This window comes from Spirosoma sp. 48-14 (assembly GCF_001898575.1).
Classification (GTDB): Bacteria; Bacteroidota; Bacteroidia; order Cytophagales; family Spirosomataceae; genus Spirosoma.
Genome location: NZ_MKUD01000025.1, coordinates 1,892 through 57,101, shown reverse-complemented (window position 1 = coordinate 57,101; position 55,210 = coordinate 1,892). Strand labels below are relative to the sequence as shown.

63 protein-coding genes and 1 tRNA gene (1 of these 64 only partly in view) are annotated in these 55,210 nt (G+C 49.5%); 56 read left to right on the top strand and 8 right to left on the bottom strand.

All coding sequences use genetic code 11. The features are described 5' to 3' along the window. Both BGO59_RS14975 and BGO59_RS14970 read left to right on the top strand, forming a co-directional pair. A protein-coding gene (locus tag BGO59_RS14975) for a hypothetical protein (protein ID WP_293684430.1) crosses the window boundary here: on the top strand, nt 1–75 show its end. The gene continues 756 nt to the left of window position 1, outside the view; the window shows 75 of its 831 coding nt (coding positions 757–831); its start codon lies beyond the left edge, outside the window; the stop codon is at nt 73–75. 2 nt (nt 76–77) lie between these two features. Beyond that, nucleotides 78–1,454 carry a hypothetical protein gene (locus BGO59_RS14970; protein ID WP_293684429.1) on the top strand — a complete coding sequence of 459 codons (1,377 nt, stop codon included), beginning with the start codon at nt 78–80 and terminating at the stop codon, nt 1,452–1,454. Between the two features lie 228 nt (nt 1,455–1,682). Here BGO59_RS14970 and BGO59_RS14965 read toward each other — a convergent pair whose 3' ends face one another. Next, nucleotides 1,683–2,063 (bottom strand): hypothetical protein, encoded by a 381-nt coding sequence (locus BGO59_RS14965; protein WP_293684428.1) that lies wholly within the window; start codon nt 2,061–2,063, stop codon nt 1,683–1,685. A 919-nt stretch (nt 2,064–2,982) separates the two neighbouring features. On the opposite strand from BGO59_RS14965, the gene BGO59_RS14960 reads away from it, so the two are divergent. The 37 genes from BGO59_RS14960 to BGO59_RS14780 all read left to right on the top strand — a co-directional run bounded on the left by BGO59_RS14960 (nt 2,983) and on the right by BGO59_RS14780 (nt 24,452). Continuing rightward, a complete protein-coding gene (locus BGO59_RS14960) occupies nt 2,983–3,681 on the top strand; it encodes a hypothetical protein (RefSeq protein ID WP_293684427.1) in 699 nt (232 codons plus the stop codon). Between the two features lie 5 nt (nt 3,682–3,686). Beyond that, nucleotides 3,687–4,001 carry a hypothetical protein gene (locus BGO59_RS14955; RefSeq protein WP_293684426.1) on the top strand — a complete coding sequence of 105 codons (315 nt, stop codon included), beginning with the start codon at nt 3,687–3,689 and terminating at the stop codon, nt 3,999–4,001. 159 nt (nt 4,002–4,160) lie between these two features. Next, nucleotides 4,161–4,355: a hypothetical protein gene (locus BGO59_RS14950; RefSeq protein ID WP_293684425.1), complete on the top strand. Its 195-nt coding sequence runs from the start codon at nt 4,161–4,163 to the stop codon at nt 4,353–4,355. Nucleotides 4,356–4,495: 140 nt separating this feature from the next. Beyond that, nucleotides 4,496–4,984: a M23 family metallopeptidase gene (locus BGO59_RS14945; protein ID WP_293684424.1), complete on the top strand. Its 489-nt coding sequence runs from the start codon at nt 4,496–4,498 to the stop codon at nt 4,982–4,984. 71 nt (nt 4,985–5,055) lie between these two features. Next, a complete protein-coding gene (locus BGO59_RS14940; protein WP_293684423.1) occupies nt 5,056–5,418 on the top strand; it encodes a hypothetical protein in 363 nt (120 codons plus the stop codon). 340 nt (nt 5,419–5,758) lie between these two features. Next, nucleotides 5,759–6,220: a hypothetical protein gene (locus BGO59_RS14935; protein ID WP_293684422.1), complete on the top strand. Its 462-nt coding sequence runs from the start codon at nt 5,759–5,761 to the stop codon at nt 6,218–6,220. Further along, a complete protein-coding gene (locus tag BGO59_RS14930; protein ID WP_293684421.1) occupies nt 6,201–6,611 on the top strand; it encodes a hypothetical protein in 411 nt (136 codons plus the stop codon). Before BGO59_RS14935 ends, BGO59_RS14930 begins: the two co-directional genes overlap by 20 nt. After that, nucleotides 6,583–7,236, top strand: coding sequence for a hypothetical protein (locus BGO59_RS14925; RefSeq protein WP_293684420.1), 654 nt, complete (start codon nt 6,583–6,585; stop codon nt 7,234–7,236). Before BGO59_RS14930 ends, BGO59_RS14925 begins: the two co-directional genes overlap by 29 nt. Beyond that, nucleotides 7,220–7,789, top strand: a complete 570-nt coding sequence (locus tag BGO59_RS14920; protein WP_293684419.1) for a hypothetical protein — start codon at nt 7,220–7,222, stop codon at nt 7,787–7,789. Before BGO59_RS14925 ends, BGO59_RS14920 begins: the two co-directional genes overlap by 17 nt. Before the next feature lies 1 nt (nt 7,790). Then, the gene (locus BGO59_RS14915) at nt 7,791–8,057 is read left to right on the top strand and encodes a hypothetical protein (protein WP_293684418.1); all 267 of its coding nucleotides are present in this window, start codon (nt 7,791–7,793) and stop codon (nt 8,055–8,057) included. Nucleotides 8,058–8,081: 24 nt separating this feature from the next. Beyond that, complete coding sequence (locus BGO59_RS14910; RefSeq protein ID WP_293684417.1) at nt 8,082–9,176, top strand: hypothetical protein; 1,095 nt, start codon at nt 8,082–8,084, stop codon at nt 9,174–9,176. Between the two features lie 136 nt (nt 9,177–9,312). Then, complete coding sequence (locus BGO59_RS14905) at nt 9,313–10,341, top strand: hypothetical protein (RefSeq protein ID WP_293684416.1); 1,029 nt, start codon at nt 9,313–9,315, stop codon at nt 10,339–10,341. 3 nt (nt 10,342–10,344) lie between these two features. Next, entirely contained in the window at nt 10,345–10,722 is a 378-nt protein-coding gene (locus BGO59_RS14900) for a hypothetical protein (protein ID WP_293684415.1), read from the top strand. A 38-nt stretch (nt 10,723–10,760) separates the two neighbouring features. After that, entirely contained in the window at nt 10,761–10,886 is a 126-nt protein-coding gene (locus BGO59_RS14895; protein ID WP_293684414.1) for a hypothetical protein, read from the top strand. A 12-nt stretch (nt 10,887–10,898) separates the two neighbouring features. Next, entirely contained in the window at nt 10,899–11,348 is a 450-nt protein-coding gene (locus tag BGO59_RS14890; RefSeq protein WP_293684413.1) for a hypothetical protein, read from the top strand. A gap of 56 nt (nt 11,349–11,404) precedes the next feature. Beyond that, a complete protein-coding gene (locus BGO59_RS14885; RefSeq protein ID WP_293684412.1) occupies nt 11,405–11,983 on the top strand; it encodes a hypothetical protein in 579 nt (192 codons plus the stop codon). 31 nt (nt 11,984–12,014) lie between these two features. After that, nucleotides 12,015–12,458, top strand: a complete 444-nt coding sequence (locus BGO59_RS14880) for a hypothetical protein (RefSeq protein WP_293684411.1) — start codon at nt 12,015–12,017, stop codon at nt 12,456–12,458. Next, nucleotides 12,455–12,910: a hypothetical protein gene (locus BGO59_RS14875; protein ID WP_293684410.1), complete on the top strand. Its 456-nt coding sequence runs from the start codon at nt 12,455–12,457 to the stop codon at nt 12,908–12,910. The genes BGO59_RS14880 and BGO59_RS14875 overlap by 4 nt, the downstream gene beginning before the upstream one ends. Then, on the top strand, nt 12,907–13,290 hold the full coding sequence (locus tag BGO59_RS14870; RefSeq protein ID WP_293684409.1) for an SH3 domain-containing protein: 384 nt from the start codon (nt 12,907–12,909) through the stop codon (nt 13,288–13,290). Before BGO59_RS14875 ends, BGO59_RS14870 begins: the two co-directional genes overlap by 4 nt. Before the next feature lies 1 nt (nt 13,291). Next, nucleotides 13,292–13,489, top strand: a complete 198-nt coding sequence (locus BGO59_RS14865; protein WP_293684408.1) for a hypothetical protein — start codon at nt 13,292–13,294, stop codon at nt 13,487–13,489. Between the two features lie 11 nt (nt 13,490–13,500). Then, entirely contained in the window at nt 13,501–14,019 is a 519-nt protein-coding gene (locus BGO59_RS14860) for a transglycosylase SLT domain-containing protein (protein ID WP_293684407.1), read from the top strand. 109 nt (nt 14,020–14,128) lie between these two features. Further along, a complete protein-coding gene (locus tag BGO59_RS14855; protein ID WP_293684406.1) occupies nt 14,129–15,964 on the top strand; it encodes a glycosyl hydrolase family 28-related protein in 1,836 nt (611 codons plus the stop codon). 1 nt (nt 15,965) lies between these two features. Next, entirely contained in the window at nt 15,966–17,513 is a 1,548-nt protein-coding gene (locus tag BGO59_RS14850) for a GDSL-type esterase/lipase family protein (protein ID WP_293684405.1), read from the top strand. A 44-nt stretch (nt 17,514–17,557) separates the two neighbouring features. Continuing rightward, nucleotides 17,558–17,824: a hypothetical protein gene (locus BGO59_RS14845; protein WP_293684404.1), complete on the top strand. Its 267-nt coding sequence runs from the start codon at nt 17,558–17,560 to the stop codon at nt 17,822–17,824. After that, on the top strand, nt 17,811–17,936 hold the full coding sequence (locus tag BGO59_RS14840; RefSeq protein WP_293684403.1) for a hypothetical protein: 126 nt from the start codon (nt 17,811–17,813) through the stop codon (nt 17,934–17,936). The genes BGO59_RS14845 and BGO59_RS14840 overlap by 14 nt, the downstream gene beginning before the upstream one ends. Further along, nucleotides 17,923–18,144 (top strand): hypothetical protein, encoded by a 222-nt coding sequence (locus tag BGO59_RS14835; protein ID WP_293684402.1) that lies wholly within the window; start codon nt 17,923–17,925, stop codon nt 18,142–18,144. The genes BGO59_RS14840 and BGO59_RS14835 overlap by 14 nt, the downstream gene beginning before the upstream one ends. Continuing rightward, the gene (locus tag BGO59_RS14830) at nt 18,137–18,277 is read left to right on the top strand and encodes a hypothetical protein (protein ID WP_293684401.1); all 141 of its coding nucleotides are present in this window, start codon (nt 18,137–18,139) and stop codon (nt 18,275–18,277) included. Before BGO59_RS14835 ends, BGO59_RS14830 begins: the two co-directional genes overlap by 8 nt. Before the next feature lie 4 nt (nt 18,278–18,281). Beyond that, nucleotides 18,282–18,950, top strand: coding sequence for a transglycosylase SLT domain-containing protein (locus BGO59_RS14825; RefSeq protein ID WP_293684400.1), 669 nt, complete (start codon nt 18,282–18,284; stop codon nt 18,948–18,950). Between the two features lie 7 nt (nt 18,951–18,957). Next, nucleotides 18,958–20,289 (top strand): sialate O-acetylesterase, encoded by a 1,332-nt coding sequence (locus tag BGO59_RS14820; protein ID WP_293684399.1) that lies wholly within the window; start codon nt 18,958–18,960, stop codon nt 20,287–20,289. 2 nt (nt 20,290–20,291) lie between these two features. Further along, a complete protein-coding gene (locus BGO59_RS14815) occupies nt 20,292–20,678 on the top strand; it encodes a hypothetical protein (protein ID WP_293684398.1) in 387 nt (128 codons plus the stop codon). Further along, on the top strand, nt 20,675–21,178 hold the full coding sequence (locus BGO59_RS14810; RefSeq protein ID WP_293684397.1) for a hypothetical protein: 504 nt from the start codon (nt 20,675–20,677) through the stop codon (nt 21,176–21,178). The genes BGO59_RS14815 and BGO59_RS14810 overlap by 4 nt, the downstream gene beginning before the upstream one ends. 61 nt (nt 21,179–21,239) lie before the next feature. Then, the gene (locus BGO59_RS14805; RefSeq protein WP_293684396.1) at nt 21,240–22,226 is read left to right on the top strand and encodes an LPD1 domain-containing protein; all 987 of its coding nucleotides are present in this window, start codon (nt 21,240–21,242) and stop codon (nt 22,224–22,226) included. Further along, nucleotides 22,226–22,687, top strand: coding sequence for a hypothetical protein (locus BGO59_RS14800; RefSeq protein WP_293684395.1), 462 nt, complete (start codon nt 22,226–22,228; stop codon nt 22,685–22,687). Before BGO59_RS14805 ends, BGO59_RS14800 begins: the two co-directional genes overlap by 1 nt. A gap of 10 nt (nt 22,688–22,697) precedes the next feature. After that, the gene (locus tag BGO59_RS14795) at nt 22,698–23,186 is read left to right on the top strand and encodes a hypothetical protein (protein ID WP_293684394.1); all 489 of its coding nucleotides are present in this window, start codon (nt 22,698–22,700) and stop codon (nt 23,184–23,186) included. Between the two features lie 3 nt (nt 23,187–23,189). Beyond that, nucleotides 23,190–23,798, top strand: coding sequence for a hypothetical protein (locus BGO59_RS14790; RefSeq protein WP_293684393.1), 609 nt, complete (start codon nt 23,190–23,192; stop codon nt 23,796–23,798). Nucleotides 23,799–23,810: 12 nt separating this feature from the next. After that, nucleotides 23,811–24,146 (top strand): hypothetical protein, encoded by a 336-nt coding sequence (locus BGO59_RS14785; RefSeq protein WP_293684392.1) that lies wholly within the window; start codon nt 23,811–23,813, stop codon nt 24,144–24,146. Nucleotides 24,147–24,185: 39 nt separating this feature from the next. Continuing rightward, nucleotides 24,186–24,452, top strand: a complete 267-nt coding sequence (locus tag BGO59_RS14780; RefSeq protein ID WP_293684391.1) for a hypothetical protein — start codon at nt 24,186–24,188, stop codon at nt 24,450–24,452. Nucleotides 24,453–24,511: 59 nt separating this feature from the next. Here BGO59_RS14780 and BGO59_RS14775 read toward each other — a convergent pair whose 3' ends face one another. The 4 genes from BGO59_RS14775 to BGO59_RS14760 form a co-directional block, all read right to left on the bottom strand. Then, the gene (locus BGO59_RS14775; protein WP_293684390.1) at nt 24,512–25,081 is read right to left on the bottom strand and encodes a PKD domain-containing protein; all 570 of its coding nucleotides are present in this window, start codon (nt 25,079–25,081) and stop codon (nt 24,512–24,514) included. A 106-nt stretch (nt 25,082–25,187) separates the two neighbouring features. Continuing rightward, nucleotides 25,188–25,508, bottom strand: a complete 321-nt coding sequence (locus tag BGO59_RS14770; RefSeq protein ID WP_293684389.1) for a hypothetical protein — start codon at nt 25,506–25,508, stop codon at nt 25,188–25,190. Between the two features lie 489 nt (nt 25,509–25,997). Then, on the bottom strand, nt 25,998–27,257 hold the full coding sequence (locus BGO59_RS14765) for a phage integrase SAM-like domain-containing protein (RefSeq protein ID WP_293684388.1): 1,260 nt from the start codon (nt 27,255–27,257) through the stop codon (nt 25,998–26,000). 272 nt (nt 27,258–27,529) lie between these two features. Further along, nucleotides 27,530–27,614: transfer RNA gene (locus tag BGO59_RS14760), tRNA-Ser, on the bottom strand. Nucleotides 27,615–27,789: 175 nt separating this feature from the next. Here BGO59_RS14760 and purL point away from each other — a divergent pair. The 7 genes from purL (at nt 27,790) to BGO59_RS14725 (ending at nt 34,308) form a co-directional block, all read left to right on the top strand. Further along, nucleotides 27,790–30,048 carry a phosphoribosylformylglycinamidine synthase subunit PurL gene (purL, locus tag BGO59_RS14755; RefSeq protein ID WP_293684387.1) on the top strand — a complete coding sequence of 753 codons (2,259 nt, stop codon included), beginning with the start codon at nt 27,790–27,792 and terminating at the stop codon, nt 30,046–30,048. Between the two features lie 93 nt (nt 30,049–30,141). Beyond that, the gene (locus BGO59_RS14750) at nt 30,142–30,471 is read left to right on the top strand and encodes a Uma2 family endonuclease (protein WP_293684386.1); all 330 of its coding nucleotides are present in this window, start codon (nt 30,142–30,144) and stop codon (nt 30,469–30,471) included. Between the two features lie 66 nt (nt 30,472–30,537). Continuing rightward, on the top strand, nt 30,538–31,338 hold the full coding sequence (locus tag BGO59_RS14745) for an inositol monophosphatase family protein (RefSeq protein ID WP_293684385.1): 801 nt from the start codon (nt 30,538–30,540) through the stop codon (nt 31,336–31,338). A gap of 100 nt (nt 31,339–31,438) precedes the next feature. Further along, nucleotides 31,439–31,975, top strand: coding sequence for a YfiT family bacillithiol transferase (locus tag BGO59_RS14740; RefSeq protein ID WP_293684384.1), 537 nt, complete (start codon nt 31,439–31,441; stop codon nt 31,973–31,975). 96 nt (nt 31,976–32,071) lie between these two features. Further along, nucleotides 32,072–32,230 carry a FeoB-associated Cys-rich membrane protein gene (locus tag BGO59_RS14735; RefSeq protein WP_293684383.1) on the top strand — a complete coding sequence of 53 codons (159 nt, stop codon included), beginning with the start codon at nt 32,072–32,074 and terminating at the stop codon, nt 32,228–32,230. A gap of 52 nt (nt 32,231–32,282) precedes the next feature. Next, nucleotides 32,283–33,677, top strand: coding sequence for a DUF4403 family protein (locus BGO59_RS14730; protein WP_293684382.1), 1,395 nt, complete (start codon nt 32,283–32,285; stop codon nt 33,675–33,677). A gap of 301 nt (nt 33,678–33,978) precedes the next feature. Then, nucleotides 33,979–34,308, top strand: a complete 330-nt coding sequence (locus tag BGO59_RS14725) for a hypothetical protein (RefSeq protein WP_293684381.1) — start codon at nt 33,979–33,981, stop codon at nt 34,306–34,308. Between the two features lie 167 nt (nt 34,309–34,475). On the opposite strand, the gene BGO59_RS14720 is transcribed toward BGO59_RS14725, so the two are convergent. After that, the gene (locus BGO59_RS14720; RefSeq protein ID WP_293684380.1) at nt 34,476–35,201 is read right to left on the bottom strand and encodes an NUDIX domain-containing protein; all 726 of its coding nucleotides are present in this window, start codon (nt 35,199–35,201) and stop codon (nt 34,476–34,478) included. 175 nt (nt 35,202–35,376) lie between these two features. Between BGO59_RS14720 and BGO59_RS14715 the strand changes: the two genes are divergently transcribed. The 3 genes from BGO59_RS14715 to BGO59_RS14705 are packed head-to-tail and all read left to right on the top strand — an operon-like array spanning nt 35,377 to nt 40,151. Then, entirely contained in the window at nt 35,377–36,246 is an 870-nt protein-coding gene (locus BGO59_RS14715; protein WP_293684379.1) for a ThuA domain-containing protein, read from the top strand. 38 nt (nt 36,247–36,284) lie between these two features. Next, on the top strand, nt 36,285–39,737 hold the full coding sequence (locus BGO59_RS14710; RefSeq protein ID WP_293684378.1) for a ThuA domain-containing protein: 3,453 nt from the start codon (nt 36,285–36,287) through the stop codon (nt 39,735–39,737). A gap of 36 nt (nt 39,738–39,773) precedes the next feature. Then, on the top strand, nt 39,774–40,151 hold the full coding sequence (locus tag BGO59_RS14705; RefSeq protein ID WP_293684377.1) for a hypothetical protein: 378 nt from the start codon (nt 39,774–39,776) through the stop codon (nt 40,149–40,151). A gap of 85 nt (nt 40,152–40,236) precedes the next feature. On the opposite strand, the gene BGO59_RS14700 is transcribed toward BGO59_RS14705, so the two are convergent. Then, nucleotides 40,237–40,863: a DNA-3-methyladenine glycosylase 2 family protein gene (locus BGO59_RS14700; RefSeq protein WP_293684376.1), complete on the bottom strand. Its 627-nt coding sequence runs from the start codon at nt 40,861–40,863 to the stop codon at nt 40,237–40,239. Nucleotides 40,864–41,021: 158 nt separating this feature from the next. Between BGO59_RS14700 and BGO59_RS14695 the strand changes: the two genes are divergently transcribed. From BGO59_RS14695 to BGO59_RS14685, 3 genes are all read left to right on the top strand, one after another. Further along, nucleotides 41,022–42,068, top strand: a complete 1,047-nt coding sequence (locus BGO59_RS14695) for a sensor histidine kinase (RefSeq protein ID WP_293684375.1) — start codon at nt 41,022–41,024, stop codon at nt 42,066–42,068. Beyond that, nucleotides 42,049–42,882 carry a LytTR family DNA-binding domain-containing protein gene (locus BGO59_RS14690; protein WP_293684374.1) on the top strand — a complete coding sequence of 278 codons (834 nt, stop codon included), beginning with the start codon at nt 42,049–42,051 and terminating at the stop codon, nt 42,880–42,882. The genes BGO59_RS14695 and BGO59_RS14690 overlap by 20 nt, the downstream gene beginning before the upstream one ends. A gap of 101 nt (nt 42,883–42,983) precedes the next feature. Next, nucleotides 42,984–44,420: a S41 family peptidase gene (locus BGO59_RS14685; RefSeq protein WP_293684373.1), complete on the top strand. Its 1,437-nt coding sequence runs from the start codon at nt 42,984–42,986 to the stop codon at nt 44,418–44,420. A gap of 5 nt (nt 44,421–44,425) precedes the next feature. On the opposite strand, the gene BGO59_RS14680 is transcribed toward BGO59_RS14685, so the two are convergent. Beyond that, on the bottom strand, nt 44,426–45,622 hold the full coding sequence (locus tag BGO59_RS14680) for a hypothetical protein (protein ID WP_293684372.1): 1,197 nt from the start codon (nt 45,620–45,622) through the stop codon (nt 44,426–44,428). Nucleotides 45,623–45,727: 105 nt separating this feature from the next. On the opposite strand from BGO59_RS14680, the gene corA reads away from it, so the two are divergent. The 4 genes from corA to BGO59_RS14660 all read left to right on the top strand — a co-directional run. Then, nucleotides 45,728–46,882 (top strand): magnesium/cobalt transporter CorA, encoded by a 1,155-nt coding sequence (gene corA, locus BGO59_RS14675; RefSeq protein WP_293684371.1) that lies wholly within the window; start codon nt 45,728–45,730, stop codon nt 46,880–46,882. Nucleotides 46,883–46,983: 101 nt separating this feature from the next. After that, nucleotides 46,984–49,509 carry a bifunctional UDP-N-acetylmuramoyl-tripeptide:D-alanyl-D-alanine ligase/alanine racemase gene (locus tag BGO59_RS14670; protein ID WP_293684370.1) on the top strand — a complete coding sequence of 842 codons (2,526 nt, stop codon included), beginning with the start codon at nt 46,984–46,986 and terminating at the stop codon, nt 49,507–49,509. A 272-nt stretch (nt 49,510–49,781) separates the two neighbouring features. Further along, a complete protein-coding gene (locus BGO59_RS14665) occupies nt 49,782–53,936 on the top strand; it encodes an ATP-binding protein (RefSeq protein ID WP_293684369.1) in 4,155 nt (1,384 codons plus the stop codon). Between the two features lie 185 nt (nt 53,937–54,121). Beyond that, nucleotides 54,122–55,210, top strand: a 1,089-nt coding sequence (locus tag BGO59_RS14660) for an FG-GAP repeat protein (RefSeq protein ID WP_293684368.1), incomplete at its 3' end; no start/stop codon positions are given.

Genomic DNA, 55,210 nt, shown 5'->3' with positions numbered 1-55,210 from the left:
GATGTGGTACCGCTCGACAAGCGGAAAAAAGGGCAAGCAACGATCTATTTTGGTAACCCTCCTAAAACGGCTTAAGCATGCTGGTAGACGATCCAACTTGGTTTATACGGCAGGAAATGTGGCTCAACAATGGAGCCAAAAACGGCGGTCGATACAAGCTTATCGATGGGAAATGGATTGTTATGACGAACCGTCGCACCGATATTGCGTCGGAAGACATGATCGGGGTAGCGGGTATTGAAGCGGTGATGGATACCGGCATCAAGCCCGACAAAAACCGCTTTGAGTGGACTCACTCTGACTTTCTGCTCAAGACGGGTTTTCCCAATGTGGAAAGCCTAAACGATCCCGCCAACGCCAAAGCGGCTGAAAAGGCCGTTCGAAAGGTTGCCCGGATGATTCCGATTTGCTTTGCCGAAGGGAACGAGCTGATGGAAGGAATTATGGGTACGTCTGATCCCTATGCCCCTCACTTGCGTTGGTTCCATGACGAACGCCGGATCATCTACGAAGAAGTGGGACTCGACATCCGAAATTTTGGTACCTACGGCGGGTGGGGCAACTACAACGGTGACCCCTGGAACTTTCAGTATCCGGGTGGATCGAGCGTGCCACCGAACCATCCGTATTTCAAAAAGATGGTATCCAGCCCGGAAGCGGCTAGGGACGGTATCGCCTATTTTACGGCCATGCGACCCCAAAAAGTGGGTGCCTTCATTAAGCACTATGCCGATATGGTTGCCTACGCGTCCCGCTACTTCAACAAAGCGTTTGCGGCCGAACGAATGTCTTTAGGCATGGGAGCCGAGCGCGGCTTTGCCCATAAAGACCTGGCTTACATCGACTGGAATAAAATTGAGGGCTTACCGCCTACTCCACAGTTCCAGAACAACAATTTCTTCTACGAGCGTCAGAAGCCCAACGGCGATACAGTCAGTAACATGGGACACCCCCCCGTCGATTTTGACTGGCAGGTCGGCAACATCTTTTGCATTGGCCTTTGCCGAACGTCGGGCTATGTCATGTTCGATGAGCGCAATAAGTTTAGCCCTGATCCAGCTAGTGACCAGTTTCCCATTCATCCGCTTCGGTCACACGATGCCGGGTTAGTGGCTGGCCACTTCTACAACCAGTGTAAACGAACGGAAGGCAAGCCCTGGCAATATATGCGGTACCGCTTCAAAAATTCTGAAACCTGGATCGAGCCGCAAACCGATGGTACCACGATCCTGGAACATGCGTCGGCTTTCGATGGTGCCTATGCATCAGGGCCGGGTGCCCGTCGCGGCCGTCCGGATGCCATGTTCCGGGAAGCAGATGGGGCCGTCGATGCGTGGGGCTTTGATCCGAGTCGGGGCAAACGTAGCCATGAGACGATTATCTGTAACCCAATCGGAGACGTGATGATTGAAATGGAGCTGACAGGTAGCAAACTCGCTTTGTACAACGAATAAACGCTAATCGCTGTGGAGAAACTGACTGATTTTCAATTTATAGGACCCAACGAGCATTATCCAGGACTTAATAACTCAATAAAATCGGGTTCGCTTATCATTTATATCGATACTAAAAGCTATACCTATCCTACTTACACATTTCAGTTTCCAAACTGGATTGAAAATGAAATTAACGATGGTCGATACTTGCTGGATGATTTAGCAGGTGCGATAGTACAGCATATACTATTTGGAGATCAAAGAGATCCCATAGGCTACCAGTAACGACTGATCATCGTGAAGGGGAAGGGGTAGCAGCTTACCGACGCGCAGTAAGGTATTGGCAAACCCGGCCAGTGCAGGATGGACAGAGAAACGGTAGGGTGACAGCCGGGAAAGACCGGCAACCTTGTGGGATGGCGGATGGGTAAACGCTCTGTAGCTGAAACCTGGTTTACTAAGGAGGAAGGTAACAGTGATTTCTACGGTCAAACGCTTAGACATTTCGATATGACCAAGCTGGTTCGAGTCCAGCTCCCACAACATAAGCAACGCTACAGGTGACTGCTGTAGGGAATACGTGGATAGCCAGTCCTGGGTTCCAGTCCCATGAAATGAATGCTCCACGGCAAAGGAAAGTTGATGACCAAACCTGACGGCTGGGAAGTAGACCAGCAACAATGCAGTAAGGCCACTGGTAGTGGTATTCTATCTTGTGTGATTTGGTTTCAATATGGGTAGATAGAATGGCGAGAGTCCACCCGGTTCGAATCCGGTTACTGCAACAATCTAACCCATAACTAGCCAAATGAGGCCGGTTATCCTAGATAGGGTGCAACGGCATCCTTGATGTACTCAGGCGGATAACCTGACGAGTGGGGAAAGACCCCTCCTTCCTGGAACGACCAGGAAGGGGCTGCAAGACCAAGTATACTGAAAAGGGTAGGCGTGCCGGTGTGTATACACGGCCACTGACGCAAAGGTTCGATTCTTTTGCCAGTAGCAAACAGGGCTTATGTCACCGTTTACGGTAAATTAGGCACTGTATACACTCGATGTAATACGGGGTGTGAGTGGGTGTATACGCACCCTCTTTGATCGTATTACGCCTTGTATTCACCTGTAAACAGCCATATGACTGTGAGACACCGTTTCGAACCGCCCTGATCGATGTGATCATACTGCCAACTGAATGCCTGACTGGGTTGCAAACTGGTCAGCCTAAATTTTGCGTGCATTCCGCAACCGCTATGTCCCTCGAAAAAATGATTTCGGGAGACAAATCGGGAAACGTATGTCCTTAACCGTTAGCGCGGTTTTTTTCAGCCAGTTTTACTGTACTGTCAAGGCACTGAAAGTGCACCCTCTGTTCAGGAAATTTTAGAGATGTTCAATGTTCAGAAATATGTACACTATGTACACTTGTACACTATGTACAGTGCGCGAAAATCGAAAAACGCGAACCACCCCGTCAACCTGTATACACCGCTCAAAAAGCCCGTATACGCACTAAAACGAGTGTATTACAACCAAATTTTCTACTGCGATGGAAACTAGACAAGTGAATGAATACCAATCTATTAGCCAAGTGTCACATCAGATTTTTGATCCAAATTCAAATCCAACTACCCCTATTCCTAAAACTGAAACTAACTCAGTTTATATTGATAACTGGGGAAAGTTTGTTCGTGAAGGATCAACCTATCATTGGGTAATTAAGACACCCATGCAAAAAAAGATGCCTGGCTATTCTAGGCCACGTAATCAAGCCGAAAAGCCTAATAAACAGGAGGTATTAATTGAACTTCTTACCAGGCTTAAAAACAACGGTTATATCAAACAAGGTTATGAATTGACATTTTTTCGAGCCTTTCATGAAAGCGATAACTCAAAGAGCGTTAAAATATTTACCCTATATGGGACGCGTTATATACCAGAACCTTGTATACTGGGTGAAACCTGGCTAATTCAATTCCTGAATAACTTCTACAGCCCCCCAGTGCATTATTACAACCCATCGGCCGGGTTGTTTCCAACAGGAGAAAATACAGCTCCACCACAAGGAGCAGCCATTATTCCTGATCCAGCCCAACAAGGGAGTCGAAAAGACCCGTTCGATTTAGGTCGCTCGTTTAAAAATGCCGATGCCCTTATGAATTATGTTGAGAAGCTGTTGCGTGAAGGCCATCCGAAAGGTCGTGTAGAGGAATATTATCGTCAAAAATCACTCATATTCCGTTCATAAAGCCGATGAGAATCCACGATCCTGCTCAAACCAATCTCTTTGGTGAAGCCCAACCCATTGGCGCTGTTATACAGCAACTACTAAAGCCTGTAAACGCTCAGGATGTCCGTGTACAAGACGTTCGTACTGCTGCATTTGCCGAAGGAAAGAGCCTGATTCGATTACAGAAAGGGTATGATACTGATCCCTGGGTAATCAAGGTCCAGTCAAAAACTCAGTTATCACACGGCTGGAAACATTTGCATAAGTATGACACCGAACAAGCCGCTAGAGATGCGTATACAGCACTATTGGCCAGTGGTGAATACGTTGAAGGATAATCCATTATAGGGCTATAACCCTATAATCAAGCAATATAGGGTTACAGCCCTATAGGATCTTACAATTTCTGAAAATAAAAACACCGTTTACAAGCTGTAAACGGTGTTTTTACCCCCTTCCGGATCTTCACCTAAATCTTGTATTTCCCCTGTATACAAATGAAAAAGAAAGCTGCATACAAATACCTGTTTGGAGCCTATCTCCATACGGATAGCCCTTATCCGGAATACAAAGGCTGGTTTCGTGGGGATGATGAACACGAAGCCAGAGCGAAATTCAATCAGCACTTACACCGCAAAGGTGCCGGTGATGGGTTCTATTTCTTGTGTGTTATTAATTGCGTAGCTAACTGACATTTTCCGAATAATCTTTGGTTGTTAATCGTCGAAAACGTCTGATATCTGACTGCTTCGGGTCGGGCCCAAGCCTGATCCGGCGCTATTCACCCAAAATTTTTACTCATCCTCCAAATTATCTTCTGTTTTCCATCGTAATGAAATCTATCCTAAAACGCTATCTGATTGCCGGTGGACTTGTGGCCACTGGTGTGGTTGCCGTCCTGTTTCGGCGCAATCGTAAACAAGCCAATCAATTGATCTGGCCACTTACCCACGCAGTTAGGCGTATTACATCCCCTTTCGGCAATCGAAACAATCCCATAACGGATGAACCCGAATTTCACAACGGGATCGACATTTCTAGTATCGAAGGAAGTCCAGTCCTGGCACCGGCTGACGGCCGTGTGACAAGTCTGTATACAAATGAGAAAGGGGGAAAACAGCTTGTCATATCGCATGACAATGGATTTGTCACGGGCTATGCTCACTTGAGCAAATACAATGTCAAAATGAGTGATCGTGTGTTTCAGGGGCAAATCATCGCCTATGTTGGCAGTACTGGTCAGGTGACGGGTCCACACCTGCATTTTACCCTTAAGGATGCGAAAGGCAATTATTTGAACCCCGTCGATTATCTGTCTTAGCAAAATAATCTATCGCGCAGCGGGATCTATTTGCTATCGATCGGTACTCAATTACAGTAATAAAATTTGGTATGCCCCCCATAACGATTAAACTGAAAGGCTACGTGTACAATTACCTGTATACGGTTCAGCAACAGGCTGTCCTACATGCTCGAACGGACTATCCCGATAAAGAAGATTACTTTAAAGTACCTACCCTGTTGATGCTGGCCATAACGGAGCTGAAAGTGAAAGACCCGACCGGTATCCTATTCCCCAAAAAAGGGAAAGTGGTTCGTATGACGGTGATTCAAGCCGTTGCCCTACACGTTAGCCTGAGCCAGTTTTTGGATGATCCGCTCGATTACAACCAAAATTTCAATGCCATCGAACTCCTGTATCTGTTAGACCAGGCGCTCACCAACTACAGCCCTGTATACGGCTATAAAGGCTAATGAACCTTTTCGTGTATATCGACCCCGCAATGATCGAATAAGTTCTTCCAGGCCGATACCGGAAAGATTCGTTGCTCCGGACGTTGTAAGACAACATCACATTTAGCGTCTCGCAACAGCTTATTTAGAATATAGTCCGACACATGAAGCCTGATTTTGACTTCCTTACGGCTGAGTGTAGCCACTTTCATTTTCGAGAAGGTGTACCCGTTACGGCATGGGTTGAGTGGAGGAAAGATAGGAATTAAACGAAATCCAAACAAATTCAAGCAATTCCAAGCAATTCCAAGCAAATCTTGCACACTGGCTTTTCCGCTTGTCATACATCTTTCGGGCCTGTATGACAACTATGGAAAACAACCCCAATACCGACCCCAACCCCGACGTGATTCCAACGGCCCTGGAAACCGAACCCAGTGGAACGGGCACCTTAAGTGTTCGTCAACCGATGCGGCTGCTTAAGCTGCTGGATCAGCAAGCCAGTCAGCGCGGAACCACCCGTACGGAGCTGGTCCGTGCTATTCTGGAAAGCCACTTCAACCCGGCCGAACCATCGGCGGACCTGGCCACGGAACTGCAAGAAGCCATTAGCCAGAAGGAGCAGCTAGAACAAGCCTTGCAGGAATTGGCTACTCGGTACCAAAGCTTACTGCAGCAGCCCAAAAGCAGTGACTATACGTCCGAACTGGAAGTCGATCTACTGAAAGCCGTGGATATTTCGTGTAAGTCGATCATGCCTACCCGTACTGATTTCCGGAAAAAACTCAAACACTATTCTCGCCTTGAATCAGATAGAACCTAAAGTGCCTGAACCCGTTGGGTCAACTCAACCCCTGATTGTAAAGCCAGAGCCACCAACCCTTGTGCAAGTGGACCAATCGCAGCTCATGGCCATCGTTGGCCAACGTGACCAGTACCACCAATCGATTAGTCAGGTCATTTGGGCCTTGCCGGTCCTGGCTTCGGAACTGCCTAAAATCAAATGGATGAGCCTGGTTTCCCAACTCGGTATGAACCCGATGAGCCTGTTTTCCAAAAAGAAAAAGGACGTGTCGTCGGAGCAGCTCAATGCCGTGTTAGAGCAACTCATGACGGATCACCCGCACCTACGCGAACCGCTTACCATTCTGATTCAATTCTGGATCTCCTATAAAGACATCAATCATGGAATCATTGCCCAACCACAACAGTAACCCTACGATTGATCTATCATCGTATTTGAACGCACCGACCAACACGGTTGACCGGCCCGATTTTGACGCCGAACCGATTGATCAAACCAATCCGGAAGATTTTCGCGACGATGATCCGGAGAGCGACGGGATGGACGATGCCGAACCCGAAAAATCCTTCAAGGATTATTTAGAAGAAGCGGGACTGTTTATCAACCTGTTTGACAGTCTGCAAAGTGGTGTACTCAAGCCCATCTACCGGTCAAAGTACCAGGAGCCGGATGATGCGGACCTGATTCGACGCTATAAAGAGGAAACCCGGCAGATCAAAGCGGGTACGCTCCTGGAAGAGAATCGGACAGTCGGTACCGATCCGTTTTTGGATGCCGTTCAACGGGTAGCTGATTGTAACGATGCCGTTAAAACGCTTCCCTTCACCGCACGGGAAAAAACCAAGCTCAAAGAGCCATTGGCCAAAGTGTTGGAGAAGTACAGTAGTGTTTCCATCTCTCCGGAAATGGCCTTACTGCTGGCCGTGCTGATGATCATGGCTCCCCGGATCATTCAGGTTCTTCCGGAATCGTGGGGAGATAAGTTTTCGTCAATCGCAACACTTGGCTTATTCAAGAATGCAAAGACTGAATAACGTTGATATTCTGATTGCGGTACCGGGTTCAGGGAAAACCACCTTCCTACTTGAAAAGGTTGTACCGGCCGCTACGGCCAATAATATGGGCGTTTTATGGATCGATCTAAAGGACACGAAGGATACGCTGAAATATCCCGAAATGCCCTTATCAAAGCTAAAAAAATGGCTATCAAAGGGGATATATCGACTCAAAATCATCGACAACAAGGAAACGTTAGAGCAGCTCACCAAGTACGCCTATAACTGTCTGATTGTCTTTGATGATGCATCCGGCTATTTCGAAGGGGCCATCCCGCTCCTGCTGAAACAGCTATTAGCGAATAGACGACATCTAAATCAGGACATCGTATTCGTCTATCACTCGCTCAACTTCGTTCCGCCGAAACTCTACCAGATGGCCAACACCTTGACCATTGGCAAAACGAATGACGCCATTGATTACAAAGGACCATTATCGAAAGTACCCAACCTGCCCGACGTGGTGAAAGTCTGGAAAACCGTTCAGGCCAACCCCTCCAAGTACTACCGGCAAACCGTTCGACTCCAATAAGATGCCTAAGCTCGATGATGATCATGCACGCAGTTTGCAAAAGCTCATGCAACGCTACCATTGCAGCCGGGCTTGGATTGCCCATTGGATCAGTATGCCGATTGCTAAGGATCAATCGGGCGCGCCCTGTACCGTCCTGGTGCTCTTGGAGCAATACGGGTACCGCAAGAAACAGAGCTATTATACCCACAAACAATGGTCGATCATTACTGAGCATTTAGATCCTTTTCTCAAACCGGACGAAAAGTCATTTATCCAATCGCACTAAAGAAGCCAATAAACAAAAACGAACATGGGTGTAATCATTACCAAAGCCGCTGAAGGCTTAAAAATCGACATGGGGGATGGAAACCCTCAGTACCTTTCTCAACCGACCGTACAACCCAGAGACGGCGCAATTCCTACGATCATCTTTACCAGTTCGTCGGGTGTGGTCAACGTGGCCATTCCGATTTCCAATCTGGAAACGATTGGAGGGAATTTAGCGGCCGAACAGGTCACCGACCTGGTGGATCAGATCACGGCGCTCTTGAACAGTCCCATTAGTTCGCTCACGGCCGCGACGGCTGCCCGTCAGGACACGGGTAATAATAGCCTGGCCGCGATCAACACGGTCATTGGAGCCAAAGGGGATGCAGCCGCGACGACCGACACGGGTAGCTTTTCCGTGATTGCCTTTATCAAACGCATTTTAGGGAACTGGACCACGCTACTGGCTGGGATTATCACCATCAGCAATGGGCAGACGACGGGTAACAGTAATCTGGCTGATTTAAACACGGTGGTTGGCGCGAAAGCCGATGCCCCCGCTAGTAGTGATAGTGGTTCCTTTTCGGTAATCGCCTTTATCAAACGGACGTTAGCCAACTGGACCACGCTACTCACGGGCATCACCACCATCAGCACGGGTCAGACGACGGGTAATGCAAGCCTGGCCGATTTAAACACGGCAATAGGGGTCAAAGCCGATGCGGCCGCAACTACCGATACCGGTAGCTTTTCAATCCTAGCGTTCATCAAACGCTCACTAGCCAACTGGACAACCTTACAGGCCAAATTGCCCAGTGCCTTGATCAGTGACCGCTTACCGGTGGATTTGCCACCGATGCAATCGAGTATTACCCATACAGCCGGAACCATTACGGCCGGGGGAACCGCGCAGCAAGCCGTAGCCGCTCAAGCTGGCCGGAAATACCTGTTTATTCAGAACGTGAGTGATACCCCGATGTCGATCCGCTTCGATGGTACGGATGCGACCGCTTCGACGGGCATTTTGCTGGCGGCCGGTGGGGGAAGTTACCAATCGACATCGACCTATTGCCCAACCAGCGCGGTCAGTATCATTGGCGCGACGACCGGTAAAGCCTATGTGGTGGTGACCAATTGACCACTTTTCAACGAAATTCAACGAAATTCAAGCAAATCCAAGCAAATCTTTAAATTCTTGAAGGCTCCCTTTCACGGGAGCCTTTTATGTTTCGGACCTCATTCACAAATTCTTTCTTTCACAAGCGGCCAACGCCATGAAATCAACTATCACCCTTTTGCTCTTTGGTCTATTGGCGTTTACAATGGCCACAAAACCCCCTGCTTATGCGCGATCTGAAACTATTCGGCCTGGTGTTCGTGGCGGTCCTGGCCGCTCTGCTGCTGTCACGAGTGATGCTCAACCAGGACTCCAAAACGTAGCCATGAACCCAGGTGACACCTTCCACCCGCGCAACGGGATATTCTTCGCACCGGATGAACTCGCCAGTATTGCCAAATCGCAGTTACGGTTCACGGGGACAACTTTACCGCAACACAATCAAACACTAAATTTTACCTCTCAAAACGCGATGACACAAGAAGAACGCGACTTCAGATTGGGGATTTCCAACCCCTTCCTTTTCTTCGGAGCTGGCAACGATAGCTTTGCTGTACTCGACCAATCGGCTCGTACTTTCTCGATCCGGATTACCAATGCTACCCCGCAGAACGGCACGGCGCGTACCCTGATTCCCGTCCTGTTTGGTGGGTATCGCGGACTGATTACCAACGCGGTACCGGGTCTGATGAAGACCGGTGCGTTTAACGACAAAAACGGTAATGCTGGGCTTACGGCCACTTCAACCGAAACCCAGTCGATTGAAGATCTGCACGCGTTGCTACTGCGGGAACCGACCGAATTACTGGGTATGCTGTTCCGTTACGAAAACAACTCAGCATCGCAGATCAGTTCGAAATTTACGGTTAACCGGATCAGCCCCTTTACCGGAGAAGACAAGGTAATCACCTCGATTCAACCCCAGATCTCGCAGAATCCGGCCAACCCCAACGACAAAATTCTACCCTTGTCGTTACGTGGTCAGGGTATCGTACTGGGTTATGACAAAATCGTTGAATATCCGATCCTGGCCGATACTTCGGTGGTCATTACGTTCTTCTTCGGGGCTACCTTCTCCGAAATGAAGGCAATGGAGCATTACACCCAGGATGGGCAAAGCCTGGTGAAACTCTACGGTCAGGCGAACCTGGTTGCGGCCGCAACAGCCGCTAACGTATTGGGCTAAGCCATGCCAAGCCAACCCGGTTGGCAACCGCATGTCAACAAAATAATCATGGTGCCGGAGCTGCAAGGTACACCTGCTTCGGTGGACCCGCTTACCGGCACCATGCTTGTTTCGGCTCAGTGGTGGAATAGTGCCTCTTTCGACGAACGACTCTTTGTCCTGCTGCATGAATGCGGTCACCTGGAAGCCCAGGGGGGGGAGTTTGAAGCGGATCGATGGGCACTTGACACCTACGCCCAGAAAGGGTATAGTTTGAAAGGTGCGGTACTGGCCTTTACCCACATCATGCCCTTTACCACCACGGAGCAGTACCAACGCGGTACGGCTCTGCTTCGGCAAGCACTCCAACTTCAGCACTCACCTACAGGTTCGAATCGATGAAACTGTTCGTCAATTCAGCCGGTCAATTTGTTTCAATCATGCCTACAAAACGCAAAAAAGGTTCGGCCAAACTCAAGAAAATCGTCTCGAAAGCCAAGAAGCTCTTTAAGAGTGGCAAAGCCCGTACCTGGCCATCCGCGATGAAGAAGGCCGCTAAATCCTAAACCGGTCCACTTATGTTCAATCACACAGGTTTTCGTGATTCGATCTTAACCAGGGGATTCGATCATTCCTACCTCAATGCGACGGGGGATTCATTAGGGGATACCCCTAGTGACGCGTTCCGGAAAGCCCTGGGGTTGTACGTACCCTATGATCAGTCGCTCTTGCAACAGCAACAGGCGCTAACGACCCTAAGCCCTGATGCCAAAAAAGACAATACCTGGTTAGCGTCCGCGCTGGGGATTATCAATTCGGCCGTGTCGGGCTACTTCGATAGTGAAGCAGCCAAAGCAACCGGGACATTGGGTCAAGGCGACATTCTCAATGCCCTGCAAGCCTATCAGACTGCTCAGACCCAGGCCCAGGCCGAAGCCAAGCAAAAACAAACCCAAACGCTCATCATTGGCGGGATTGTCCTGTTGGTCCTGGCCGTAGGTGCCTATTTCGTATTCCGTAAAAAATAATCGGTAGTCACACCGGCCGGGTTGGTCAGGTAGGCTACGCAATCTCCTAAAAATCCATGAACACATCACAACGTTCAGTTTACAGTGCGTATTTAGCCGGTCAACTCACTGGCTCAACGGGTGGCCGTCGAATGCTGAATGCTACGGGTACCTACTCGGAAAATGACGGCGCTCAACTTGGCACCTTTAACAACTTTCCGGTCTATGCCCAAATCGTCAATGGCCATTTGGCGGGTTATACCTACGACGTAGCGGGTGGTCCAAAGGTGTTTAAGCCGGGTCACTGGCTATTCAAAGCCGGTGTATTGACCCAAAGTGAAGCCGAAAACTTTGCCCAAACCGATCCAGCGACGGGTATTTACTACGCTCCGGATGTATCGGGCTATAGCGGTTCCCAACTGGGTAAAGCCCTGTCGGGTGGAACGACGGTGAACACCAATACCGGTGGTGGCAACACCAACACGGGCGGGGGCAATACCAATACCGGTGGTGGTCTATTGAACAATCTGCTGGGTGGTAATTCCAACGGGGGCGGTACCCAGACCCAAACGCAGAAAAATACCAACATGCTGGTGGTGGTGGCCATCATTGCGGCCGTTGGATTCGCGGTGTATTACTTCGCCAAGAAGCGTTAATCTTTTCTTTATCGTACCTACCGTAAACGGCTTGCCCACCCCGGATTTTGGCCGTGGGCAAGCCGTTTCTTTTTCAATCTATGCCATGCGTGGAGCTACCTACTATGTCTCAGTCAATACGGCCAAACTGTATTCGAGTCCGCAAATAACCGGCTCCGTGATTGCGACCCTCAAGATGTTTGATGAAGCGGGGATCAGTACCGGAGTGGTCAAGACCACGGATGGGGATCAGTGGTTAGAGCTGGTTCGACTGAGTGACGGGACGAAGGTGTACGCCCTGCTGTCGACCATCTCCATGAACCCAGCCTATGGGGGCAATACGCTGCCTGACGTGACGGTTTCGGCCAAGAAATCAAGCTCGACTTCACCCCTGGACACCCTGCAAACCACGCTCAAGAACAAGCCCGTACTCGCCTATGGATCGCTGGGTGTTTTGCTGCTGGGTATCGGTATTCTAATCGCTAAACTCAAATGAACGAAGCCTTAAAAAAAACGGGTCAGGTGGTCGGTTCCATTGCGAAAAATACCACGTTTCAGATCGTGGTTGGGGTATTGGCCGTACTGGGATTTGTCTATTTTCTGGGTAAGAAAATCGGGCAAAAGGAGATTCCGCAAGTGGAATACCCCAACAAGGGCACGGGCCTTCCGGCCGGTTGGCAGGGGCAAGCGGAAATCATCATTCGAGACTGCTATGATGTCGTCTATGGCTCCATCGTCTTTAGCGGGGCAAAAGATGAACTGTTCACCACCCTATTGGGCCTGAGTGATGATCAACTGGTCTACGTCTACAACGCCTGGAACGCACGCTATTTCCGGCTGCACAACGAAACCTTGACGCAGGCCATCGACAACGAAGTGTATTACGACTACTTCACCGGCAAGAAATCAAGCATTGTCAATAAAATGAAATCGCTCAAACTCGCATGAAAGCCAAAACCTGGAAAATTCTCTTACTCATCGTGCTTATTGCCGGTGCCATTCTGCTGACCACGCAGATCGTCAAAGCCGTTAAATCGGATAAGACCGATGGGTCAACTAGCGCAACTGACCCTAGTAACAAACTGCTGGGTAGCTTAACCACGACCGCATTCGCAGCTACTAAAAAGCTCTATGCTAATGTCGATGTGAACGTTCGCAAGGCACCCAGTATCACGGGCGAAAAAGTCCAGGCTGTAACGGCCGGAACCTTCATCGGCACCACGACTGGCACCGAGTCCACGGCCGATAACAACACCTGGGTTGAAGTGACCTTAGCTGATGGTACCAAAGCCTACGTAGCCAAAAATTACACCTATATCCTTCCCTGATATGAACTCATCTGGTAGCAGTGTCTTTCAAGACATCTTAGATATTCTCACCGGCCGCAAGAAACCCACGGCCGAAGTCGAAACCACGGTCAACATTGGCCTGGACCAAACCTCCATGCTCAACCTGGCCATTACCGCGCTGGTGGCGGGTACGCTACTCATCCTGATCAGCATTGGCCTGAATAAAGTCATCAAATAACCCTAGCGGCTATGATCCTGGAAAGCTATTATACCGGCTCGGACAAGGCTAGTTTTCTGGCCAAAGTGCAGGCCATTAGCGGTGAGCTGGCGATTGATCCGGCCTGGCTGATGCTGGTCATGTACAAAGAATCCCGCTTGAAGCCAACGGCTTATAACGCCGGTTCCGGAGCAACCGGACTCATTCAGTTTCTAAAGTCAACGGCGCTCAAGCTGGGTACCACCACGGATGCCCTTCGGGCGATGTCAGGCACCGAGCAGCTTGATTGGGTGAAAAAGTATTTGGCCTCCTGGAAAGGTCGCTACAAGAGTCCGTATGACGTGTATCTCGCTGTATTCTATCCGGCCGCGATGGGGAAAGCGGATAGCTATGTGATTGGGGTGAAAGGCTCGCAGACCTACAATCTCAATGCCGGTATGGATATGGACCGCGACGGTAAGATCACCGTGAGCGACGTGAAAGCCTGGTTCCGGGCTGACCTACCGGCCGATGCCACGGCCTACCTGGCGAGTGAGTCAAAAAAAAAGTGATTTCGACGGCGCTTTACATCGGGGCGTCCGTGCTGGGTCTAGTCGTGCTGGTCTACGCCCTCTATAAAGCCCGAGTGATCCAAAAAATTAACCTTCACGTATTAACCGAATGGGCCAATTAAGCTTACCTCTCCCCAAAGGCAAATACCCGGATGCCAAGCAAGATCTGTTGCATGGTATCTGGGATAACCTCAGCCTGATCAACGGGGCAACGCCGTCCCCCAACCGAAACCTTAAAGGTGGGTATAGCACATCGACGGAAGATATTTTGTATCAAATCCTGCTGGATTTAAACTCGTTCGCGGCACCGTTACGCAACAAGCTCCAACAGAATGTGAACGTGCGGGATTTTGGAGCGGTGGGTGATGGGGTGACGGACGACACGGCCGCCTTTCAAGCTGCCTTAGATTTGGCCTGTAGTGCCAACAATCCACTCACCTACGGGCGATTTACCCCGCTTCGTGGCATGGGCAACACGGTCTATATTCCCCACGGCTACTATAAAATTACCGATGCGCTGCTGGTCAAAGGCTCGGTCGGAATATTTTGCGAACGCTCCAATTCCTACGGCGGTACCCGGATTCAGCAAGTGACGCCGAATAAGCACCTGTTTCACATCATAGCCGATACCGATGGGGTCAGTTCGGGGGTGAGCTTCATTGGGGGCAATCTCAGTGGGGGGGTGGCCCAAACCAACCCGGATATTGCCCTGATCTACGGCGGGGATTCGGCCGGGGATGCCAACAATAATTCGACCTATATCGCCAACGTCACCTTTGCTACGCCGGAAACCTATGCGATCCGTTTTAAGCGGGGGGACGACATTAAGATCCTGGATTGCACCTTCGACGTGTCGGGTACCAAGTCGATTGGCCTGGGAGCCGCGACATCCACCAGTCAGGTGACCAATTTTGTCATTAGTCGGTGTACGTTCTACGACATTCGGGCGGGGGTGATCGATCTACTGAACGTGAAAAAAGGGCAGATCGTCGATAACAAATGCTACTGGGATGCTGCTCACCGAATCCCCTATTTCATCAATGTCAGCGCAAACGCATTAACCCATCTACAGGTGATGGCTAACCTGCTGGATGGGGTCGATAATCTGTGGAATAGCAATGTGCTTCTGGATAATGTAGCGATTACCCAAAACATTGCTACAGGCGCTAAGGGGTTAACCCTTTCCATTGGCGGGGGCGGTATCAATTACCGGCTGCTGATTACCGACAATCAGTTCGACGGGGATTTTTCGGGTACCAGTGCGGGTCAGGAGAAATCACCCATTTTCATTTATGGGACGGGTTTGCGCTACTCGCTGATTTCAGGCAATGTGCTTAATAACACGGCCGGAACGCTCACCAAACCCATTCAGTTTGACGTGACGCGCTGTGAAGGCACGATTTGTACCGATAACCTGGCCATTGGTTATACCACCTATTCCGAGCGGGTAGCTGGCTATGGCTACGGGACGGCCTCACCGACGCAAGTGCCAGCGTATGTGGGTCAGGAATTTATAAATACCACGAATGGTATTTGGTATAAAGCTCAGAATACGACAGCAAGTACAGACTGGAAGCCACAAAACTATATTACGAGAACATATACATTAATTCTAGGGATAAGTTCAGATGTATCAGTTGGCACAAATATCACCAACCAGGTGACCATAGAGAATTCTGGTACTATACAAAAGGCTTGGATCAACGCCAAAACGGCACCTGTTGGATCAGACCTGATTATTGATCTGAAACTCAATGGTACTTCCATTTGGGCAACTACAACCACCAATCGACTCAAATTGGTAAACGGGGCAAGTACGGGCAGTCAGACTAGTTTCGACACTACGGCTGTTGTTGCTGGTCAATTACTCAGCCTTGATGTGATTCAGGTAGGCAGTACCACACCTGGCCAATACGTCACCGTTCAACTTGTAATCGCTCAATAAGATGCCAAACGGAACCGCAGTTGGAACAATCGCCTATACTACGGGAGCCAGTGGATTTGGTCAATGTTTGAATCTGGCCGCTACTGGCAACGTGACAATTTCAGGGGCAGCAATAGGCAATACCAGTACAGGCCAGACGGTGGAAGGTCGTTTCAAAACGACCGCTTTCGGAAATCCAGTCAGTATTATGGTCGGAGGGAATGGCTGGTATGTTGGATTCAATAATCAGGGCAAGGTCCAATTTGCCTGGAACGCACTTACCCAGAACTATATAACTCCAAGTGCGCTCAATGATGGCAACTGGCATACCTTCGCCCTGGTGTGGAATACCAGCGCGCAGGTGTTGTGTTTTGTGGACGGGGTGCTACTCAGTACAGCAGCATCGGGTACGATAGGACCAGCCCTATCAGACATTGGCACGTATGGTAACAATTCCATCTACCGATTTACTGGCCAACTCGATGAAATCCGGTGGAGCACTGTAGCCCAGTATACCACTAATTATACACCTGTAAGCACCCCATTCGCCAACACCAATACGGGACAAGCCAGCTTGTGGCATTTGGACGGTGATCTGACGGATAGTAATGTGGTTAGCGTAGCCTTATCAGCAGGTACATTAACCAGGTCAATCAATAATCTTACGAGCCAAAAAATTACATCCAGTGCAGCATCGGGGGGAACGGCACCCTACAACTATCAGTTTCAACGAGCGGCTGATGTTTCGGGTTCGGCTGGCACCTATAGTAACATAGGTAGCAATACCTCGACAGCCAATATCACCGACACGGGCCTAACCAACAATACAAAGTATTGGTATCGCTGCTTGGTTACGGATAATGTAGGAGTCACAGCAACGAGTACGGCTATACAGGTAACAACCAAAAACCCAAATGCATATTATCTGGGATTCATTGGCAACTCAATCACTCAGGGCTATCAACTTAGCTCAGGGCAAGAGCCGCCAACTGCACTCAAGCGTATGCTTTCCAGTTGGGCGGGAACATACAGGGAAGTCGTTATTGTTAATGCCGCCATATTCGGGTCAACGTCGTCACAATGGGTTCCCGGTCAGGCGAACTACACCAATGCCCTAGCGGCCTTTCAAGCGGCAGGCGTGGACGATGTATTCATTATGCTGGCTACTAACGATGCCCCTAATTCAATCAGTCTCTCAACCTCAACCAGCAATATGACAAGCATTGTCAATGGGTTGGTCGGTTCAGGCTATAAGGTATTTCTTAATTATGACCCATACCCAAACGATGGTAGGTCAACAACAAATCAAAACTTGATTGTATCGTTCGACGCCATGTTAGATACGCTCTGTAATGGTACGACTGTCATTCAGGGTGACAAAGGAGCCTACACGATTTTTCAGCAGAATGTACAGGCCTATAGCAATGGCACAGCAAACAGCTATTATCAAGGCGATGGGTTGCACCCAAATGGCTTTGGAGCAGAGATATTGGCTAACCTGTGGTTTTATCCCTGGGCACGATTCCGCAATATTATTCAGGCTGGCATAACGGGCGGAATAGCCTACTAAGAATAACTAATAAAATTTCCAATGCCGTAACTCTTTTAACCACCATGAAACTCTTCCTCTTACGCTTCTGGCTCCTGTTTAACCTGGCCGATGGACCCGACGAAGTAGACATCGCCGGAGGCATTTGCACCGGCCTGGCCATACCACTCAACCTTATCCCGCTTTTCAGTATGCAAACCATTAACGGGTTCCTGACCATCGTAATATCCCTTCTGTCGGTAGCCTGGCTATCCATGCGCTGTTACCGGGAATGGGGAGCGACGAAAAAGTACATAGCCACGCAAAAAGCGCAAGACGATGAAGAAGATTAACCTCAAAACAATCCTGATCGTAGCGGCCGTGGTGGCCATTGTTACCGACCTCACCAGGCTCTATCTGAACATAAAGGAACTGTCAAACCCCAAATCCAATGGCACCCCGTAAACGCAAACGACTCCGCACCATCTGGACCGATTTTGTCTACGGGGCGCTGCACAATCCCCGAACGACGATTACCGCGCTGGGGGTAGCCATTCCGATTCTGTACAAGGCCATTGAGCAACACGATTGGCACCTGGCCCTAACCGGCATTGGCACCTTCCTGGGTGGATTATTTGCCAGTGATGCCCGTAAAGAAACCCATCATGAATAAGAAACTAAAGAAATCGATCCCCTTCCTGGTCGGAGCGGCCGTCATCGGGGGACTGTCAGCCTGGTATTTAAAAAACCGGCCGCGCTGGCAGAAAGAGAACCGGGAGATTGATTTTCAAAAGGTAACGGTCTAACGCCATGACACTGATTAGCCGCGTCCCAATGACGGCCGAAATGTACTACACAGCGAGTCAGGCTGTTGGAAACCTGGATATGGTACGGTCGATCCGTAATCAATATGGCACCTTCATCCAACAAGCATCCGAGCTGACCAATGTACCCTCGGCCGTCATTGAGGCATTTTGCTTTATCGAATCGGCCGGGAATCCGAACGCCAAGAGTAGCGCCGGAGCGGTGGGCCTCATGCAGCTCACGCCGGATACCTGCGTAACGGCCATTCACCTGGACAATAAAGAAAACCGGGTGAGTGATGAGCAGCTCGACTTACTGGCCTCCTACCTGGGCAATAAGCTGGTGAACATTCGCAAGCTCCGCTACCTGGGCGATGACAAAGCCGGAAATACCAAACTGGTAGCCAGTGAGGTGATGTCTCCGGAAGTGAATCTCCTGATTGGCGCCATGCTGCTGGGACGCCTGATCGACGAAAGTACCCAGATCCTAACCCTCACCGATCAACTGATTCGGTGGGATAAGGTGGTGTTCCGCTACAACGCGGGGTATTTCTACAAAATCAAAGCCAAAACCTTCGCCGGAGTCTTAGCTGAAGCCAAAGCCAAAGCCACCGAAACCGGCAACTACATCTTAAAACTGGTCGGTAAAAACGGCCTACTCGACACCCTAACGTAACTAGCCCATGTCTGCCAACATTACCCCAACCATCAAGCTCCCGTACCAAAACGTGGTGTATCAGCGGGATTCGGATAATAAAGCCTTAGTGCCCGTTGATATTGAGTCCACCAACACCGAAGGCGCGACGGTGCAGGTCACGTTCACGCCGGTGCAAGGGGGAAAAAAGGTTGGTCCCGTCGAACTGGGTAAGATCGCGTCCGGCCGGTGCAAAGGAGCCGTCCGATTGACGGGGGGGGACTACGCCCTGAAAGTGGAGATCAAACAGGGGGGTATGGTCATCAGCTCCGCGTCGATGGAACGCGTTGGCGTGGGGGAAGTCATTGTTGTGTTTGGCCATTCGGTCGCGCAAGGCTCCGACACGGCCGTCTATGACAATCCAGATCCACGGGTTCGCTCGGTCAACTACAACGATACCGATGCCAAAGAGGAAAACTTACCCTTCACCTTTTCTTCTCTTTCGGCCACCTCGAAAATTGCTCCCTACGGGCCTGGTCCCTATGCGTGGGGACCATTCGCCAATAAACTCGCTGCGAGTGAAGGCGTGCCGGTGCTCCTGTTCAATACGGCCTTTGGCGGGTCGAATATTCAACAGAACTGGAAGGTGATTAACAACCAGCCGTTTGAGCATGGCTTTATCAAGTATGATAAGGGAATGCCCTATCAGACGCTAAAAGCGACCTTGAGCAAATACATTCCCCAAACCGGTATTCGGGCCATCCTGATTCACCACGGGGTGAATGATCGCGACGTGAGCACGCGTCAGCAATTCAAGGATCAGTTTAACGACGTGCTGACCCATACCCGTACCACGTTCAATCTTCCCACTATTCCGATACTCATTGCCCTGGAAGATGCTGGCGAAGGCGCGAACAGCGTGGACGTGAGCCACATCCGGGCCGGTTGTCAGGATGTGATCGGCTCCAATCCGGCTAACTACGTCGGTGCTGACCTGGTAGCCCTTCGGGCCGCAAGGGCAAACCGGGAAGACAAGGTGCATTTGCAGCCGTCGGATTTTACGGCCTACGGAGAGCTATGGGCCAATGCCTATTTGGCGATTTCGGGGAAAACGTCGGGTAAACTCGCTACACTGGCCAATGAATACAGTAGCAATGTAGGGAATGGGACGGTGTTTAGCCTGGCCAATGTCGGGGCTTATGTACCGGCCGCAGGGACAGCGATTTGGGCGGCTCTGGTCGGGGTCGTCATTGCGCTACTGGTAGCGCGAAAATTTGTACCGGCACTAATCGTGTTAGCCCTGGTCGCGTTCTGGCTGGGTAAACGAATCGGGGTCGTTAAAACCCTGCTCGATCAACAACCAACGGATCAATCAGCCTAGCTATGAAAGCAGTACTGGACTTTCTAACCAGCAAGCTCACGCCGGTCTGCGTGCTTCTGATTTTGGCCTACATCGCCTATAATGAAGTATTTCGGCCGTCACAGGTGAATGCAAAACTGAACCAGGCGCTTGCTGAAACCCGGCAGGTGCAAACCCAATTGCAGCTAGTGGATTCCGAATTGAAAAAGACGAAAACGGATCTGCAAGCGGTCATTGGGACCGTTAACCGGGTCGATGCTGGGTTACTGGATCTATCCGACTCGATAAGCGTCATAAATGGCTCCTACAAGGCGATAAAGTCAATACTGGAACAGCAATCGGCCGTCTATCAGGATCGCTACAATCAGGAAAAGAAACGCTTACAGGCCATTCAACAGCAAGTCAAATGAAACACGTCCTTATACTCTGCGTGGGAATTGTATGTAGTGGGTTAATTAGTCTGTCGGTAGTCGGGCAGGGGATTCCCTTGCCCGAACTCTCTAACGATACAACCTTAACCCGGGCTGAATACTTAAAACTCGACCTGGCTCGAAAAACCCTGTTATCAATTTCATTCCTGGATGCTGACCAGGTCATTGCGTCACAACAAGCCCAACTGATCGAATGCGAAAAGGCACTTGAGCACGTGGTCAATCAGAGCAACAAAACCATAAAGGTTTTGAGCGATAGTTTACAGACGATTTCGGGTACCATTCAGAAAGCCAGTACGGCTACCCAAAGCATGAGCACGGGTATCAACCAGGCGCAAGGCAAACTAAGCAGTTTTTCCGGAATCATCCGGGATGCCAAGCGGCTGGGCTGGACCGCTCGAATCGGCGCTTTGTCCATTGGGGTGGTTGTGGGCGTGCTCTTACCCCCCGCAATAAATCTGATCAAAAACGGCTTTTGACAAAATTTTCTGTATCGATCGGCAGCTGTCGACAGCTCGATTTGTAAAATATTCTTCGGTTATGATTCTTAAGAAACCCATCGCCAAACTTAGCAAAGTGGAAACCCGGCTTGGCCTGGTTCCGACCTTCGGTTCCAAAAAATACAGCGTCGATACCAACACCCGGATTTCGGTTGGTAGCCGACTCAATGACTACTGGGATGAGAATGGGTTTACGCAGGTGTACCGGGGTTTTTCCAAAACCAATCGGACGGTTTCTGCTGTCGATATTAACAGGGCGGTACTCAAGTTTCGCTTGAAGGGCATTGAGTTCGGTCGGTGGCTGACCAACGATGATGCCTACAATTACCTGGCGGCTTTGGTCATTGCGCTGTCGGATCTAACCAAGATCGTAGGCTATACCAATATTGGCTTTAGTGGTACGATTGGGATTGCGTTTGGTGCTCGTGGCTATCAGCACGCGGCCGGTCATTTCGAACCCGATACGATGATGATTAACCTCACGCGCTACAAACGCTACATCATCAATCCCCTGACCGGCCAAAAGATCGATGTCGATAAGAAAACCAAGTTTGTGGAAACCGGTGGGGTCGGTGCCCTGGCGCACGAGTACGGTCACGCGATTGATTATTTCTTTGGTACCTACGTCGAACAGGACCGCTTCTACCGCTCACTGACCTATGGGCACGATACGAGTCTGATAACCAAGAATGTCTATAAAAAAGGCACATTACGGTATCAGATGATTGAAATCATCAAGGCCATTCAACAGACGGCTTCGTACAATAAGATGCGAGACGGGCTGGTGAAGAAGGGGGAATCGGATTCCTACTGGCTTCGACACAATGAGTTATGGGCTAGACTCTTTGAAGTGTGGGTGAGCTACAAGATGCGCGAAAAAGGGATCACCAATACCTTTTTGCATAAGGAGAAATATAAGCGACTCGCTAAAACGATGGGCTGTTATCAGACGCAAACGGAGTTCAGTAAGATTCGGCCGCTAGTGGATAAATTGATGCGGGACATCGCAAAACTGGCTAGTAACTAATGTGGATCGCGTTCAAAAATCGGTTTCACGACAATGATGTACCGGGTATGATCATCGCGGGTTTTACCGGGTCGAACTGGATTCATTGTGAGCTGATCGATCCGGATGCCGGTATGTCGATTTCCAGTTGGGTGGGCACCGGTGGCGTAGCGATCCGGCCAACGACCCAGACGATTAGGCGAGCTCAGTACGTTGAGATTTATGATTTGGGTGCCTTCGATACATCAGACGTAGCCACCTTTCTAAAGTCACAGCTAGGAAAGGGGTATGACTGGCGAAGTATCTTTTTGACCTACGGCCTTCGGGCCGGGAGCGAGCGGCCGGATCAGTGGACGTGCGCGGAGCTGGTGTACCAGGCACTCACCCACACGCCGGTAAAGATTCAACCAGGCTTGACCGGTGTAACCCCTGGGAGCCTACGAGAGATGATTAGAAACGCGAATTATACTAGAATTCTTTAACCCTAAAGCTATGGGCTATAAAAGTGGTGATGTTGTTGGTGTCTGGCAAACTGGGCACTATGAAGGAAGCATATTTGGGCGTGAGTTTGTAGCGGAAACCTATACCTGGCGAGTTCGCTACATAGCTGACTATGATGTTTGGATCTTGACCGCTACGACCTCGCTTCCTAACTGGAATGGGCATGAAGTTGTCCAATCGGCTACGTATCTGAATCAGTGGAAAGACCACTTTAATGCTGATTTTGCCACCAGTAACTACGTCAATCTATTGGCGGATAATAAGATACTCAGTAAAATGAATCTGAGTAATGAACAGCAATTGGGGGATAACTATACCCGTGATAATAGTACCCCAATGCCTGATCCGGGTCCGAATGGCTTAGTTAAGCAGAACACTACGCCTACTCCAACACCAATAGGCAGTCAGTTCAATACGACCTATATTCTGATTGGCGCCATAGTCATTGTCATTGCGCTAATCATGGCTAAACGGAAATAAGTTATGCTACTCAATGCAACAGGCACTCAGTATGCGGTGCCGTTCTATTCGGCCTATATTAATGAGGACTGTAAGGTGAAATCAGTCCTGGCGGCTGACTACGTGCCGGTTTCCCAACTACCTGAAGGTTGCCAACAGGTTAATGCGCTAATTGAAGCGATTAACCAACCCTACACAGGCAATTCAACAGGCGAACGGTTAACCTGGTTGAAACGTCGTAGAACGCTTTTACTGCAAAGAGCCGAAGTGATTGCAAAGGCCTTAAAAGATTTAGGGAGTACAGATGTGGTAGACCATACGGCCGTGGATATACGTAGTATTTCCAGTATAGTTGGAACGTTTGCTTCTGCTGTTCCTGGATACGGTCAGGCGATTGGTTTGGCGGTCGCTACGGCTGGTCAGCTCATTGGTGGACTTATCGACACAACAAAAGGCAATATAGCCCGTCGTGATGAAGAAATTAGCTACTACAAAGCAGATTATAACCAATTGCAGGACATTCTAAATCAGACCAACCAGGAAATCGACAGGTTAAGCCTGGTTCAATATTCGCTTTGGGGTATTCTGGCAATCCTGTTAATTGTACTATTTGTGAAAAATAAAAAAAGTTAAATCACCAGAACCATGAAACAAGATCCGAAGAACACCGCCTTATTAGTCCTTTGTTTTGCTGTCCTTGCCTATGCAATTTATTCGTTGCTGAATAAGAACAAACAATCTGCTCAGACAACTTCGCAAACGACACAGAATCTAACCACAACGCAACAGCCAACTACACAAAGTTCTGTATCAAAGACGGATACATTGGCAGCTCTATTTGCGGTTACTCCTCAGAAATCGACACCGAATCTTGATTGGATTACGACTGTTTCACCATTTTTACAGGAGCGATTGAACACAATTCAGGCCGGATCGGCACAGGGTTCGCGTTTATTTGGATCGAACAAATCACTTATTTAGATCATAGGTTGGTAGTTAAACCGTAAACCTGTTCTTATTATGAAAGCATTGAAAATAATACTCGTGTTATTACTGGCCTACATCGTTTTTGCCACTTTGTACAATAATTTTCAAGATAAAAACAAGGCAGATGAAGAAAGGAAGATAGCCGAAGAAGAATCAAAACAACGTGCGGCTGCTATTTCACGGGGTGAAACTTACTCCCCTGCCAAGAAAGCTGTAAAAGTAGCTCACGTATTTAATCCGCTCAATTGGCTCATTGGGGCACCGTATGACAAAGGGCCATCTATAAACGTATCGGAATGACCATAGTAATCATAGGTTGGTAGTTAAAAAGCCCGTCTGAATCCAGACGGGCTTTTTTGTTAGCTCTTATATAATAATTGCTTTCGACACTCGCCATTAACTACCGTAATCTGACCATTCCAGTTTAGTGGTATAATATCATTAGACTTTCCTGTGAAATTATAAATACCAGCTGGAAGTGTTACTGTAACGTTACCTGCTGTTCCACAGTCAGGCCCAACATTACCTGAATAATAAACCGTGGTATTGCCTACATTGACTCCATTTACTGTAATTGTAATATTTCGGTTGTAGGTAGACCAAAAGATTACACTCCCTGTTGTGGGTAGATTTCTTATTTGGATTGTTTGCGTAGCGGAATCTGTTCCTCCATCTCCTTTTGCGGTTAGGGTTACATTGTAATCACTATTATACCCAAATTCAAATCGGGGTGAGACGGCTGTTGAATTACGGCCATCGCTGAGTGTCCATTGATAGGAAGTTGCATTTTTGGAATTATTAAGTAATACAACAGCTCCATTTGCTTGATAACTGATCGAAAAAGCTGCAACTGGTTTTGGTGGTGGATCATCTTTCTTACAACCGGAGAAAAGCACGATAAGGGGTAAGATGTAAACAAGGTGTTTCATAGTGGTAAATGGTTTTTGCTGGAAAGATAAGAGTACACATCATATACTAATGTATAGGTTTACTTTTCGGTCATAAAAAAGCCTGGTGGTTAACCAGGCTGCTTTTTTAGTCGATTTCTCCTTGATCGGTTTTGTAGTAGTGCGCCCGTTCGGCCTGGGCAACTAGGTACACCTTATCGAGCACGTCGTGACGCTCGGCCACTCGAAGAAGGGATTCGCGCCGGTTCTTTGGTAGACCAGGCAGGTAAATCCCATAGTAGGCGTGAACCTGATTGTAAATGCGTTTCCAGACTTCGGATTCAGCTTCACCACTGATTTTGGCGATGCTAAGAACCAGTAAATAAACCTGGGTGCGGTACTGATGACCACGAAAGGGAGAGCCACTTGCATAAGTGCCCCTACCGACATACTTTTGCGGGGTAGACATACTAGGTGATAGAATTGTTTACTTACCCCTTCGCTGGCTCTGACAGGAAATAGCGTTGGGGTTTTTTGTTAGTGATAACTGATTGATTGATAGGTTAATATACAATGAAAAAACCGCGTTTCCAAGCCAGAAACGCGGTTTTTTGTGTTTTATTCATGCTCCTGTTGAAGCGAAATTTTGTGTTTGATGCTCCGTTTGTAGTGGAGCTTTCGACAAGCCGAACAGTTACAGGGTCTACCTTGTGCCTTGAACTTGATTCCCCAACTATATGCCTTATCCAAGGGAATCTTATAGTTTCGTAATCGCTGGTGCCATTTACGCTTCTCAATTTGTGTTCGTTGGCCTTTGTTCATTTTCAGAATAATCTTTGGTTGCAGATCTGCTTTTTCTCCCTGAGCCTGGTTGATATCTGGCTGGCCAGTGCATGATCAGGGACCATTCAGCCCAAAAATTTCAGAATGCACCAAAGATTATTCTGAAATGGACTGTTTACGACTCCTGGACAACTTGGGGCTTTAAACCCAGTTCCCGGATTATGCGCCGTTCATCGATACTAGCATAGTTACCTAGATGCTGGATCGAACTTAAACCCATCATGCGTGCCGTCACGTGCAGATCGGTAGTGGATTCGTTCAGGTGACTATCCGCAAAGGTTTTCCGGGCGGCTTTACTGGTGAGCTGCTTATCGAATCCCAATAGGGCGGAAATGATCGTTAGGGCATCGTTGAACTGTGTACGACTATAAACCGGTAGCTTATCGAATCCCCCGTACTTGGCAGCCAGCTCAAAATTAATCGGTTTCAAATGAACGGTAAAGTACTTTCTGGTTTTGCTCCGTTTTTTCTTTAAGAACCATATACCTTCCCGTTCGGTCAGGGCGCTTTTGGGGTCAGCTACAAACCGGGTGTATTCACCTAAATGAGTACCAATGGCCTCCATAAACACAAAAGCATCCCGTACCCGCTCCAACCGGTTGGCCCGTTCTGGTTTAAGATTGAGCGATTGGAAATCGAACGTAGTCAGCCGCTCTAACTCTTCAGGGTATAAAAATACCCGGTCGTCGGGGTCGGGTTCTTCCGTGTAGATTTTATAGGGTGCTATGGGGTTACTGGGGATGATCTTTTTCAGCACGGCAAACGATACCAGGCGTTTTATATGGGCCAAGTGTTTAGCCAGATAGTTTACCTTGTAACGTTTACTACCCCAATTGCGAAAGCTAATCAGCCAAGACTCATCAATCTCATCGACGTAGGCCCGTGGCTGTTTGCTATCGAGTAGATACGCCGATATATTCTTGCAGTACTTAACGTTGGTCTTATAGGTATCGTGAGTGATAAATTCTTTTGTGGCCAGCTTAACCGGATCGCTGCTTACCTGATTTTTTTCATACTCGATAAACCGGTTCATCAGTGTTTGCAGGGTGCAACGTTCCTGACTCTTGCCCCGGTATACATCAAGTACCTGGGTAGCCTGCAACTGAGTATCGTCCTGGTCTAGTCGATTAAACGCTTTTTTCAGATTGACCCGGATTCGGTCCAGCAGTTCATTGTCCTGGTCTGCGGTTGGCCAGCCATCGGAAATTTTCTGTTTGGTCTGATTCCAGAATTTTGGGTGGACTTTTACACCAGTGGTTTGATCGGCCGTTCGACCATTGACGGTGATTCGGGCGTAGATAGCCACATCGGTGGGTTTGGGCTTTCCTTTTTTCGATTTGCGATAATTCCGGCGTAACTTGAACAAGATCTGCATTCGATTGAGAAAAAACATAGCTCACAATATTTTGGTGAGCTATCGCAGACAACATAAATTTTGCTGAATATGGAGATTTGTATATTAAATGGTATTCATATTAGTTAATGAGCTACTTAACCAGTGTACCCGATTTTAAAAAATGTGACTCCGATTTTGTACCTGTTTGGTAACTAGTATGAATAACAGGAAATTAGGAGCGAAACGGGCATAAAAAAAACCAGCTCGCTCGGTGCAAACTGGCTTTTCTGAGTTCCCCTGCGATGGGGTTGCAGAGAGAGAGGGATTCGAACCCCCGGACCTGTTACAGTCTTCGGTTTTCAAGACCGACGCAATCGACCACTCTGCCATCTCTCTTTCTGGGTGCAAATATACAAGCCTTTTAAGATTTGTCAACCCATACCGGGGCAATTTTAGGCAAAAAGCCTAATTTTGGACCAGATTTAAAGAGTGAAAGAGCGAAAGAGTGAATGAGCGGAATGTAACCGCCTTCTTTTAACCGCTCTTTCGCTCTTTCACTCTTTCGCTCTTTATGGATACCCTCGAAACGCTCCCTACTGTTGAAACCGCCCGGAAGCTGGGCCTGTTACCGGATGAATTTGACCGCATTGCCCAGATTCTGGGGCGGAAACCCAACTTTACCGAACTGAGTATCTTCTCGGTGATGTGGTCCGAACACTGCTCCTATAAGAATTCGATCGTCTGGCTTAAAACCCTGCCGCGCGATTCGGAACGGATGCTGGCCAAAGCTGGGGAAGAAAATGCCGGTCTGGTCGATATTGGCGATGGGCTGGCCTGTTCGTTCAAGATCGAATCGCACAACCACCCGTCGGCGCTGGAACCCTACCAGGGAGCCGCTACCGGGGTAGGGGGCATCAACCGGGATATTTTTACGATGGGTGCCCGCCCTATTGCCCAGCTCAACTCGCTCCGGTTTGGCGACCTGAGCCTGACCAAAACCCGCCGTCTGCTGCGGGGTGTTGTGAAAGGCATCGGCGATTACGGCAATGCATTCGGTATCCCAACCGTTGGCGGGGAGATTTATTTTGATGAGTGCTACAATACCAACCCACTCGTGAATGCCTTCTCGGCCGGGATTGTCGAAGTCGGAAAGGTGGCTAAGGCAACCAGCTATGGGGTCGGTAACCCTGTGTTTATTGTGGGGTCGGCTACGGGTAAAGATGGTATCCACGGCGCTACGTTTGCCTCGGAAGATATCACGGCCGCTTCGACCGACAAACTGCCTGCGGTGCAGGTAGGCGACCCGTTCATGGAAAAACTCCTGCTCGAAGCCACCCTCGAAATTATCGCTACTGGCTACGTAATCGGGATTCAGGATATGGGTGCGGCTGGGATCATCTGCTCGACTTCGGAAATGAGTGCCAAAGGCGAACACGGTATGATTATCGACCTCGACAAAGTGCCGACCCGGCAACCCAACATGGCCCCGTTTGAGATTCTGCTGTCGGAGTCGCAGGAGCGCATGCTGGTGGTTATCGAGAAAGGCAAGGAATCGGTCATTCAGGCTATTTTCGACAAGTGGGATCTGAACTGCGCCCAGATTGGCGAGGTAACCCCCCCGGACGCTGAAGGAGTCGGTAGATTGCATTTCTACCGCTATGGCGAATTGGTTGCCGATGTACCTGCCTACGATCTGGTGCTGGGTGGCGGTGCTCCGCAGTATCAGCGTGAATACAAAGAACCGGCTTATATAAATGAGTACGCCAAATTCGATCCGTCGGACGTCGATGACATCGAAGCGTCGGAGATTGCCGACGTAGCCAAACACTTGCTGTCGCACCCGAATATCTGCTCACGGAAGTGGGTATACGAGCAATACGACTCGATGGTGGGAACGGCCAACCGGAGCACCAATGCGCCGTCGGATGCTGCGGTAGTACGGGTTAAAGGCCCCGGCTTGCCCGAGACTGATAAATCCATCGTGATTACCGTCGACTGCAACAGCCGATACGTCAATGCCAACCCAAGACAGGGAGCCATGATCGCCGTGGCCGAAGCCTGTCGAAACATTGTTTGTTCGGGCGGGGAGCCACTGGCCGTAACCAATAATCTCAATTTCGGAAACCCCTATGTACCGGAAGTGTACTGGCATTTTGTCGAAGCCGTACAGGGAATGGGTGAAGCCTGCCGTCGGTTCAGTACGCCGGTAACGGGTGGCAACGTGAGCTTCTACAACCAAAGCTCCGACGATGGTCCGGTGTTCCCAACGCCGACCATTGGTATGCTTGGGCTTATGGAAAATCCAGTGCACCAGACGACGCTGAATTTCAAAGCGACTGGCGATCTGATCTACCTGGTTGGGCCATCGACCAGCGACATCGCGTCGTCGGAATACCTCTATTCGTACCGAGGTATCAACGCATCGCCCGCTCCCTATTTCGACTTTGAAACCGAATGGCGTGTGCAGGAAGGCATCAAAACGATGATTCGGAACGGCTGGCTTCAGTCGGCACACGACGTATCGGATGGTGGGTTGTTCGTCACGCTGGCAGAGTCGGCCATGACGGGGAACAAAGGGTTTGCTATCGAGTCTGATACGCGCTACCGGGCCGATGCGTTCCTGTTTGGTGAGAGCCAGAGCCGGGTGGTCATTTCGGTTTCGCCCGATCAGCAACAGCATGTCGTTAAGTATCTCGAAGATAGCATCCTGCCGTTCCAGTTCCTGGGTACTGTAACCGATGGTGATTTCAGCATCGATACGGCAACGGTTATGTCGGTGTCGGATGCGAAAGGGCTGTATGATAACGCACTAGGCGAAATCATGAAGTAATAATCCGGGGCATTTACCGAACAGGGCACGGTTCATTCGACCTATGCGAATCGCGGTTTTGTTCAGTAAATGCCCCGCAAAATGAATGTTGGTATGCTTGCTAATCAGCCCAGATCATCGTATAGATATACCATTGACGAATACCTGACTCTGGAGGAGAAGAGCGAAGTTCGCCATGAGTTTTACAATGGTGAACTGTATGCCATAGCAGGCGGAACGGTTAATCATAATCTGTTGATTGATAATGTAAAAGATCAGTTAAAGGGGCAAACGAAGGCCAAAGGGTGTAGGGTATTTACAGAAAATATGAAAGTAGATGTTCTGTCAGGTATGTATATGCCTTACCCGGATGTCGTTTTAACCTGTCATGACAGCATTGAGCTACTACCCGAAGCTGATGATCTGATTGCCGACGAACTATAATATAGAGCGGGTGGGTAGCACGCTTTTTTTCAGTATAAACGCGGGTTACCACCCGCACCACCGATAATGCCTCAGGATTTAGCTGCATTGACTCGCGAAATTTGTCTGATTGCCACCGAAGCTGGCGCGTTTCTCATTCAGGAGCGGCAGAAGTTTCAGCGGGAGTCGATTGAATACAAAGGATTGAACAACCTGGTTTCGTATGTCGATAAAGAAACCGAAAAACAACTGGTCGATAAACTAAGCCGGTTGCTGCCCGAAGCGGGTTTTATTACTGAAGAAGGAACAACGGGTCAGGAGGCCGATCAGAGTGCCCTAAACTGGATCATCGATCCGCTCGATGGAACGGCTAATTTCATTCACGGTCTTCCGGTTTTCTCGGTCAGCATTGGCCTGGCGCAGGGTAAAACGCCCATTGCTGGTGTTGTCTACGATCCGAACCGCGACGAATGTTTCTCGGCCTGGAAGGGCGGAGGAGCCTATTGCAACGGAACAAAGATTTCGGTTTCTCCGGCAACAACCCTGGGCGAAAGCCTGATCGCTACCGGGTTCCCGTACTACCGCTTTGATCAAATGCAGCGATATCTGCACATCCTGGAGTCGCTTATGCAGCGCACGCATGGGTTGCGCCGGATGGGGTCAGCTGCTATCGATCTGGCGTATGTGGCCTGTGGGCGGTTCGAAGCCTTTTACGAATACAACCTCAATTCGTGGGATATGGCTGCCGGGGTACTGCTGGTGCAGGAAGCGGGCGGGGTGGTTACCAACTTCAGTGGGGGCGACGATTTTCTGTTCGAGGGCGATGTGGTAGCGGCCTGTGGTGTCCACCCGGAACTGATTCAGGCCATTCAGGAACATTGGGAATGATCGGCAAACGCTGACCGGACTAGTCAGGTTTTGACGATCGGATGAGTTGATCCATCCAAATCCTATGCTATTTGCACTGACACGCTAATGACAAAGACCTATGCAAGACCTCGATGCACTCCGTTACCCCATTGGCGATTTCGTGTACGGAAAAACATATTCCGCCGAAGAAACCCGGCAGCACCTGGCTGATATTGACGAACTACCAATCAAATTAACCGAACTCGTTGGCAAGTGGGGGGATGATCGACTTGATACACCCTACCGGCCCGCAGGATGGACGGTTCGGCAACTGGTTCATCACATTGCCGATAGCCATATCAATGCCTATGTGCGTACCAAACTGGGATTGACGGAGTCGAACCCGACTATTTCGCCTTATGAAGAAGGGGAATGGGCCAAACTCCCTGACTCAAAACTGGCTATTGCTCCTTCGCTGGTTATTCTTCGGAATCTGCATCAGCGCTGGGTGACTATTCTGTCATCGCTGTCCGATGCGGATTTGCAGCGTACCTATTTCCATCCGGGCAGTAAACGTGAATTTACCATTCAGGAAGTTATTGCCATGTATGCCTGGCATGGCGAACACCACTACCAGCATGCCTATCGACTGGCCGAACGGAACGGATGGGTGTGAAAAAATGTATAATGAGTAATGTAAAATGATTAATGTGTCGAGCATGTTAAGTCAATTTATTATCCATTTTTCATTTTACATTATTCATTTAATGATATGCAGGAACTCATCATATTTCTGGTTTTTGCCGGGGCATTAGCCTATCTGGGCCGACGCGTGTATCGAAGTTTTTTTGCGTCGAAGCAGGCAGGTTGCGGCAAAGGATGTGGGTGTGCCGTTGAGACAAAACCGGGCGTTCGGTTAACCGAAAAGTGAATATTAAAAGCCTGGTTTAACATTTTGTTCATCCGATAGTTTTGTTGTTGCTATGAAAGCTCAACAAATCATCGGATTTTTTATATTCCTTGTTCTTATAGCCAGTCTGGATGGTTGTAAACGGGTCCGCCCGGATGCGCCAGTTGCTGAGGATTTCGAACCCGCTATCGAAGACCCTGTTTCCTTTATGGCAGGGCATCTCACCTTTAATATCCGTGATTTAGAAGCCAAGGTTAATAAAGCGCTTTCAACTACACTCGTCACGGAAGAGACGTTTCAAGGGCGTAAGGGCGAAGCCTGGCGATTGCGGGTGGAGCGAACAGGCCCTATTCAGATTAAGTACCAGAATCGGCGGGTGTATTTTTCGGCTCCTCTGCAAGTCTGGTATACAAATCCAATAGGCCTGCGTAAAAGTGAAAACCGGAAAAGCCGACGTCTCTGTGCCTTAGCCGTCAATTTCACCAGTCCGGTAGGGGTAGGGCCCAACTGGCACCTGCTCACCAATTCCCGATTTGAAGAGTATCACTGGACCCAGAAACCGACTGTCCGGCTGTTGGGTATCAGGGTGAGTGTGCAGAAAATTGCGGAAACAATCCTGGACAAGCGTAAGGCTGATATTGAGCAGGCTATCGATCGGGCCGTTCACCGGAGTATTCGGCTCGACAAGCAGGTAAGTAAGGTTTGGCGCGATATGCAGAAACCCCTGCGCGTGGCTAAAAAGCCTGAAAATATCTGGCTCATTCCCAGGCCGTTTAGTATTGCCGTTGCGCCGGTTATGGGTAATGATCAGCAGATTACTGTACCTATTCAAATTGCGTTTCGGGTTGATACCCGGCTTGGGCCTCAACCAACGATGGATTCGCTGGAGCAATTACCGCGGCTTTTGCGCCGAAAAGTATTGCCCGAATCGGCGCGTCTGGAAGTGCTGGCGACCATTCCCTATACCGATATTAATCAGGTGCTAGCCAAGACACTGGATCGGGAAAAGCTGAATCTGGTAGGGGGGAACGTGAAAATCAAAAATGCAATGCTCTACGGTAGCGGTCGTAAACTCATTCTCAAAACAGATGTGGCAGGGGCGGTGCACGGAACGCTGTATTTTCATGGCACACCAGTTTACGACACGCTGACCAACACCCTGCGTATGCGGGACGTCGATTTTGATGTCGATACGAAAGAGAAGCTGTTTGCTACAGCCGACTGGCTCCTGCACGACAACCTGCGGGATACCATTCAGGCGGCTATGGTTGTTCCGCTGCGGCATCCTATTTCGACCATTCCTGAAAAAATTGAGACTGCATTTGCTCATGCGAAAGTCGGCCAGAAAACTGATCTGGACATCGATACATTCCGACTGGTTCCCCAACGCATCGTGGTTCGGCCCGAAGGGGTTCAGGTGTTGATCAAAGTAAAATCCCGAGTGACGGTAAACGTGAAGAAGTTGTAGCTGAAGCTGTTTAAACTTTTACAAATTGAGGCCAAACAGGTGCGTTTTTGTCATGCTGACGCAGGAAGCATCTTCAGTAGCGGCTATAATTCCAACTACTGAAGATGCTTCCTGCGTCAGCATGACAAAACGGGCCAATTGCTGGTCTGAGCAAGAAAGTTTAAACAGCTTCAGTTATTGAAAACGTCTGCTATCACTTATACTACGTTTACACCAGAAAGTAAAAACAGTATTCTCGCTGCGACGTTACAACCTATCTGCGTCTGAAAGACTCCCGGTAGTGAACGAATCTCGGTTGCCAATGAAACATAGTTTATTAAGTGTATGGGTGCTCCTGGCTTTTGCTCTCGCGGGTTGTACGAAAACAGTTGCTGTCGAGCCCACACTCGATCCTAAAACAGATCCTTTAAAAAATTACACCCAGAATTTGCAGCAGGCCCAAGACTGGTTACCTGGAAAATGGAAGCTAGCAAAGGTGTACGCAATGATTCCTGAGCCTGCGGTACCAAACGTAGAACTGGTGGTTGATACGAGCCAGATTCGTGTGATAGAAGACGGTAGTCAGATTGATGTAGTTGACTATGCGTTAGTTAAACGGGATTCTAGTCTGATCATACAAACAAATGCCTAGCCCAGAGAGGACAACTGGTATGTCCGTAACCCTGGCTTGTATATGAATGCTACCCGAATGTACCTGGATCTGGGCAGGGCGATAGATGGACCGGCTTTTGAATTCAGTAAAGTAAATTAACCCTGCATCATTACCCCTCTATACACTGATCAACCGAGCAGAGTAAATTACTTCTGAAATCGGTACAGGTAGGGGGCTTTGTTGGCAGCGCCCGTAAACTTCTTCTCCAGCCGCTCCAGTACGTTCATATCCAGGATCTTTTTCTGGAAATTATTACGGGCAAACGGCTGGTCGAAAATGGCTTCATACAGTTCCTGAACCTCTTTCATGGTGAAGGTTTCGGGAAGCAGATTAAACGCGATCAGTTTTCGATCAAGGTTTAGGCGTAGCGTTTCCAGCGCCTGCACTACCATATCGTTGTGGTCCATAATCATAGTTGGCAACTCTTTGACATTATACCAGTCTACCGAATCGTCCAGCTCCGATTTCTGAGGATGCGTCGTGTTGATGTCAACCAGGGCGTAGTAGCCAATCGAAACAAATCGTTTGGCCAGCCACTGCATGCCCGATTCATCCAGAATCCCCTTGTCGACCCATTCATCCCGTAAGGTCGTAAGTCCTTTGAAAACCTCGTGATTTATACGGTTCGGCCCCCCAAACACATGGTACTGCTCCAGGTAGATATCTTTTAGTCCGGTACGTTCTTCCAGAATCCGCTTGGCAGCCTGATCGATGCCTTCTTCGTGCCTGATAAATCCGCCGGGCAACGCCCAGAGCGGTTGTTTCATGTTGATTCGGGAAATCAGCACTTTTAGCTCAGCGTCTTTATAACCAAATATGACACAGTCGATGGAGAGTTGATGGATGAAGGATTCTTCGTCAAATAATTTCATGAGTAATGGTGTTAGCGAGGAGTTTCGATAAGAATGGTATTCTGTAAAGACAAAATAATGAAAAATTTATTGTCTATTTTTTAGACAATAAAAAAACTTATTCCATACCTTTGTTAAGGTGAGCGCTAAATCATTTGAAACCAACGCGCAAAGAACCCTGACAAATGCCGGATTTATGAAGAAGGTGGTTAAAATCATTGCGGGGGTCGTTTTGGGCCTCATTGTCCTGTTAGGTATTGCCGCCGGAGTTTTTTTCTACAAAGTAAAAAATGGCTTCCCGGTATCGTACGAGACAGAAGCCCCGCAAATTACGTTTCCAGCCGATAAACCCGCCATTTTACTGTTCTCAAAAACTACAGGCTTTCGTCATGGGGTGTCCATAGAAGTATCCAGGCCGGTTATCAAAGCGCTGGCCGCGAAAAACAACTGGTTCGTTTACGATACGGAAGAGGGGGGCGTGTTTAATCCTGAACAACTGACAAAGTTCAGTACGGTGATTTTCAACAACTCGACCGGGGAGGTGATCAACGATGAGCAGAAACGGGCCCTGGAGCAATATGTGGAAAATGGCGGTAGCCTGATGGGGATTCACGGTGCTGGCGACGACTCCCATCATTGGGATTGGTACGAGCAGCATTTGCTGGGGGCAAAGTTTTCGCATCACCCTCTCAGCCCTCAGTTTCAACTGGCAGATGTAGTACTTGACCCGCAGAAAGACAGTCTATTCAGCCAGTTGCCTCAAAAATGGTCGCATACAGACGAATGGTATGTCTTTTTTGAAAACCCCCGCAAAAAAGGATTCAACATCATTTATACCATTAATGGGGAAACCATCAACCCGAGTGGGAATATGCTGTTCATGACCTCGAAAAACTTTGGTATGGGCAAAGATCACCCTGTGGCCTGGTACAAGCAGACGGGCAAAGGCCGCACGTTCTATACGTCAATGGGGCATAACGAAATCGCCTGGCAAAACGAAAACTTCGTGAAGCTTCTGGAAACGGCTTTACAATGGACCAACCAGCAGCGCCAGGGGCATTTTTGACTCGTTTGATTATTCTGTGATTTTAACTTCAATACTTTATGAAACAGCTAGTTAGCATGGCCAGGCTGGTTTTTGTACAGGCGTTTATGCTGGTATGTACAAGCCATCTATGGGCACAAGCGCCCAAACTCAACCTGCTCGTCTTTAGCAAGACGGCGGCTTTTCGGCACCAGTCTATCGAAGCGGGCAAAAAAGCCCTGGCAAAAATGGCCGGAGAAAAAGGTTTCGGTGTCAGTTTTACAGAAGATGCGTCGCAATTCAATGAAGCCAATCTGAAAAAATACAATACGGTCGTGTTTCTGAATACGACTGGCGATGTGCTCAACAACGAGCAGCAAAGTGCTTTCGAACGGTATATTCAGGCGGGGGGCGGCTATGTAGGTATTCACGCGGCCACCGATACGGAGTATGAATGGCCTTGGTACGGGAGTCTGGCAGGAGCGTATTTTCTGGATCACCCCATGCCCAATAATGTGCAGAAAGGGAAGTTTATTGTCGCGCTGAAAAACCACTGGGCTACTAAAGGGATGCCGGATGAATTTGAGCGGACGGATGAGTTCTACAGCTTCAAAAACATCTCGCCCAAAATCAACGTCGTGCTTAAAATCGACGAAAAAACCTACCAGGGCGGTAAAAATGGCGATAACCACCCCATGAGCTGGTACCAGGAGTTCGACGGTGGCCGCGCTTTCTATACAGCGATGGGGCATACCGACGAGACGTTTTCGGAGCCGCTATTCCTGAATCACCTCTGGTCGGGCATTCAGTACACAGCGGGTGGCGATACTCCGAAACCCCTGAATTTTGCGAAAGCACGCCCGGAAGAGAACCGTTTTTCGAAGGTGATTCTGGCCGAAAAACTCGACGAGCCCATGGAACTGAGCGTACTGGGCGACGGTCGGATTCTGTTCATCCAGCGCAAAGGCGAGGTGCGTTTGTATAACACCAAGACCAAAGAGCTGAAAACAATTGCCAAAATTCCGGTCAGTATCAAATACGTCAGCAAGGAAGGGAAGGAGTCGATGGGGGAAGATGGCCTCCTGGGCTTGAATAAAGACCCCAATTTCGCGCAGAATCACTGGATTTACCTGTATTACTCGGTTCCCGAAGAATCGAAGAACGTACTGGCTCGTTTTGACCTGAAAGGGGATGAACTGGACATGACCTCTAAAAAAGTACTTCTCGACGTGCCCACCCAACGCGAAGAGTGCTGCCATACGGGCGGCTCGATTGCCTGGGATAAAGCCGGAAACCTGTATCTGTCGACAGGCGATAATACGAATCCACACGCATCGAACGGATACAGCCCGAGTGATGAACGCGAAGGACGTGGCCCCTGGGACGCTCAAAAATCATCGGCCAATACAAATGATCTGCGGGGTAAAATCATCCGTATCCATCCAGAAGCTAATGGAACCTACACCATTCCTGATGGAAACCTGTTTCCGAAAGGCGCAGCCCAAACTCGCCCCGAAATTTACACGATGGGCCACCGCAACCCTTTCCGGATTTCGGTTGACCAAAAAACGGGCTATGTATACTGGGGTGAAGTGGGTCCTGATGCCGCCAAACCCGATCCGAACCGGGGACCTGCCGGGCACGATGAGGTAGGTCAGGCACGTAAAGCCGGTAACTTCGGCTGGCCGCATTTTGTCGGCGACAATAAAGCCTACAACAAATTTGATTTTGCGACGAATACATCGGGTGAAAAATGGGACGTTAACGCCCCAACCAATAACTCGCCCAATAACACCGGCTTAAAGGTGCTGCCTCCCGCGCAGAAAGCGTTTATCTGGTATCCGTACGATGCCTCGCCGGAGTTTCCGCTGGTGGGTGCTGGTGGCCGGAATGCAATGGCCGGGCCTGTTTTTTACCGCGACGATTTCCAAAACGCTCCCCACGCCTTTCCTGCCTATTATGACCAGAAGCTGATTACCTACGACTGGATGCGGGGCTGGATTATGGCCGTCACGATGGATAAGGATGGTAATTATGTGTCGATGGAGCGGTTTATGCCCAGCTACAAATTCAGCAACCCGATGGACATGGAATTTGCCGATAACGGGGACCTCTATATGCTCGAGTACGGTTCAGGCTGGTTTAGTGCCAACGACGACGCCCGGCTTATTCGGATTGAATACAACGGGGGTAACCGCAAACCCCAGTTGCAGATGGCCGCTAACAAAATGGGCGGATCGGCACCACTGGCCCTAAAACTGAACGCGAAAGGAACGGAAGATGCTGACGGTGATGCATTGACCTACACCTGGAAAGTGGCGTCGAAGAATGGCTTCAGCAAAGTGGTCAATACGCCTGATGCGAACCTGACCTTGGCGAAACCTGGTGTCTATAAAGCTACCCTGACGGTTAACGATGGCAAAGGCGGAGTTGCTACGCAGTCGATGGATATTACTGTCGGGAACGAAGCTCCCGTACTGAGTCTGGATATGCCGGGGGCCAACAAGTCGTTCTTTGTGCCTAATAAACCCTTTGCTTACGATGTGAAGGTGAGCGACAAAGAAGATGGCACATTAGGAAAAGGCATTGATCCTGAGCAGGTAGCCGTCAACATCGATTACCTGCCCGAAGGGTTCGACAAGGTAGCCATTGCACAGGGACACCGTTCGGCCGATGCGGGTGCCTTGCTGGCGACGGGGAAAAAACTCATCGAAGGCAGCGATTGTAAGGCTTGTCATAGTATCAACAAGAAGTCGATTGGACCGGCTTATGCTGACGTAGCGAAAAAGTACAAAGGTGATAACTCGGCGCTGGAGCGGCTGACAAAAAAAGTGATTGCCGGTGGAGCGGGTGTATGGGGTGAAACGCCCATGTCGGCACACCCACAACTCGCTGCGGCTGATGCCTCTGAAATGGTCAAGTATGTGCTAAGTCTGTCGAGCGAGTCTGCTACCAATGCATTACCCGCCAAAGGAAACTACACGGCGAAAATTCCGGCAGGAGACAAAGGCAAAGGCGTGTATATTGTTCGGGCATCTTACGAAGATAAGGGGGCTAAAGGACTGCCATCGCTGCGTTCGGAACAGACGTTTATGCTGCGCAATGCCATGATGGATGCCCACGGGTTCGACACCTATGATAATGTCAACAAAATGTCGTACGGGGGTAATAACCTCGCGATTCCAGCCAAATCGGGCGCGTATATGGGCATCAAACAGGTCGATCTGGCGGGTGTATCGGAATTTCGGGTTATGGCCATGGCACCGAAACCACAATTAAATGCAGTAGGTGGTAAAGTTGAACTACACCTCGATAGCCCGACGGGTAAGTTGATTGGGGAGTCGGCCATGCTGGAGCCATCCGAAAAATTGGATTTCAAACCTAGTCAGCTAACCATTCCCGTCAAGATACCAGCCCCTGCCGACAGCAAGCCCCATGATGTATATCTGGTGTTTGTCAATCCGGCGAAAGCTGCGGGTACGCTCATGGTCGTGATGGGGGCCGAAGCCGTTCTGAATTCGAGTGCGCAATAAATCCTAAATCCGTTTCATATCTAATCAAGTTTAATGATGAAAAAAGTAAGCACAATCCTGTTTCTTTGCTTCCTGTTTGTTTCTGTGAAGGGCTTTTCACAAGCCACGCCACCCACTGATTTCTTTGCGGGTAAATGGGAAATTACGGTGTTTGGTACACCCGATGGCGATGCTAAACTGGTAACCGAACTCGTTAGGAAAGATGGTAAACTGACCGGCGAACTAAAAGACCCAACCGGCAAACGCCCCGAAGCGATCCCCATTACCAAAATTGAAGAGGAAGCCAATAAACTGACCCTCTACTTCGTAGCGCAGGGAATGGATATAAACGTGAACCTCGATAAAGTGGACGATGATCACCTGAAAGGCTCCCTCATGGGCATGTTCGATTCAACCGCGTTGCGAGTGAAATAGTAAAATCAAGCTAGATTTTATAGAACACGGATTCGTAAGATGATTATGATTTGCACAGATTTTAATCCTCTTACGAATCCGTGTTCTATAAAGTGGGTTTCCAGCGCCACAAATACCGGCTCGCCGTGGTGCGGTAGGGGCGCCAGGAGTCCGCAATTTCGTGCAGTACCTTGTAAAGAGCCCGGCCTGTAAGGCCCTGTGTTTGTTCGGGGTAGGCCAGAAGCATCCGCTGCCGAATCACCAGGTCATCGATCGGAAACACATCGGGTCGATCCAGCACAAACATCAGCAGCATCTCTACCGTCCATCGTCCGACACCCTTGATCGGTACTAAATATTGGACAATCTCTTCATCGGTCATGGTGTCCAGATGCGTTCGGGACAGCGAATGGACCAGCGAAAATTCGGCCACGCTTTGCAGGTACTTTATTTTCTGAGCCGATAACCCGGCACTCCGTAATTCCTCCGTTGTTTTCTGAAGCAGCCAATCGGCCTGCGGGTAATTATCTGGAAAAAGGGCACGGAACCGCGCAAAAATAGCATCGGCGGCTTTTACCGAAATCTGCTGTGACACGATGCTTTCAAGCAGGGCCAGATACACATCGTCGGCATAATCATTGAAAACTTTGGGATTGGGCGTTTCGGCAATTAGCCGGGCCATGGTGGGGTCCAGAGAAAGGTGGGCAAGGATAGCGGAATCGAGCGATTGCATAGCCGGTTGACGTGGATAAATCAGCGAACAGTTCAGTAGACAAAGATACGGCCTGGAGGTTGGTTGAAGCGTAAAAAAACGACGGTCTGGATGCATTTCTCAACAGTTCAGCCGCGTTTGCTTTCTCCGTAAAGTCTGTTGAAAGATATTTACGGGCAATGGAAAAACTGAACGATCGGTGGTTGCGTCTGGTCGGCGTACCACTCATTTCAATCGTCTCGAACTTTATCTTTTTTCAGCCCGACAACGATGCCCGGCACATTAGTCGCGGACTAGCGTTGGGGGTGAGCCTGGTCGAATGTGTGCTGGTGTGGGAAGTTGCCCGACTGGGGATTCTACTGGCTCGTGGCCGATACCCCCGGCTGAATCAGACAACATCACGTATTGCCGTACAGGTGAGTTGGTTTGTGGTGACCATGATCATTCAGCGACTCGCGCTTGTCTACGTTTACGACAGAACCCAGTTCTGGGGTTATCCCATGTCGGATCGGGCTTATTGGGTCAACACCCTGATTCCGTTGCTGTTTGTTGTACCCCTGGCTACCATTTACGAAGCCCGTTATTTGTATCGGCAATGGTGGGTGACCTATTACGAAGCCGAGCAACTGAAGAAAGAAGCGCTCCAGAGCCAGCTCGATTCGTTGAAAGCCCAGATCAATCCGCATTTTCTGTTCAATAGCCTGAGCACGCTCTCCTCGCTGGTGGTCGAAAACCCGAAGCAGGCCGAGCGGTTTATCGAAGAGCTGGCTTCGGTGTATCGGTATGTATTACAAACGAACGACCAACTACTCACCACACTAGCCACCGAGCTTCAGTTTATCCGGGCTTATTTTAATCTGCTGCAAATGCGTTTCGGTCGTAGTGTTGAACTGACTGTGAGCATCGAAGACCGATTCAACACCTTGCTTATCCCACCCCTGACGTTGCAGTTATTGGTCGAAAATGCAGTGAAGCATAACGTCGCGTTGCCAACCAAACCGTTGCTGATTCAGATTTATACCGACGAGCGGGGTCTGCTCATTGTTAAAAACACCGTTCGTCGAAAACAGAATATGGTTCCGTCGAACCGGACAGGCCTTTCCAATATAATCACGAAATACCAACTGCTGGGGCAACCGGATGTGGTGATCAGCCAATCCGACGATTGTTTTCAGGTCACTGTTCCACTTATTCAGGAAACACGCCATGACTATACTCATCATTGAAGACGAAGAGCCAACGGCCCGAAAACTTCAGCGGCTACTGCTCGAAATTGACGCTGCCTTGTGCGTGGTGGGTATAACCGGAAGTGTGGATGAATCGGTAGCGTGGTTAGGTACCAACCCACCGCCCGACCTGATTTTTATGGATATTGAACTCGCCGACGGGCAGAGTTTCGAGATACTCAATCAGGTAGCCATAACCAGCCCGGTCATTTTTACGACGGCTTATGATGAATATGCCATTAAAGCCTTCAAGCTCAATAGTATCGATTATCTGCTCAAACCGATTAAAGAGGAGGAGCTTCGGCAGGCGCTGACCAAGCTTCAGGGATTACGGCAGGCGTTGAGTTTATCTGCTGAGCCGGGTAGTGATTCTGGGCTGGAAACGTCCCTGGTCAATCTACTTCAACAGTTCAGACAGGCTGTCGAAACGCCAACTATGTGGGGCAATACGGCTCCTCGCTCACAGCCCATATCTTTCCGGGATCGCTTCCTGATTAAACAGGGGCAGCGACTGTTTTCTGTCCGTGTCAATGAGATTGCTTACTTCTTTAGCCGGAATAAGCTGTCGTTTCTGAAAACCCACGACAGTCAGGAATGGCTCGTTGATTACACCATCGACGAACTGGCCCAGATGCTCGATCCGGAGCAATTTTTTAGGCTCAATCGGCAGGTGATAGCCGCCCTAGACGCGGTTGATAAAGTACATCTGTATTTCAACGGAAAGCTCAAAGTGAGCCTGTTGCCTGCCTACGAGGATGAGGTTGTGGTCAGTCGGGATAAGGCCGGAGAATTGAAGCGGTGGTTGGGTGAATGAAACCGACGATTCGGTCTGCAAAATAGGCTTTTCGGTAGTGGCTTCCTTTTCGGAGAGACGGTTTTCGGCCAGCTTTGCGCCATCATTAAACACAACTACTCATGAACCGAATCCTTCTCTTCAGCCTATTTATCGTCTTGATGCGCTTACCCGTGCTGGCGCAATTGCTTAGTCCCGACCAGCTCCAGGCGGATTTTGCCCGTTTCCGAACGGCACTGTCCGAAGCGCATCCCGAAATGTATCGCTACACGTCAAAGCCTCGTTTCGATTCCCTGTTTGCGGCCACTGCTGCTCAACTGAACAGGCCCATGACGCAACAGGCTTTTTACGTGACGATGGTTCCGTTGCTGGTCGCGCTACGCGATGGGCATATCAAATGGATTGTGTCGGGCCGGGATGAACATTACCCGTTTGCAACGGATAAGCTGTTTCCGCTCAAGCTCTATTTCCTGGGTGATAAGGCCTGGGTCGTTGGAAATTATGGTACAGAGTCGGTTCCGAGCGGGGCGGAAGTGATATCGATCAATGGAAAGCCAATGGTGGCTATTATTGAAGCGCTTTTACCAAACATGACGTTTGCCGACGGTGACCGCATTGGGGGTAAACTGGAAGATCTGAATCGATACTTTTCAGGCTATTACGCTACATTTATCGGTGCGCCCGACACGTTTCAGGTCGCTTATCGGGTGGGAATGGAACAGAAAACCGTAACCCTGGCTCCCGTTACGGAGTCGATCATTAACGCGTATCATGAACAGCACAAAAGCAAGGCCCAGAAACCCTTTCGGCTAACCCTGTCGGAAAATCGTACAGCCGTGATGACCATCGAACGATTCTGGAGCGAAAAAAACGAACAGGACTTTCGGCAGTTTTTAAGCGAGTCGTTTCGCGAAATCAAGCGGCAGGGGGTGCAGCATCTGGTGCTTGACCTGCGCAATAACGAGGGCGGAGAGGAGTCGTGGGGCGTCGAACTCTACAGTTACCTGGCCAGCCAGCCGTTTCGCTACTACGATCATATTAGTGTCCGCCAGAAGAAACGATTCTCATTTCCGGCCTGGTCCTCGAAACTCTACCGGATGGCCAGGTTTATAGTCGTTAAGAAACGGGGTGATGGCTACGTATTTACCCACCATCGGGGCTTACGAACGACGAAACCCAAAGCGGATGCCTACGCTGGAAAGCTGTATGTTCTGCTCAATGGGAACAGTTTCTCGGTAACTACCGAATTAGCGGCCCGAATCCATGCCGACAAGCGGGCTGTATTTATTGGGCAGGAGAGCGGGGGAGGGTATAAAGTAAACAGCAGTGGGCTATTCGCCGTTACACAGTTGCCGAATTCAAAAATTGACCTGGGCATTGGTATGTTTGGTTTCAACATGGCTAACGTGTCGGCCTATCCACATACCGATCGGGGGATAATTCCCGATCACCTCGTAGAACCTACGGTTGAAGATATACTTACACAGCAGGATCGGATTATGGAGTACACGCTGAACTACATTCGTACTCAGACTGCTACCTTAACGAAAGAACAGTGATGGTATCAATCGCGCTGGTAATGAGTGCGTAATCGGCGGGCTACATCGTCCACTAATTCGTCGCGCACGTTGCTGTAGAGTTGCCAGCGGGAAGGGGCGAAGAGGCTCGCTGATTTCAATGACTGTCCATTCAGTGCCCGGTTGTCGCCCGTAAACGTCTGCCATTCCGTTTGCCAGCTTTGACTTTCGCTAATGGGGTCATCCCAGATCACCTTGCCCGTCTGCGTGTCGATGGCCCGAATCTGTAGTGTAAGGCCAGTGGTAATTGTTCGTACGTAGGTTGTTAAGGTGCCGCTGACTTTCTGCATGATGTCGACTTTGGTCGAGTCGTTGATTTTTTTCTCGCCCACTTTATATGACTGATTGCTATACACGGTGGCCGACGATGAGGTGACAGCTTCGCGGTAGGGCATATAATCGGTTACCTGCATCTGCACCGCCTGATGGATTGGAAAACCATCCCCCACTATGGGTTCACCGATAGATCCCTCTATTGGATACAGCTGTACGAACGTCGACGGCCTGGTATTCTGGCGAATCTTTCGCAAGATCAAGGTTTGTAACTCCTGATTGTCCGATCGGTCCAGTTCGCGCGTGGGGCCGAGGGGCTCAACAACAACCCGAAGAATCGCAAACTCGAAGGCTTCGGCAGCTTTGGCCTTTGCCTGGCGATAATCAGGTACCCAGTCGCTGGCTTTCAGGTAATTCTGGTACGCATCTTTAGCCGCTAATCGATTCTCTTCCCGGTAAATAAACGCCTGTTCGGCCACATCGTAGCGGTCAGCGGCTGCCAGTTGGCGTGTATCCTGCTGGCGGTCCTGATACGAAACGGGGTAGGAGGCCAGCCAGTCGGAACAGGTCGTACACGTTGAATCGTAGGCACGACGCGCATTGTCGGTCAGGGACTGAAGCTGCTCATATTCACGGTAGACCTTTTCCCAGCGGAACGAATCGGTGTCGCCTGTTGTCGACAGCTTCCGGATGGCTGTCTGATGCGCTTCATAGGCCCGAACAAATGCCTGTTTAATCACATCAGCAGCCAGCCGATGCCCTCGTTTCGTCAGGCCGGGGCCTTGCTGAAGCCGATATGAGGCTCGTTTGACGGCCAGGTCGTAATGACCGTGCCGTAAGGCCGTTTGTCCGCTGCTACAAGCGAAGAAGAGCAAAGGACCTAAAAAGAGGAGCAGAACCGGGCGGAACATACAGGTAAGATACGATTTTTTGAACAGTTGACAACGCTGCGAGTAGTTGGTTTATCTTTGACACCAAAATAAAGCTGACCGTTGGGATGGCTGTCTGAATAATCTATGTCGAAACGTCGACGCAACCGCTCAGCGGAGAAACTGCTGGGCACATCACCGGGAACGCTTACCTATGTGGGCGTTGACATTGAACACGCGACCAAAATCAAGCGGATCGAATACAATGCTACTGACTATCGGATCGATGAGCGCAGCAAGCTGAGCGCCTGTCGACTGCCGGGTTTGTCAACGCCTTATGTAAACTGGATCGACGTTGACGGCATTCACGAGCCTAAGGTGGTGGCTGCGTTGGGGCATCAGTATCAGTTGCATCCCCTGTTGCTCGAAGATGTACTGAACACCGATCAGAAGCCTAAAATTGACACCTACGATGCGCAGTCGGCCAACGGTGATGGCAATGGCGATAAGCAAACCAGCGATGGGGTAAAGCTGGCCAGTCCTGTAAGTCCGGTTGTATTTGTGACGCTTAAGATGTTACACCATAGTCGGCAAAAGCAGGAAATCGATGTCGAACATGTGAGTCTGGTGCTCGGCAAAAACTACCTGATCTCGTTTCAGGAAGAACGAACCAGGGATATTTTTGAACCCGTCATCGACCGGATCAAAGCCTCATCCGGCAAAACCCGGCGTAATGGGGCCGATTACCTGCTTTATGCGCTGATGGACGTTATCGTAGACCATTACTTCCTGATCACCGAACGGATTGGGGAAAAAATGGACGAATTGGAGGAGCAGCTTGTGCAGGAGCGGGTTACACAACAAACATTGGCTTTTCTATACACGCTTAAACGCGAACTATCGGTTATTCGAAGGACCATCTACCCCGTACGTGATATTGTAAACACCCTGCTGCGGGAAGAGTCAGACCTGATTCAGCATAATACAGTACCCTACCTGCGCGACCTGGCCGACCACATGAACCAGGTCATTGAAACCCTGGATTCGTACCGCGAATTGATTTCGGGCATGATGGATGTGTATTACTCCATCGTCAGTAATCGCATGAACTCGGTCATGAAAACACTGACTATTTTTTCAGCGATTTTTATGCCCCTGACGTTCATCGTAGGCGTGTATGGGATGAATTTTGAGAACATCCCTGAGCTGCACACAAAGAATGGCTATTTTGTGGTATGGGGCGTGATGGTGGCCGTGACTGTCGGTATGGTCGTTTACTTCCGACGACGGGGCTGGATGTAGGTAGTAGTCATTTTGAGGTCATTGATCGTTATTCGGTCGTCATTTGTTGTAATGCAGGCGCAGATGGGGCTTTGCCGGATGATGGAGATTTAGTAAAAAGTATGAAAACGAAGTTATTTCAATTAACCAATAAGCAGTGGCTGACCGATTCGCGGCAGGTGACGGGCAACGCTGAAGAGGCCGTGTTTTTTGCGATCCAGGGTGAACATCACAACGGGCATGATTACATCGGTGAATTGTACCGGAAAGGGATTCGTCAATTTGTCGTCGAGCGGTCGGCCTTGACGCCGGAGCGCCGGGCTGAATGGCTCGCATATGCTGATGCGACGTTTGTGGAGGTAGATAGCAGCCTGCAAACGCTACAAACCCTGGCGGCCGAACATCGACGGCAGTTTCATATACCCATTATTGGCATAACGGGCAGCAACGGCAAAACTATCGTGAAAGAGTGGCTGGCTCAATTGCTCGAAGGTGGGGCGTCGGATCAGCCGTTTGTCATTGCCAAAAGTCCCAAGAGCTATAACTCCCAACTGGGTGTCCCTCTGTCGGTACATGAGCTGGCCGACAATCATACCCTCGGGATTTTTGAAGCGGGGATATCCAAAGCGCACGAAATGAAAGCGCTGGAAGCCATTATTCATCCAACGATTGGCATCTTTACCAATGTCGGAACCGCGCACGACGAAGGATTTCGAACCCGGAAGCAGAAAATTGCCGAGAAACTTCGGCTGTTTATCCATGCCGACACGCTGATCTATTCGACCGATTATACGGAAATTGATGAGGAGATAAACCTACTTCTCAAGGCCGTTAATCCCGATATGCGGCTGATTACCTGGTCGTTGACGGGTCGTAAGGCGGTCTGTCAGGTAGCCGTTCAGGCGGATCGGTTACGGTTGACAAAAGATGGGCAGACCTATTCGCTGAGATTGCCGTTTACCGATCCGGCTTCGGTCGAAAACCTGATTCATTGTCTGGTCACGATGCTAGTGTTGCGGCCTTGGTCGACCGATGAACTACAAAGCCGCCTGAATCGGCTCCGGCCCGTGTCGATGCGGCTGGAGCAGAAAGAGGGTATCAATAACAGCATCCTGATCGACGACTCGTACAACAACGACGTAGCCGGGCTGAAACTGGCCCTTCGTTTTCTGAATCAGCAAAATCCACGTGATCGCCGGGTGGTTATTTTGTCGGATGTATTGCAGTCGGGCCAACCGGAGGATGAACTCTATGCGCTGGTCGGGAATCTGATGCAGATACACGATGTGGCCCAATTTGTTGGTATTGGTCCCGTGGTTAGCCGAAACGCTCACTTTTTTGCTGATACTAGCCTGTTTTATCCAGACACAGAGGCATTTCTGAATCAGTTTCCGTTTTACGACGTACGCGACAGTACCGTACTGGTCAAAGGGGCCAGACCGTTCTCGTTCGAACGAATTGTAGCCCGACTGGAGCGAAAAGTACATGGAACCGTACTTGAAATCAATCTGGATGCCTTAACACACAACCTGAATTATTACCGTGAAAAAGTAGGGACCGATACCAAAATCATGGTCATGGTCAAGGCGTTTGCGTATGGTAGCGGGAGCGCTGAAGTAGCTCAACTGCTTCAGTTTCACCGGGTCGATTACCTCGGCGTAGCGTATGCCGATGAAGGTGTGATACTCCGGCAGCATGGCGTACACCTGCCCATTATGGTCATGAATCCGGCTCCTGAAACCTTTTCAACTTTGCTCGAATACCAGCTTGAACCCGAAATCTACAGTATGCGTCTGTTGCGGGAGTGGGGCACTTTTGTGGGTAGGAACGTGCAACCGGGATCCGGGAGCAGCGAGCAGGATACACTGTCTAAGACTGCCCCCGCCCGGCTCCCAGCTCCCGGCTCCCTGCACCTGAAAATCGACACGGGGATGCACCGACTTGGGTTTCTGGAGGAGGAGATACCCACCGTTGCTCAGTATATCCGGCAACATCCGGCTATGCGGGTGGCAACTGTATTCAGCCATTTGGTAGGGTCGGATGATGCCCAGTTCAATTCGTTTTCAAAGCAGCAATACGAAACCTTTTTACGCTCGACAAGCATCCTGGAAGCCGAGTTGGGGTATCGGCCTACCCGTCATCTGCTCAATTCAGCAGGCATTGTTCGCTTCCCCGATTATCGGCTGGATATGGTTCGGCTGGGAATTGGCCTGTACGGGGTTGAAGCGAGTGGTATCGATCAATCGGCTTTGCACACCGTGGGTACGCTGCGGTCTGTAATCAGCCAGATCAAAACTGTACGCGCTGGTGAATCGGTAGGCTATAGCCGCCGTGGCGTACTGGACCACGACGCCCGGATTGCCACCATTGCCATTGGCTATGCCGACGGATTTGACCGACGGCTTGGCAATGGAAGGGGCGATGTGTGGGTGAACGGCACCCGCTGCCCAACGGTTGGCAATGTGTGTATGGATATGACCATGATCGACGTAACGAAGGCGCAGGCAAACGAAGGCGACGAGGTCACGATCTTTGGTGTTGAACTCCCTATTACCGACCTCGCCCGGTCTATCGAAACGATTCCCTACGAAATCCTGACGGGGATTAGCGAGCGGGTCAAGCGGGTGTTCTTTAAAGAAGGAAACTAACCAGACGGAACAGCCTTAGTTATACAAAGTACCTTTGAAAGCCCTGAAAATGGGCTTTTTTTATGGGTAATCGGATAGCTTTGTCTGTCTTATAGATAAGCTAACTAGCCTGGCCGATTCTATGTTGTTCATATAAACTGATGGTAAAGTTTAACTATGCTGGAAACCAATTGGTTAGTGTGTAGTACAACAAATTGGCAAAATTTCATGGAGTATACTTTAGTATTGAAGTAATGAGCATGTTTTATACTTTAGGGAGAAATTTGCTTTGTATGCGTTTCTTCTTTTTTTACCTCTTACTAGTTCTGTTTATTTTTCCTGATACTATACATGCGCAGCAAAAAGGCTGGCAGGAGTTAACCATTTCGGAAGGACTCTCGCAGGGAATGGTTTTTGATATAAAACAGGATCGGAATGGCTTTATTTGGATAGCAACGAAAGAGGGGCTGAATCGCTACGATGGATACAATTTTAACGTGTTTACCCATGATCCCTATAACCCCTACAGCATTTCCGATAATGTCTGCTCGGCTTTATTGCTGGATCGACATAATCGGCTCTGGATTGGTACCCTCAATAAAGGCCTTGATCTTTACGATGAACGGACTCAGCGGTTTTTTCATATCGACATCCGGGATCAAAAAGTGCTGAATGGTACCAGTTTTGACGTGAAAATATTGGCCGAAGATCCCGAAGGAAATATCTGGGTAGGTACCGGAACAGGCCAGCCCATCAAGATTACACTGCCAGCATCTCTTCAGCAGGGCTTCCCTGACCAGCCCGATTTTACCGATCAGGTTCAACTCACCCCACTCCAACTTGCCAGTAAGGTATCGAACAGCCTCAATCTGGATTTCAGCTTTAAACCGAATGGTGAAGCCTTGACAGCGCTCAACAACGGCATTTATACGTTCAACTGGAAAAAACCGATAGGACTCACAAAATATAACCTGTTTCAGAACGAGCCCTCCGATATTTTCGATTTTTATTACGATGTCCGACACGATTTTCTGGTCATCAGTACGAGTCATCAGCTCAAGTGCTGGTACAAAGGCGTTCAGAAAACCATTGCCCTTCCGCTCAGTAGTGGCCAGGGCGTAAAAATTAAACCGATCGATGCCAACACGATTGCCCTTTCGGTTGTTAGTCATCTCTGGCTCTTATCGCCTGAAGCACTTTTCAGCAAAGACAGCCTGACCGAACAGAACGCCTATGTGACCTTTCCGCCAAATTTATACGCCATTACAAAGATAATGACGGATAATACCGGAAATCTATGGATAGGAACCAGCGGCTATGGCCTTCGCAAATTCAATCCACGCGTCAACCAGTTTCAGTCATACCTGCCCCAAATCTCGTTATCACAGCTCTACATTGATCGGCAGGGCCGCACGTATGGCCGTAGTCAGGATGCTTATGGGCTCATTGATCGGCAATCGAATCGATTGTTGCCCTTTCTGGACAATAGACTGTCCGAAGCCGATCGAAAGCAAAGCTTTATCATGCAGGACCGTCAGGGTATTTTCTGGGTATCTAACACCAATTACCGAACCCAGGAGCCAACCCTATTCAAGTTTTCCAGCAACTGGGACCTACTCAGAAAGTATCCGTTACCGACCGGAATCAAATTTGGTTCCTGGGTGAACCAGACCCTGGAGGACCCCGACGGCAAGCTGTGGATAGGCGCTTTGAAGGGGAAACTGCTTCGCTTTGACCCAAAAACTGAAGCTTTTCAGGTTTTTAATTATTTGCCTCATAGCCATGACGAAATAGACACCTACGCGTTGCTGCGTGAGCCTGATGGTACCTTCTGGATCGGTATGCAGCAGGGACTGGTTAAAGCTGAGCATCTGCTCACAAAGCCAACCTATACTCATTATAAAAACTCAATCACCAACCGGCAAAGCCTGAGTAATGACTTCGTATTAAGTCTGGCCAACGATCCGAATGAGCCAGATCGGTATTTGTGGATCGGGACCAAAGGAGGGGGACTGGAAAGGCTTGATAAACAGACCGGGCTATTTACTCATTTTACCGAAGCACAGGGGTTACCCAATCGGGTGGTGTACGGTATTTTGAGCGATGAACGTAAAAATCTGTGGCTTAGTACCAACAAAGGATTATCCCGATTCAATCCCAAAACTCTTGTTTTTCGAAACTATACCAAGGCCGATGGCTTGCAGGATGACGAATTCAATACCGGTTCCTATTTTAAAAGTTCAGCGGGTGAGTTGCTATTCGGTGGGGTCAATGGCATAACCCGCTTTCGTCCGTCGTCGCTGCTTGGCCGGGCTAATCAACGACCGAAGCTGATAATTACCGGCCTGAAAGTGAATAATAACAAAGTAGAGGCAGGTGACCCGACATCCATTTTAACAGAAAGTATCGAGCTGACGCGGGAACTTAACCTGAAACACGATCAAAACCTGTTGACGTTTGAGTTTGCCGTTATGGATTATACCAATGTGGGTAAAAATCGCTTCCGATACCGGCTCGAAGGCATTGACCAGGACTGGGTAGAAGCCGGTACCAATCGGTTTGCTAACTATGCCCAGCTACCGGATGGGAAATACACCTTGAACGTGATGGGCTCTACCGACGGGGAGGTCTGGAGCGACCTGGTTACCTTACCGATTCGGATATACCCTCCATTCTATCGAACCTGGTGGGCCTATCTCGGGTATACGATTCTACTGGCCATTGCCGTCTGGCAGCTTTATCGCTTTCAGCGACAGCGGCTGCTGCTCCATCAGCGATTACTGTATGAACAGCAGGAAGCCGGTCGACTGGCCGAACTGGATACGTTAAAAAACCAGTTCTTTACCAATATTTCCCACGAAATCCGAACACCATTGACGTTGATTGTGGGCCCTGTCGAACAGATGGCTAAGGAGTTCAGCCGCGATACCCGGTTTGCATTGCTGAAACAAAATGCTAACCGATTACTGAGTCTGATCAATCAGTTGCTGGATATCAGTAAACTAGAGGCTGGTCAGTTAAAGCCAGAGCTGATTTCGGGCGATGTAGCGACCTTTCTACGGGTGTTGGCCAGTTCGTTTAAATCACTGGCCGAGAGCCGTCAGATCGAGTTTGCGTTTTGGCAGGACATAGAAAACTACTGGGTCTGGTACGACCAGGACAAGCTGGAAAAAATTGTGACCAATGTGCTGTTAAATGCCTTCAAATTTACGCCACCTGGTGGGAGTGTTCGTATGGAGTTGAAACACCACAGCGATAGGATTTTTATTTCCATTGAGGATACGGGTATTGGTATAGCGCAGCAAAAATTACCTCGCATTTTCGACCGATTCTATCAGGTCGACGGTAACGTAAATCGATCGCATGGAGGAACGGGTATCGGCTTAGCACTGGTTAGAGAACTGGTGAAGGTGCTGGGCGGTACAATTTCAGTGGACAGTACAGAAGGGGTAGGCACCACGTTCAGGCTAGCGTTGCCGATACGGCCTGTTTCGGAAACGGAGGCTGCTCTGTTGCCAGATGCCAGCCTGCCAACTGATACGGTCGGCAGGTCTGTACCTACGCCACGCCAACAAGTCGACACGGAAAATGTTAGTGAAGAGGGGCGTGTAGGGGCGTTTGATTCACAAGAGAATGCGAAAAAAATGCGGGGATCGAAGCCGACAGATGCGCCCGAATCCGTTCTGTTGATCATTGACGACAACCCGGATATCCGTACCTATGTGCGCGGAATTTTTGAGCATGAGTACCAAATCCTGGAAGCAGCTGATGGCCAGCAGGGGCTCGACATGGCAACAGCATCGATCCCTGACCTGGTTATCTGCGACCTGATGATGCCCCGGCTGGATGGCTTTGGCTTTTGCCGCGCGTTGAAATCACAGATGGCAACCAGCCATATTCCGGTGGTGATGCTGACAGCCAGGGCTACCGTCGAAGACCGAATTGAAGGCTTTGAGCTGGGAGCCGACGAGTACCTGACCAAGCCTTTTAACCAGATCGAAATCCAGGTACGGGTCCGAAACCTGATCCGGCAACGGGAACGACTCGGACAGTACTTTCAGGAGCGGTTGGGACTGGTGCCCGCCCCGGTTCGAGTCGATGAAGACCTGATCAGGAAGGAAAATAATTTTTTACAGAGTGTACAGGCTATTGTTGAGGACCAGTTGACCGACCGGAGTTTTGATGTTGAACAACTGAGCGAACGCCTTAACCTGAGCCAGCGCCAACTGGTACGAAAACTGAAAGCACTGACTGGCCAAACGGCCGTAGAGTTTATTCGAAACTGTCGGTTGGAACGGGCTGCTACACTAATTCAGGAAGGACAGTTGAGTGTTTCCGAGGTAGCTTATCAGGTAGGCTTTGAAAGCCTGTCCTACTTTACCCGGAGTTTTCAGGAGAAATTTGGTGTGTTGCCATCTGCTTACGTTGCCGATCAGGAAAAGACCTGATTCGTAACGGATGTATGGTATTAAGTACGTTAAGGCCCCGTCAGGGGCCTGTTTTTTTGTGTATTTATAGAGGATGTCCAAAATGAGCAAAAGAATGTCTGAAATGGGTTAACAGCCAGGGGCTGATAATCAAGAGTTTTGAGGTAGTCAATACAGGCTATCTACTTACAAGAATTTCGTCTTCGATGTATCATTTCTACCCCCGATCAACGACTCGTTTTAGCCAATCTCTGGCTGTGATTGTTGACTTCTGTCGAGCCAATCGTAGCCGTCCGGGAGGGCTCTACCTCCTGGCGTTCTTGCTGTTTTTATCGAACCGGGGTCTGGCTCAGGACTGGAACCAGATCATCAAAACAGCAGCTTCGGACCGACGCACGCTTACCTCACTTGGTCGGACGGCTAGGGATTATTTTGGTTATTCGGTCGCCATTGATGGCGACTATGCGGTGGTGGGCGCTTACGGAGATAAAGAGGATGCTTCAGGCGGTAATCCGCTCCAGAATGCGGGCTCAGCCATCGTTTTCAAACGGGTGAACGGCACCTGGACCCAGATTAAAAAGCTGGTCGCCAGCGACCGCGCGGCTGGCGATGAATTTGGCTTTTCAGTAGCCATCAGTGGAGGCCTGATTGTGGTCGGTGCTGATGCGGACGATCAGGACGCTTCGGGTGGTAACACGATCACGGATGCGGGTTCGGCCTATGTGTTCAGTCAGAATCAGGGGGGCGCCGATAACTGGGGGCAAGTTAAAAAGATTGTCGCCAACGATCAGGGGGCTGAGGATCTTTTTGGCCTTTCGGTGGCTATCAGCGGGAACTTGATTGTAGTGGGTGCCTACCAGGAAGATGAAGATGCATCGGGTACGAATACGGTCACCGACGCGGGTTCTGCCTATGTGTTCAGCCGGAATCAGGGTGGTACGGATAACTGGGGGCAAGTTAAAAAGCTGGTGGCCAGCGACCGGGGTGCTGGGGATCTTTTTGGTAATTCGGTGTCTATCAGTGGGAGCCTTATTGTAGTGGGTGCTTATCGGGAAGACGAAAATACTTCGGGTACAAATACGATCACGGATGCTGGTTCAGCTTATGTGTTCAGCCAGAATCAGGGGGGGGCAGACAACTGGGGGCAGGTCAAAAAACTGGTTCCCAGCGACCGGGGGGGTAACTATTTTTTTGGCTGGTCGGTGTCCATCAGTGGGAGCCTGATTGTGGTGGCGGCTAGTCGGGAAGAAGGTGCGTCAGGGGGCAACACACTCACCGATGCGGGGGCCGCTTAT

Bases quoted from the DNA above. Each gene is read 5' to 3' on its own strand.
- BGO59_RS14970 (WP_293684429.1), top strand. From the start codon at position 78: ATGCTGGTAGACGATCCAACTTGGTTTATACGGCAGGAAATGTGGCTC.
- BGO59_RS14960 (WP_293684427.1), top strand. From the start codon at position 2,983: ATGGAAACTAGACAAGTGAATGAATACCAATCTATTAGCCAAGTGTCA.
- BGO59_RS14955 (WP_293684426.1), top strand. From the start codon at position 3,687: ATGAGAATCCACGATCCTGCTCAAACCAATCTCTTTGGTGAAGCCCAA.
- BGO59_RS14950 (WP_293684425.1), top strand. From the start codon at position 4,161: ATGAAAAAGAAAGCTGCATACAAATACCTGTTTGGAGCCTATCTCCAT.
- BGO59_RS14945 (WP_293684424.1), top strand. From the start codon at position 4,496: ATGAAATCTATCCTAAAACGCTATCTGATTGCCGGTGGACTTGTGGCC.
- BGO59_RS14940 (WP_293684423.1), top strand. From the start codon at position 5,056: ATGCCCCCCATAACGATTAAACTGAAAGGCTACGTGTACAATTACCTG.
- BGO59_RS14935 (WP_293684422.1), top strand. From the start codon at position 5,759: ATGACAACTATGGAAAACAACCCCAATACCGACCCCAACCCCGACGTG.
- BGO59_RS14925 (WP_293684420.1), top strand. From the start codon at position 6,583: ATGGAATCATTGCCCAACCACAACAGTAACCCTACGATTGATCTATCA.
- BGO59_RS14920 (WP_293684419.1), top strand. From the start codon at position 7,220: ATGCAAAGACTGAATAACGTTGATATTCTGATTGCGGTACCGGGTTCA.
- BGO59_RS14915 (WP_293684418.1), top strand. From the start codon at position 7,791: ATGCCTAAGCTCGATGATGATCATGCACGCAGTTTGCAAAAGCTCATG.
- BGO59_RS14910 (WP_293684417.1), top strand. From the start codon at position 8,082: ATGGGTGTAATCATTACCAAAGCCGCTGAAGGCTTAAAAATCGACATG.
- BGO59_RS14905 (WP_293684416.1), top strand. From the start codon at position 9,313: ATGAAATCAACTATCACCCTTTTGCTCTTTGGTCTATTGGCGTTTACA.
- BGO59_RS14900 (WP_293684415.1), top strand. From the start codon at position 10,345: ATGCCAAGCCAACCCGGTTGGCAACCGCATGTCAACAAAATAATCATG.
- BGO59_RS14895 (WP_293684414.1), top strand. From the start codon at position 10,761: ATGCCTACAAAACGCAAAAAAGGTTCGGCCAAACTCAAGAAAATCGTC.
- BGO59_RS14890 (WP_293684413.1), top strand. From the start codon at position 10,899: ATGTTCAATCACACAGGTTTTCGTGATTCGATCTTAACCAGGGGATTC.
- BGO59_RS14885 (WP_293684412.1), top strand. From the start codon at position 11,405: ATGAACACATCACAACGTTCAGTTTACAGTGCGTATTTAGCCGGTCAA.
- BGO59_RS14875 (WP_293684410.1), top strand. From the start codon at position 12,455: ATGAACGAAGCCTTAAAAAAAACGGGTCAGGTGGTCGGTTCCATTGCG.
- BGO59_RS14870 (WP_293684409.1), top strand. From the start codon at position 12,907: ATGAAAGCCAAAACCTGGAAAATTCTCTTACTCATCGTGCTTATTGCC.
- BGO59_RS14865 (WP_293684408.1), top strand. From the start codon at position 13,292: ATGAACTCATCTGGTAGCAGTGTCTTTCAAGACATCTTAGATATTCTC.
- BGO59_RS14860 (WP_293684407.1), top strand. From the start codon at position 13,501: ATGATCCTGGAAAGCTATTATACCGGCTCGGACAAGGCTAGTTTTCTG.
- BGO59_RS14855 (WP_293684406.1), top strand. From the start codon at position 14,129: ATGGGCCAATTAAGCTTACCTCTCCCCAAAGGCAAATACCCGGATGCC.
- BGO59_RS14850 (WP_293684405.1), top strand. From the start codon at position 15,966: ATGCCAAACGGAACCGCAGTTGGAACAATCGCCTATACTACGGGAGCC.
- BGO59_RS14845 (WP_293684404.1), top strand. From the start codon at position 17,558: ATGAAACTCTTCCTCTTACGCTTCTGGCTCCTGTTTAACCTGGCCGAT.
- BGO59_RS14840 (WP_293684403.1), top strand. From the start codon at position 17,811: ATGAAGAAGATTAACCTCAAAACAATCCTGATCGTAGCGGCCGTGGTG.
- BGO59_RS14835 (WP_293684402.1), top strand. From the start codon at position 17,923: ATGGCACCCCGTAAACGCAAACGACTCCGCACCATCTGGACCGATTTT.
- BGO59_RS14830 (WP_293684401.1), top strand. From the start codon at position 18,137: ATGAATAAGAAACTAAAGAAATCGATCCCCTTCCTGGTCGGAGCGGCC.
- BGO59_RS14825 (WP_293684400.1), top strand. From the start codon at position 18,282: ATGACACTGATTAGCCGCGTCCCAATGACGGCCGAAATGTACTACACA.
- BGO59_RS14820 (WP_293684399.1), top strand. From the start codon at position 18,958: ATGTCTGCCAACATTACCCCAACCATCAAGCTCCCGTACCAAAACGTG.
- BGO59_RS14815 (WP_293684398.1), top strand. From the start codon at position 20,292: ATGAAAGCAGTACTGGACTTTCTAACCAGCAAGCTCACGCCGGTCTGC.
- BGO59_RS14810 (WP_293684397.1), top strand. From the start codon at position 20,675: ATGAAACACGTCCTTATACTCTGCGTGGGAATTGTATGTAGTGGGTTA.
- BGO59_RS14805 (WP_293684396.1), top strand. From the start codon at position 21,240: ATGATTCTTAAGAAACCCATCGCCAAACTTAGCAAAGTGGAAACCCGG.
- BGO59_RS14800 (WP_293684395.1), top strand. From the start codon at position 22,226: ATGTGGATCGCGTTCAAAAATCGGTTTCACGACAATGATGTACCGGGT.
- BGO59_RS14795 (WP_293684394.1), top strand. From the start codon at position 22,698: ATGGGCTATAAAAGTGGTGATGTTGTTGGTGTCTGGCAAACTGGGCAC.
- BGO59_RS14790 (WP_293684393.1), top strand. From the start codon at position 23,190: ATGCTACTCAATGCAACAGGCACTCAGTATGCGGTGCCGTTCTATTCG.
- BGO59_RS14785 (WP_293684392.1), top strand. From the start codon at position 23,811: ATGAAACAAGATCCGAAGAACACCGCCTTATTAGTCCTTTGTTTTGCT.
- BGO59_RS14780 (WP_293684391.1), top strand. From the start codon at position 24,186: ATGAAAGCATTGAAAATAATACTCGTGTTATTACTGGCCTACATCGTT.
- BGO59_RS14775 (WP_293684390.1), bottom strand. From the start codon at position 25,081: ATGAAACACCTTGTTTACATCTTACCCCTTATCGTGCTTTTCTCCGGT.
- BGO59_RS14770 (WP_293684389.1), bottom strand. From the start codon at position 25,508: ATGTCTACCCCGCAAAAGTATGTCGGTAGGGGCACTTATGCAAGTGGC.
- BGO59_RS14765 (WP_293684388.1), bottom strand. From the start codon at position 27,257: ATGCAGATCTTGTTCAAGTTACGCCGGAATTATCGCAAATCGAAAAAA.
- purL (WP_293684387.1), top strand. From the start codon at position 27,790: ATGGATACCCTCGAAACGCTCCCTACTGTTGAAACCGCCCGGAAGCTG.
- BGO59_RS14750 (WP_293684386.1), top strand. From the start codon at position 30,142: ATGCTTGCTAATCAGCCCAGATCATCGTATAGATATACCATTGACGAA.
- BGO59_RS14745 (WP_293684385.1), top strand. From the start codon at position 30,538: ATGCCTCAGGATTTAGCTGCATTGACTCGCGAAATTTGTCTGATTGCC.
- BGO59_RS14740 (WP_293684384.1), top strand. From the start codon at position 31,439: ATGCAAGACCTCGATGCACTCCGTTACCCCATTGGCGATTTCGTGTAC.
- BGO59_RS14735 (WP_293684383.1), top strand. From the start codon at position 32,072: ATGCAGGAACTCATCATATTTCTGGTTTTTGCCGGGGCATTAGCCTAT.
- BGO59_RS14730 (WP_293684382.1), top strand. From the start codon at position 32,283: ATGAAAGCTCAACAAATCATCGGATTTTTTATATTCCTTGTTCTTATA.
- BGO59_RS14725 (WP_293684381.1), top strand. From the start codon at position 33,979: ATGAAACATAGTTTATTAAGTGTATGGGTGCTCCTGGCTTTTGCTCTC.
- BGO59_RS14720 (WP_293684380.1), bottom strand. From the start codon at position 35,201: ATGAAATTATTTGACGAAGAATCCTTCATCCATCAACTCTCCATCGAC.
- BGO59_RS14715 (WP_293684379.1), top strand. From the start codon at position 35,377: ATGAAGAAGGTGGTTAAAATCATTGCGGGGGTCGTTTTGGGCCTCATT.
- BGO59_RS14710 (WP_293684378.1), top strand. From the start codon at position 36,285: ATGAAACAGCTAGTTAGCATGGCCAGGCTGGTTTTTGTACAGGCGTTT.
- BGO59_RS14705 (WP_293684377.1), top strand. From the start codon at position 39,774: ATGAAAAAAGTAAGCACAATCCTGTTTCTTTGCTTCCTGTTTGTTTCT.
- BGO59_RS14700 (WP_293684376.1), bottom strand. From the start codon at position 40,863: ATGCAATCGCTCGATTCCGCTATCCTTGCCCACCTTTCTCTGGACCCC.
- BGO59_RS14695 (WP_293684375.1), top strand. From the start codon at position 41,022: ATGGAAAAACTGAACGATCGGTGGTTGCGTCTGGTCGGCGTACCACTC.
- BGO59_RS14690 (WP_293684374.1), top strand. From the start codon at position 42,049: ATGACTATACTCATCATTGAAGACGAAGAGCCAACGGCCCGAAAACTT.
- BGO59_RS14685 (WP_293684373.1), top strand. From the start codon at position 42,984: ATGAACCGAATCCTTCTCTTCAGCCTATTTATCGTCTTGATGCGCTTA.
- BGO59_RS14680 (WP_293684372.1), bottom strand. From the start codon at position 45,622: ATGTTCCGCCCGGTTCTGCTCCTCTTTTTAGGTCCTTTGCTCTTCTTC.
- corA (WP_293684371.1), top strand. From the start codon at position 45,728: ATGTCGAAACGTCGACGCAACCGCTCAGCGGAGAAACTGCTGGGCACA.
- BGO59_RS14670 (WP_293684370.1), top strand. From the start codon at position 46,984: ATGAAAACGAAGTTATTTCAATTAACCAATAAGCAGTGGCTGACCGAT.
- BGO59_RS14665 (WP_293684369.1), top strand. From the start codon at position 49,782: ATGCGTTTCTTCTTTTTTTACCTCTTACTAGTTCTGTTTATTTTTCCT.